The sequence below is a fragment of the Selenomonas sp. AE3005 genome, from assembly GCF_000686945.1.
Taxonomy (GTDB): domain Bacteria; phylum Bacillota; class Negativicutes; order Selenomonadales; family Selenomonadaceae; genus Selenomonas_A.
Map to the genome: position 1 here is coordinate 115,343 of NZ_JMME01000001.1, position 57,671 is coordinate 173,013.

54 protein-coding genes (2 of these 54 running past the window's edge) are annotated in these 57,671 nt (G+C 46.8%); 48 read left to right on the top strand and 6 right to left on the bottom strand.

Annotated features, from left to right (window positions below; genetic code table 11):
• The 3 genes from groES to DL94_RS13795 form a co-directional block, all read left to right on the top strand.
• Nucleotides 1-236: the 3' portion of a co-chaperone GroES gene (groES, locus tag DL94_RS0100560; RefSeq protein ID WP_026760357.1), read on the top strand. The gene continues 46 nt to the left of window position 1, outside the view; only the last 236 of its 282 coding nucleotides appear in the window; its start codon lies beyond the left edge, outside the window; the stop codon is at nucleotides 234-236.
• Between the two features lie 28 nt (nucleotides 237-264).
• Nucleotides 265-1,893 (top strand): chaperonin GroEL, encoded by a 1,629-nt coding sequence (gene groL, locus DL94_RS0100565; RefSeq protein WP_028128459.1) that lies wholly within the window; start codon nucleotides 265-267, stop codon nucleotides 1,891-1,893.
• Nucleotides 1,894-1,988: 95 nt separating this feature from the next.
• A complete protein-coding gene (locus DL94_RS13795) occupies nucleotides 1,989-2,888 on the top strand; it encodes a 5'-nucleotidase, lipoprotein e(P4) family (RefSeq protein ID WP_051586225.1) in 900 nt (299 codons plus the stop codon).
• 55 nt (nucleotides 2,889-2,943) lie between these two features.
• On the opposite strand, the gene recQ is transcribed toward DL94_RS13795, so the two are convergent.
• Nucleotides 2,944-4,725 (bottom strand): DNA helicase RecQ, encoded by a 1,782-nt coding sequence (gene recQ, locus DL94_RS0100575; RefSeq protein ID WP_028128460.1) that lies wholly within the window; start codon nucleotides 4,723-4,725, stop codon nucleotides 2,944-2,946.
• Nucleotides 4,726-4,882: 157 nt separating this feature from the next.
• On the opposite strand from recQ, the gene DL94_RS0100580 reads away from it, so the two are divergent.
• The 4 genes from DL94_RS0100580 to DL94_RS0100595 are packed head-to-tail and all read left to right on the top strand — an operon-like array spanning nucleotide 4,883 to nucleotide 9,377.
• Nucleotides 4,883-6,295 carry a TolC family protein gene (locus tag DL94_RS0100580; protein WP_051586226.1) on the top strand — a complete coding sequence of 471 codons (1,413 nt, stop codon included), beginning with the start codon at nucleotides 4,883-4,885 and terminating at the stop codon, nucleotides 6,293-6,295.
• Nucleotides 6,292-7,428, top strand: coding sequence for an efflux RND transporter periplasmic adaptor subunit (locus DL94_RS0100585; RefSeq protein ID WP_028128462.1), 1,137 nt, complete (start codon nucleotides 6,292-6,294; stop codon nucleotides 7,426-7,428). Before DL94_RS0100580 ends, DL94_RS0100585 begins: the two co-directional genes overlap by 4 nt.
• A 19-nt stretch (nucleotides 7,429-7,447) precedes the next feature.
• Complete coding sequence (locus DL94_RS0100590) at nucleotides 7,448-8,170, top strand: ABC transporter ATP-binding protein (RefSeq protein WP_028128463.1); 723 nt, start codon at nucleotides 7,448-7,450, stop codon at nucleotides 8,168-8,170.
• Entirely contained in the window at nucleotides 8,160-9,377 is a 1,218-nt protein-coding gene (locus DL94_RS0100595; protein ID WP_028128464.1) for an ABC transporter permease, read from the top strand. The genes DL94_RS0100590 and DL94_RS0100595 overlap by 11 nt, the downstream gene beginning before the upstream one ends.
• Before the next feature lie 678 nt (nucleotides 9,378-10,055).
• Here the strand turns inward: DL94_RS0100595 and DL94_RS0100600 are convergent.
• Nucleotides 10,056-10,673, bottom strand: coding sequence for a flavin reductase (locus DL94_RS0100600; protein WP_028128465.1), 618 nt, complete (start codon nucleotides 10,671-10,673; stop codon nucleotides 10,056-10,058).
• Nucleotides 10,674-10,845: 172 nt separating this feature from the next.
• Between DL94_RS0100600 and mnmA the strand changes: the two genes are divergently transcribed.
• The 19 genes from mnmA to DL94_RS0100695 all read left to right on the top strand — a co-directional run bounded on the left by mnmA (nucleotide 10,846) and on the right by DL94_RS0100695 (nucleotide 33,680).
• Entirely contained in the window at nucleotides 10,846-11,928 is a 1,083-nt protein-coding gene (gene mnmA / locus DL94_RS0100605; RefSeq protein WP_028128466.1) for a tRNA 2-thiouridine(34) synthase MnmA, read from the top strand.
• A gap of 306 nt (nucleotides 11,929-12,234) precedes the next feature.
• Entirely contained in the window at nucleotides 12,235-13,182 is a 948-nt protein-coding gene (locus DL94_RS0100610; protein ID WP_028128467.1) for an aspartate carbamoyltransferase catalytic subunit, read from the top strand.
• Nucleotides 13,179-14,474 carry a dihydroorotase gene (locus tag DL94_RS0100615; RefSeq protein WP_028128468.1) on the top strand — a complete coding sequence of 432 codons (1,296 nt, stop codon included), beginning with the start codon at nucleotides 13,179-13,181 and terminating at the stop codon, nucleotides 14,472-14,474. Before DL94_RS0100610 ends, DL94_RS0100615 begins: the two co-directional genes overlap by 4 nt.
• Nucleotides 14,475-14,494: 20 nt before the next feature.
• Nucleotides 14,495-15,568, top strand: coding sequence for a glutamine-hydrolyzing carbamoyl-phosphate synthase small subunit (carA, locus tag DL94_RS0100620; RefSeq protein ID WP_028128469.1), 1,074 nt, complete (start codon nucleotides 14,495-14,497; stop codon nucleotides 15,566-15,568).
• Complete coding sequence (carB, locus tag DL94_RS0100625) at nucleotides 15,568-18,795, top strand: carbamoyl-phosphate synthase large subunit (protein WP_028128470.1); 3,228 nt, start codon at nucleotides 15,568-15,570, stop codon at nucleotides 18,793-18,795. Before carA ends, carB begins: the two co-directional genes overlap by 1 nt.
• The gene (locus DL94_RS0100630) at nucleotides 18,767-19,555 is read left to right on the top strand and encodes a dihydroorotate dehydrogenase electron transfer subunit (protein ID WP_028128471.1); all 789 of its coding nucleotides are present in this window, start codon (nucleotides 18,767-18,769) and stop codon (nucleotides 19,553-19,555) included. Before carB ends, DL94_RS0100630 begins: the two co-directional genes overlap by 29 nt.
• Nucleotides 19,552-20,484: a dihydroorotate dehydrogenase gene (locus DL94_RS0100635; protein ID WP_028128472.1), complete on the top strand. Its 933-nt coding sequence runs from the start codon at nucleotides 19,552-19,554 to the stop codon at nucleotides 20,482-20,484. The genes DL94_RS0100630 and DL94_RS0100635 overlap by 4 nt, the downstream gene beginning before the upstream one ends.
• Nucleotides 20,485-20,520: 36 nt before the next feature.
• On the top strand, nucleotides 20,521-21,237 hold the full coding sequence (pyrF, locus tag DL94_RS0100640; protein WP_028128473.1) for an orotidine-5'-phosphate decarboxylase: 717 nt from the start codon (nucleotides 20,521-20,523) through the stop codon (nucleotides 21,235-21,237).
• A 2-nt stretch (nucleotides 21,238-21,239) separates the two neighbouring features.
• Nucleotides 21,240-21,818 carry an orotate phosphoribosyltransferase gene (pyrE, locus tag DL94_RS0100645; RefSeq protein WP_028128474.1) on the top strand — a complete coding sequence of 193 codons (579 nt, stop codon included), beginning with the start codon at nucleotides 21,240-21,242 and terminating at the stop codon, nucleotides 21,816-21,818.
• Between the two features lie 520 nt (nucleotides 21,819-22,338).
• A complete protein-coding gene (locus DL94_RS0100650) occupies nucleotides 22,339-24,054 on the top strand; it encodes a polysaccharide biosynthesis protein (RefSeq protein ID WP_231464422.1) in 1,716 nt (571 codons plus the stop codon).
• Nucleotides 24,055-24,076: 22 nt separating this feature from the next.
• The gene (locus DL94_RS0100655) at nucleotides 24,077-25,291 is read left to right on the top strand and encodes a DegT/DnrJ/EryC1/StrS family aminotransferase (RefSeq protein WP_028128476.1); all 1,215 of its coding nucleotides are present in this window, start codon (nucleotides 24,077-24,079) and stop codon (nucleotides 25,289-25,291) included.
• A gap of 2 nt (nucleotides 25,292-25,293) precedes the next feature.
• Entirely contained in the window at nucleotides 25,294-25,971 is a 678-nt protein-coding gene (locus tag DL94_RS0100660) for a sugar transferase (protein ID WP_369793680.1), read from the top strand.
• A gap of 39 nt (nucleotides 25,972-26,010) precedes the next feature.
• On the top strand, nucleotides 26,011-26,766 hold the full coding sequence (locus DL94_RS0100665) for a glycosyltransferase family 2 protein (RefSeq protein ID WP_028128478.1): 756 nt from the start codon (nucleotides 26,011-26,013) through the stop codon (nucleotides 26,764-26,766).
• 194 nt (nucleotides 26,767-26,960) lie between these two features.
• Nucleotides 26,961-28,127 (top strand): nucleotide sugar dehydrogenase, encoded by a 1,167-nt coding sequence (locus tag DL94_RS0100670; protein WP_028128479.1) that lies wholly within the window; start codon nucleotides 26,961-26,963, stop codon nucleotides 28,125-28,127.
• A gap of 21 nt (nucleotides 28,128-28,148) precedes the next feature.
• Nucleotides 28,149-29,393 carry an O-antigen ligase family protein gene (locus DL94_RS0100675; RefSeq protein WP_028128480.1) on the top strand — a complete coding sequence of 415 codons (1,245 nt, stop codon included), beginning with the start codon at nucleotides 28,149-28,151 and terminating at the stop codon, nucleotides 29,391-29,393.
• Nucleotide 29,394: 1 nt separating this feature from the next.
• Nucleotides 29,395-30,465, top strand: coding sequence for a glycosyltransferase (locus tag DL94_RS0100680; protein WP_028128481.1), 1,071 nt, complete (start codon nucleotides 29,395-29,397; stop codon nucleotides 30,463-30,465).
• A gap of 11 nt (nucleotides 30,466-30,476) precedes the next feature.
• Entirely contained in the window at nucleotides 30,477-31,391 is a 915-nt protein-coding gene (locus DL94_RS13800; RefSeq protein ID WP_072023074.1) for a glycosyltransferase family 2 protein, read from the top strand.
• A 166-nt stretch (nucleotides 31,392-31,557) separates the two neighbouring features.
• Complete coding sequence (locus DL94_RS0100690; protein ID WP_028128482.1) at nucleotides 31,558-32,655, top strand: polysaccharide pyruvyl transferase family protein; 1,098 nt, start codon at nucleotides 31,558-31,560, stop codon at nucleotides 32,653-32,655.
• 11 nt (nucleotides 32,656-32,666) lie between these two features.
• A complete protein-coding gene (locus DL94_RS0100695; RefSeq protein WP_028128483.1) occupies nucleotides 32,667-33,680 on the top strand; it encodes an acyltransferase family protein in 1,014 nt (337 codons plus the stop codon).
• A 544-nt stretch (nucleotides 33,681-34,224) separates the two neighbouring features.
• Here the strand turns inward: DL94_RS0100695 and DL94_RS0100700 are convergent.
• Nucleotides 34,225-34,965, bottom strand: a complete 741-nt coding sequence (locus tag DL94_RS0100700) for a Fic family protein (RefSeq protein WP_028128484.1) — start codon at nucleotides 34,963-34,965, stop codon at nucleotides 34,225-34,227.
• 81 nt (nucleotides 34,966-35,046) lie between these two features.
• Here DL94_RS0100700 and DL94_RS16375 point away from each other — a divergent pair, with 81 nt between their 5' ends.
• The 9 genes from DL94_RS16375 to DL94_RS0100745 all read left to right on the top strand — a co-directional run bounded on the left by DL94_RS16375 (nucleotide 35,047) and on the right by DL94_RS0100745 (nucleotide 43,860).
• Entirely contained in the window at nucleotides 35,047-35,442 is a 396-nt protein-coding gene (locus DL94_RS16375; RefSeq protein WP_051586230.1) for a hypothetical protein, read from the top strand.
• Nucleotides 35,439-36,137, top strand: coding sequence for a polysaccharide pyruvyl transferase family protein (locus tag DL94_RS16380; RefSeq protein ID WP_051586231.1), 699 nt, complete (start codon nucleotides 35,439-35,441; stop codon nucleotides 36,135-36,137). Before DL94_RS16375 ends, DL94_RS16380 begins: the two co-directional genes overlap by 4 nt.
• A 17-nt stretch (nucleotides 36,138-36,154) precedes the next feature.
• Nucleotides 36,155-37,618, top strand: coding sequence for an oligosaccharide flippase family protein (locus DL94_RS0100710; protein WP_028128485.1), 1,464 nt, complete (start codon nucleotides 36,155-36,157; stop codon nucleotides 37,616-37,618).
• A 24-nt stretch (nucleotides 37,619-37,642) separates the two neighbouring features.
• Complete coding sequence (locus DL94_RS0100715; RefSeq protein ID WP_028128486.1) at nucleotides 37,643-39,409, top strand: thiamine pyrophosphate-binding protein; 1,767 nt, start codon at nucleotides 37,643-37,645, stop codon at nucleotides 39,407-39,409.
• Nucleotides 39,410-39,411: 2 nt separating this feature from the next.
• Nucleotides 39,412-40,539, top strand: a complete 1,128-nt coding sequence (locus DL94_RS13810; protein WP_197020692.1) for an NAD-dependent epimerase/dehydratase family protein — start codon at nucleotides 39,412-39,414, stop codon at nucleotides 40,537-40,539.
• Nucleotides 40,540-41,004: 465 nt separating this feature from the next.
• On the top strand, nucleotides 41,005-41,241 hold the full coding sequence (locus tag DL94_RS0100725; RefSeq protein ID WP_028128487.1) for an IS66 family insertion sequence element accessory protein TnpA: 237 nt from the start codon (nucleotides 41,005-41,007) through the stop codon (nucleotides 41,239-41,241).
• A gap of 140 nt (nucleotides 41,242-41,381) precedes the next feature.
• The gene (gene tnpB / locus DL94_RS13815; protein WP_072023076.1) at nucleotides 41,382-41,657 is read left to right on the top strand and encodes an IS66 family insertion sequence element accessory protein TnpB; all 276 of its coding nucleotides are present in this window, start codon (nucleotides 41,382-41,384) and stop codon (nucleotides 41,655-41,657) included.
• A gap of 558 nt (nucleotides 41,658-42,215) precedes the next feature.
• Complete coding sequence (locus tag DL94_RS13820; RefSeq protein ID WP_072023077.1) at nucleotides 42,216-42,893, top strand: transposase family protein; 678 nt, start codon at nucleotides 42,216-42,218, stop codon at nucleotides 42,891-42,893.
• A 382-nt stretch (nucleotides 42,894-43,275) separates the two neighbouring features.
• Nucleotides 43,276-43,860 carry a transposase gene (locus tag DL94_RS0100745; RefSeq protein ID WP_051586232.1) on the top strand — a complete coding sequence of 195 codons (585 nt, stop codon included), beginning with the start codon at nucleotides 43,276-43,278 and terminating at the stop codon, nucleotides 43,858-43,860.
• A gap of 230 nt (nucleotides 43,861-44,090) precedes the next feature.
• Here the strand turns inward: DL94_RS0100745 and DL94_RS0100750 are convergent, their stop codons facing one another.
• Complete coding sequence (locus DL94_RS0100750; protein ID WP_028128489.1) at nucleotides 44,091-44,318, bottom strand: type II toxin-antitoxin system MqsA family antitoxin; 228 nt, start codon at nucleotides 44,316-44,318, stop codon at nucleotides 44,091-44,093.
• 407 nt (nucleotides 44,319-44,725) lie between these two features.
• Between DL94_RS0100750 and rfbA the strand changes: the two genes are divergently transcribed.
• The 13 genes from rfbA (at nucleotide 44,726) to DL94_RS0100815 (ending at nucleotide 56,098) form a co-directional block, all read left to right on the top strand.
• Nucleotides 44,726-45,598 (top strand): glucose-1-phosphate thymidylyltransferase RfbA, encoded by an 873-nt coding sequence (gene rfbA / locus DL94_RS0100755; protein ID WP_028128490.1) that lies wholly within the window; start codon nucleotides 44,726-44,728, stop codon nucleotides 45,596-45,598.
• A gap of 16 nt (nucleotides 45,599-45,614) precedes the next feature.
• Nucleotides 45,615-46,190 carry a dTDP-4-dehydrorhamnose 3,5-epimerase gene (rfbC, locus tag DL94_RS0100760; RefSeq protein WP_028128491.1) on the top strand — a complete coding sequence of 192 codons (576 nt, stop codon included), beginning with the start codon at nucleotides 45,615-45,617 and terminating at the stop codon, nucleotides 46,188-46,190.
• A complete protein-coding gene (gene rfbB, locus DL94_RS0100765; protein WP_028128492.1) occupies nucleotides 46,191-47,234 on the top strand; it encodes a dTDP-glucose 4,6-dehydratase in 1,044 nt (347 codons plus the stop codon).
• A 115-nt stretch (nucleotides 47,235-47,349) separates the two neighbouring features.
• The gene (gene ruvA, locus DL94_RS0100770; protein WP_028128493.1) at nucleotides 47,350-47,952 is read left to right on the top strand and encodes a Holliday junction branch migration protein RuvA; all 603 of its coding nucleotides are present in this window, start codon (nucleotides 47,350-47,352) and stop codon (nucleotides 47,950-47,952) included.
• A 37-nt stretch (nucleotides 47,953-47,989) separates the two neighbouring features.
• Nucleotides 47,990-48,994 carry a Holliday junction branch migration DNA helicase RuvB gene (ruvB, locus tag DL94_RS0100775; RefSeq protein ID WP_028128494.1) on the top strand — a complete coding sequence of 335 codons (1,005 nt, stop codon included), beginning with the start codon at nucleotides 47,990-47,992 and terminating at the stop codon, nucleotides 48,992-48,994.
• 53 nt (nucleotides 48,995-49,047) lie between these two features.
• Nucleotides 49,048-49,671: an epoxyqueuosine reductase QueH gene (locus tag DL94_RS0100780; protein WP_028128495.1), complete on the top strand. Its 624-nt coding sequence runs from the start codon at nucleotides 49,048-49,050 to the stop codon at nucleotides 49,669-49,671.
• 1 nt (nucleotide 49,672) lies between these two features.
• A complete protein-coding gene (locus DL94_RS0100785) occupies nucleotides 49,673-50,845 on the top strand; it encodes a SpoIID/LytB domain-containing protein (protein WP_028128496.1) in 1,173 nt (390 codons plus the stop codon).
• Nucleotides 50,846-50,862: 17 nt separating this feature from the next.
• A complete protein-coding gene (gene queA, locus DL94_RS0100790) occupies nucleotides 50,863-51,951 on the top strand; it encodes a tRNA preQ1(34) S-adenosylmethionine ribosyltransferase-isomerase QueA (protein WP_028128497.1) in 1,089 nt (362 codons plus the stop codon).
• A gap of 19 nt (nucleotides 51,952-51,970) precedes the next feature.
• The gene (modA, locus tag DL94_RS0100795) at nucleotides 51,971-52,750 is read left to right on the top strand and encodes a molybdate ABC transporter substrate-binding protein (protein ID WP_028128498.1); all 780 of its coding nucleotides are present in this window, start codon (nucleotides 51,971-51,973) and stop codon (nucleotides 52,748-52,750) included.
• A 12-nt stretch (nucleotides 52,751-52,762) separates the two neighbouring features.
• Nucleotides 52,763-53,434, top strand: coding sequence for a molybdate ABC transporter permease subunit (modB, locus tag DL94_RS0100800; protein WP_028128499.1), 672 nt, complete (start codon nucleotides 52,763-52,765; stop codon nucleotides 53,432-53,434).
• Complete coding sequence (locus DL94_RS0100805) at nucleotides 53,425-54,465, top strand: sulfate/molybdate ABC transporter ATP-binding protein (protein WP_028128500.1); 1,041 nt, start codon at nucleotides 53,425-53,427, stop codon at nucleotides 54,463-54,465. Before modB ends, DL94_RS0100805 begins: the two co-directional genes overlap by 10 nt.
• A gap of 2 nt (nucleotides 54,466-54,467) precedes the next feature.
• Nucleotides 54,468-55,256 carry a metal ABC transporter ATP-binding protein gene (locus DL94_RS13825; RefSeq protein ID WP_037371026.1) on the top strand — a complete coding sequence of 263 codons (789 nt, stop codon included), beginning with the start codon at nucleotides 54,468-54,470 and terminating at the stop codon, nucleotides 55,254-55,256.
• A 2-nt stretch (nucleotides 55,257-55,258) separates the two neighbouring features.
• Complete coding sequence (locus DL94_RS0100815) at nucleotides 55,259-56,098, top strand: metal ABC transporter permease (protein WP_028128501.1); 840 nt, start codon at nucleotides 55,259-55,261, stop codon at nucleotides 56,096-56,098.
• Nucleotides 56,099-56,326: 228 nt separating this feature from the next.
• On the opposite strand, the gene fba is transcribed toward DL94_RS0100815, so the two are convergent.
• Together fba and DL94_RS0100825 are read right to left on the bottom strand one after the other, a co-directional pair.
• Entirely contained in the window at nucleotides 56,327-57,322 is a 996-nt protein-coding gene (gene fba, locus DL94_RS0100820; protein WP_028128502.1) for a class II fructose-1,6-bisphosphate aldolase, read from the bottom strand.
• Nucleotides 57,323-57,441: 119 nt separating this feature from the next.
• Nucleotides 57,442-57,671, bottom strand: partial view of an RluA family pseudouridine synthase gene (locus DL94_RS0100825; RefSeq protein ID WP_028128503.1) — the 3' end only. Its footprint extends 649 nt past the window's final position; only the last 230 of its 879 coding nucleotides appear in the window; the start codon falls outside the window, past its right edge; the stop codon is at nucleotides 57,442-57,444.

Sequence of the window (57,671 nt, forward strand, 5' to 3'; positions counted from 1 at the left end):
GCGATGTAAAGACCGCCAGCGGTATTGTACTGCCGGATACGGCTAAGGAAAAACCCCAGAAGGGCACGGTTGTAGCTGTGGGTACGGGCAAGCTCCTGGAAAACGGCGAACGCGCTGCTATGGAGGTTAAAGCCGGCGATACGGTTGTTTTCTCCAAATACTCTGGTTCTGAAGTCAAAGTTGACGATAAAGAGTATCTGATTGTCCGTGAAAGCGACATTCTGGCAATTCTCTAATTAAGTGTATTTTCTGGAGGTAATATAAATGGCTAAACAGATTCTGTTTGACGAAGAGGCTCGCCGCGCTCTGGGCCGCGGTGTTGACGCACTGGCTAATGCCGTAAAAGTAACCCTTGGCCCGAAAGGCCGCAACGTAGTGCTCGAAAAGAAATTCGGCGCTCCGACCATCACCAATGATGGTGTAACGATTGCCCGCGACATTGAACTCGAAGATCCGTTCGAAAACATGGGCGCACAGCTCGTTAAAGAAGTTGCTACCAAGACCAACGATATCGCTGGTGATGGTACGACGACGGCAACGCTGCTCGCACAGGCTATGATTCGTGAAGGTATGCGCAACGTTGTTGCCGGTGCCAACCCGATGATTATCAAAAAGGGTATTGACAAGGCTGTAGCTGCTCTGGTTGACGAAATCCAGTCCAAGGCTAAGACGATTGAAAGCAAGGCTGATATCGCTCAGGTTGCTACGATTTCTTCCGCTAACGAAGAAACGGGCGAACTCATCGCTGAGGCTATGGAAAAAGTTGGCAAGGACGGCGTTATCACCGTAGAAGAATCCAAGTCCATGGCTACGAACCTCTCTGTTGTAGAAGGTATGCAGTTTGACCGCGGCTACATCTCCCCGTACCTCGTAACGGATACGGACAAGATGGAAGCTGTTCTCGATGACCCGTACATTCTGATTACGGACCGCAAGATTTCCGCTATTGCTGATATCCTGCCGATTCTGGAACAGGTTGTAAAACAGGGCAAGCAGTTGGCTGTTATCGCTGAAGATGTAGACGGCGAGGCTCTGACGACCATCGTTGTCAACAAGCTCCGCGGCACCTTCAAGGCTCTGGCTGTGAAGGCTCCGGGCTTTGGCGACCGCCGCAAGGCTATGCTCGAAGATATCGCTATCCTCACGGGTGGTACGGTTATCAGCGAAGAACTCGGCCGCAAGCTCGACAGCGTAACGCTCGACGACCTTGGCCGCGCTCGTCAGATTCGTTCCACGAAGGAAGAAACCACTATCGTTGATGGTGTAGGCGATAAGGACGCTATTGCAGCCCGCGTAGCTCAGATTAAGAAACAGATTGCCGAAACGACTTCTGATTTCGACAAGGAAAAACTGCAGGAACGTCTGGCTAAACTGGCTGGCGGCGTAGCTGTTATCGAAATCGGTGCTGCTACCGAAGTTGAAATGAAGGACAAGAAGTACCGCATCGAAGATGCCCTCAACGCAACCCGTGCTGCTGTTGAAGAAGGTATCGTAGCTGGTGGCGGCACGACCTTCATCGACATTCTGCCGGCACTCGACAAAATCAACGTGGAAGGCGACGAAAAGGTTGGCGTAAACATCGTTCGCCGTGCTATCGAAGAACCGGTTCGTCAGATTGCTGACAACGCCGGCCTCGAAGGCTCCGTAGTTGTTGAAGAAGTGAAGAAGGCTGGTGACGGCATCGGCTTCAACGCTCTCAAGAACGAATACGTTGATATGATTAAAGCTGGTATCGTTGACCCGGCTAAGGTTACGCGCTCCGCTCTGCAGAACGCTGCCTCCATCGCCTCCATGGTTCTGACCACGGAAACGCTGGTTGCTGATAAGCCGGAAGAAAAACCGGCTATGCCGGCTGGCGGTGCCCCGGGTATGGGCATGCCCGGCATGATGTAATAAAAAAGCCGTAATCAGGCTGAAAAAGGCAACTTTCTAATTGAGGGTTGCCTTTTTCTATAGGCCTGCAAGTGATATTTTAAGGGGATGTTTAGATGAAATTCTTAGGTAAGAAACATAGCTTATTGCTGGCAGTGACTATGGGTGTGTCTGTGTTGGCAACGCCGCTGTCCACCAGCTATGCTGCCGATGTACCGGCAAACTACACTCAGGAACAGCTGAACAATGAAATGGGCATGGCTGTGGCATGGTTCCAGAACTCCGCGGAATATCGTGAACTTTGCTATCAGGCTTACAACACAGCCCTTGACCGTGTAAAAGCAGCGGTGGCTAATCATAAAAAAGGCGACAAGCCGCTGGCTATTGTTCTGGACGCTGATGAAACCGTTTTGGACAACAGCGCTTTTGAGGCTGGTTTGATTGGTACAGGCAATGCCTACAGCAATGCTACCTGGGATGAATGGTGCGCAGCTGCTAAAGCAACGGCTATGCCGGGGGCAACGGAATACCTGCAGGCAGTTGACAAGCTGGGTGTGGAAATCTTCTATGTCACTAACCGCAGCATGAAAACCCAGTACGAAGGTTCTGTTAAGAATATGAAAGCTCTCGGTTTTCCGCAGGTTGATAAAAAGCACATGCTTTTGAAGACTGACAAGAGCGATAAGATGGAACGTTTCCAGCAGGTTATGAAGGACTATGATGTGGTAGTATTCATGGGTGACAACACGGGTGATTTGCCGATTGGCTCCTACCATAAGAGCCAGAAGGAACGCAACGCTCTCGTAGATGCTCATAAGAGTGAATTTGGCAAGCGTTTCATCGTTTTGCCGAATCCGACCTATGGTGACTGGGAACCGGCGCTTGACAAGAGCGGCAACTACTGGAAACAGACGCCGGCAGGCAAGAGTGAAATCCGCCGTAAATCCCTCCGTACCTGGAGACCGCTGAAGAGTGCTCAGGATAAAGCCAATACCAAACCGGGCACGGAACAATAATATCTCTGTAAGTAAAAAATACGTTGGCGTTTTTCGCCAACGTATTTTTTGTTGTTTATTTGTTTTTCTGAAGGCACTCCAGAAATTCCTGACCGTATTTGCGCAGTTTCTGTTCACCGATACCTTTGACTGTGAGCATTTCGTCCAGGCTTTGCGGCTGGACGCGGCACATATCACGCAGGGTGGCGTCGGAAAAGACCACATACGGTGGTACATGTTCCCGGGTGGCAATTTCTTTGCGCAGATGGCGCAGATGGTCAAAGAGCTCCGGCGCGGCGGGCTCTTTTTCCCTTTCGGGCTGGGGTACGGCCTGATAGACTTTTTCCTGCCCTTTGAGGACGGGATAAGCAGACGGCCGCAGGGTGACTACGGGATATTTGCTTTCCGTCAATGCCAGGTAATCCGTGGCGATAAAGCGCTGAATGAGCAGTTTGATATCGGCCAGCGTCCGTTCCTTAAATAAGCCGAAGGTGGAGAGCTTATCAAAATGCAGCTCCCTGACGCGCTTGTCTTTAGAGCCTTTTAGTACCTGCGCCACCAGCGTCAGGCCGAAGGATTCATGCATGCGGTAGACGCAGGAGAATACTTTTTGGGCGTCGATGGTAACGTCAATCCGTTCCAGCCCGGCTTTGCAGTTGCCGCAGTTGTCACAGGTGACGTCCGTGCTGGCACCGCCGAAGTAATGAATGATAAAATGACGCAGGCATTCCGGGGTGTGGCAGTAGTCCACCATCTTTTGCAGGGTGCCCAAATTATGGGCCTTGCGCTCCTCGTTTTCAATTGACACGTCAATGAGATATTTCTGTGTCATAACGTCCTGCGGGGAGAACAGGAGAATACAGCTGCCCGGTTCGCCATCACGGCCGGCGCGGCCGGCCTCCTGATAATAAGCCTCGATATTCTTGGGCATATTATAATGGATAACATAGCGGACATTTGACTTGTCAATGCCCATGCCGAACGCATTAGTGGCGACAATGACCTGGACATTATCGTAGAGAAAATCTTCCTGCGCTTGATTGCGGGCTTTGTCTGACATGCCGGCATGATAGCGTCCTACGGCGAATTTCTTCTTCTTTAAGTACTCATAAAGGCTGTCCACTTCTTTGCGTGTGGCAGCATAGATAATGCCTGATTCTTCGGGGTGTTTTTTTATGAAACCGGTGATATATTTTTTCTTGTCCTCGCCGCGGCGCACTTCAAAGTAGAGGTTGGGGCGGTCAAAACCGGTAACATGGATACGCGGCTGGCGCAGGTGCAGGAGAGTTACGATATCTTCTTTGACTTCGGGCGTGGCCGTAGCGGTAAAAGCACTGACCAACGGCCGCTGGGGGAGACTGGCGATAAAGGGGGCAATCTGCCGGTAGCTGGGGCGGAAATCGTGCCCCCATTGGGACAGGCAGTGAGCCTCGTCCACTGCGACCATAGAAATTTCCTGTTGTTCGATAATATACCGGAAATAATCGGTGTCGAGCCGTTCCGGTGCCACATAAATGAGTTTGTACCGGCCGGCGGCAATGGCGGCCAGCCGCTGCTGTGATTCATCAAGGGAAAGCTGGCTGTTGATATAAGTGGCAGGCACTCCCTGTTCGAGCAGGGAGTCCACCTGGTCCTTCATCAGGGATATCAGGGGCGATATAACCAGCGTTATACCGGGAAAAACCAACGCCGGCAGCTGAAAGCAAATGGATTTGCCGGCACCGGTGGGCATGATGGCCACCGTATCCTGCCCGGATAAAAGGCTTTCGACCACAGGGCGCTGCGCCGGACGAAAGTCCTGATAGCCGTAGAATTTGCGCAAGAGCTCCCGGGCCTGGTCAAGATATGGATTATCCACGAAAAAAACACCTGTTTCTAAGCAAAATTTAATAGTTTTCACATAAAATTACAACGTCCTTATCTTATCATATATCATACATTTTACTCCACCCCAAAATAAAAATATGGTAAAATATGATAATGTATGGATATAACATAATTGAGGAGGAATCTTCGTGAAATTGGCACGTTGGATAAAGGCAGGCGGCACGTTTACGGCTTTGCTGCTGACCATGCCCGGGGCGCAGGCCGCGGATTTGAGTTTGCAGGACGCCATCAATATGGCCCTGTCACAAAATACCAGTCTGAAAATAACCCAAAAAGGGGAGGACACCGCGAAATATGCTTTGGACGAGGCCAAAGGCAATAACGGTTTCAGTGTGACGGCCACTGACAGCCTCAGTACGAGCAAAAGCAAGGACACCCAGCGCCGTGACAGCAATAGTATCGGGGTAACGGGGAAATTGCCTCTGTACAGCGGTGGCAGGAATCAGGCCAATATCAAAAAGGCGGAACTCGGTATGGAGGCAGCTGACCTGACAACACAGCGCGCGCAGGAGAATTTGAAACTCAGCGTTATCGAGGCCTATTATGACGCTTTGGAGGCCAGGAAAACCGTGGCTGTGCGTCAGGAAACAGTGGATAAATATCAGGAGCATTTTACGAATGTCAGCCAGCTTTATGCGGCCGGTTCCAAAGCCCGTATTGATGTTATCCGCTCACAGGTGGAACTGAGTGACGCGCGGCAGAATCTGATTAAAGCGGAAAACAGCTATGAGGTGAGTCTGGCCTCGCTGCGCAATTATATCAATATCAACCGTAGTGAACCCTTGAATCTTACCACGGATTTCAGTTATGTGGGCTTTGATAAGGAACTGGGCGGCTGTATTGATTACGCGTATAACAACCGCAAAGACCTGCTTATCGATAAAAACAAGCTGGCCCAGCAGGAGCAGACGGTCAAAGCAGCCAAGGCCGGCTATCTGCCGAGCCTTAACCTGTCGCTGGGAGTAAATCAGTCCAATCAGTTCAATCCGTCCAGCACTAATGATTATGGTGCCTCGGCAACTGTGGGGCTGTCATGGAATATTTTTGACAGCGGTGTCACCAGCGCGCAGGTAAAAGCGGCACAGACGGCGCTGGACGTAGCGAAACTGACCTTGCTGAAAGACCAGGAAACGGTTGATTATAATTTGCGGCAGGCCTATTACAATATGCGCGAGGCGGAAAAACGTCTTAATTCCACGCAGGACGCTGTTCATCAGGCGGAAGAAGATGCCTTTATCGCCAGGGAAAAATACCGGGCCGGTGAAGGGCTGATGCTCGATATCATCGACGCTCAGGAGGCCTTGTCAAAGGCACGTCTTAACTATATCAGCGCCCAGTATGACTATGCACGCTACAAGGCAGCTGTGGAAAATGCCATGGGAATGGAGCTGACCGCAGAGGAAAAAGCGGCAGCTGCCCAGCTTGAAACAAATGTCGATAAGGTTATGGCTGTACCACAGACAGGGACGGCGCCGGAGGCGTCTGCAGCCAGTACCCGTAAGGTAGCAGAAGAACTGGCAGGAAATGAGGTAGCTAAATGAAACTTAATTGGAAGATAAAAGCCGCCATTGCCGTGGTGCTGGTGGCAGCCTGTGCCGCTGGCGGCTATAACTACTACACGCAACAACAGGCTGCAAAACAGGCGGCTGCCGTGGAAACCACGCCCGTCACCAGAATGAATCTAAAATCCACCGTTTCGGCTACCGGGACGATTCGCCCAGTGAATTCCGTCGAGGTAAGCTCCAAGGTAACGGCCCGGATAAAAAATGTGCTGGTCAAGGAAAATGATACCGTGACCGCCGGTCAGATTGTCGCTACACTGGACGCTACGGATTATGAAGAAAAACGTAATCAGGCCCAGTATAAGGTTAACAATACCAAATCCAAGTATGAACGGGCTCAATACCTGTACAGCATTGGCGCTGACACCCAGGAGCAGCTGGAAGACGCCAAAATGAGCTATGATACAGCGGTTTCCTCGCTGGCTGAATCCCAGTCCAATATGAACGAAATGACCATTGTGGCACCGATGTCCGGCGTGGTAGTAGGCGAGCCGCAGACTCCCGGTACCATGGCCGTACAGGGCAACAGCAGCCCCACGGTCATCATGCGTATTGCTGACTTGTCAAGCAAGCGTATACTGGCCAAGGTCGATGAAACGGATATCGGTAATGTGAAGGTGGGGCAGTCCGCAACCTTCACTGTGGACAGCTATACCGGTAAAACCTTTACCGCCCGGGTATCGAAGATTTCCCAGACGGATACCAGCAACTCCTGGAACATCAACACGTCCAGCAGTTCCTCCAGCAGCAGTTCTTCGTCGGCCAGCGTTATTTACTATTATGTGACACTGGATGTAGATGACCCGAATAACGAGCTGCTGCCGTCCATGACCGCCCGCGTGGAAATCAACACGGCGGAAAAGACGGACGCTTTGGTAGTGCCGATTTCTACTTTGAAAACAGATGCTAACGGTTCCTATGTTATCGTGAAAAATGCGGACGGCAGTCAGGAAAACCGTTATGTGTCTACGGGTATCTACAGCGACGAGTATGTGGAAATCCTGGATGGTGTGTCCGAAGGGGAAAACGTGGTCAGCACCTATGTGGCTAAGACCACTGCGTCGAGCGCAAAAAAAAACAGCAGCAATCGGGGGGGGCCACCTCCAATGTGAGAAGGGCGGTAAAAATGCGATGACAAATAAAGAAACACGCACTGCCACCATTCAGCTGAAGGATATAAAGAAACTTTATAAAATCGGCGGTGAAACCGTGGCGGCCTTGGATGGCATTACCACCAACATCTATCAGGGCGAATTTGCCGCCCTGATGGGGCCCTCCGGTTCAGGTAAGTCCACGCTGATGAATATTTTGGGCTGCCTGGACAGGCCGACTGTCGGTTCGTATAAACTTGACGGTCAGGAAGTGGCCGGCCTCAGTGATGACCAGCTGGCCATCACGCGTAATAAAAAAATCGGCTTTGTCTTTCAGAACTTTAACCTGCTCTCGCGTATTTCCGCCCTGGAAAACGTGGCTTTGCCCTTGGTATACTCAGGTGTAGGGCGTAAGGAAAGGCTCGAAAAGGCCATGCATTTTTTGGAGGCTGTCGGCCTGGGGGACCGAGCCGGTCACCAGCCTAATGAGCTGTCGGGCGGTCAGCGTCAGCGCGTGGCCATTGCCAGGGCACTGGTCAATGACCCGCATATCATCATGGCCGATGAACCGACAGGTAATCTCGATACGAAATCTACCAAGGAAATCATGGAGATATTCCAGAAGATGCATGCCATGGGGCGCACAATTATTCTCGTCACCCACGAGCCGGAAATTGCCGCTTGTGCCAGCCGTCAGCTGCTGGTGCGTGATGGCAAAATAACTCGTGACGAAGGAAGGGGCGTGGTGATGGATGTTATTTAGAGAAAGTTTTCAGATGGCATTGACGTCCCTCTACGCCAACAAAATGCGCAGCCTTTTGACCATGCTGGGCATCATCATTGGTGTAGGAGCGGTAATCGCTCTCGTATCCGTAGGCATGGGTGTACGCAGCAACGTTACCAATTCCATCGCCAGCCTGGGCTCCAATATGCTGATTGTTTCCCCTGGTTCTTCCAACCGCGGCGGTGTCCGCGGCGCGGCCGGTTCCATGCAGACGCTCAAATATGACGATGCCAAGGCGATTAAGGACAAAATCAAGAACATTGATTATGTATCCCCGTCAGTGTCGTCGTCTTATCAGGTTGTCTATGGAAACAACAACTGGAAAACGAGCGTGCAGGGGGTAACGCCGGAATTCATGTCCATCCGCGCCCTGACTATTGGCTACGGTTCGTTCGTGTCCACGGATGATATGAATAAACGTAACCGTGTGGCGGTAATCGGTACTACGGTGGCGTCCAATCTTTTTGCCAAGGAAAATCCTGTGGGCAAAAATATCCGTATCAATAACCAGCCTTACAAGGTAATCGGCCTGTTGGAGTCGAAAGGTCAGTCCTCCGTGGGGCAGGACCAGGACGATGTGATTTACGTGCCGCTGACCACAGCACAGGAACGTATGCTTGGTATTACATACGTGCAGTCCATCAACATTCAGGTGACTAATCAGGAAAAAATGGATCAGGTGCAGGCCGAAGTGGAAACGCTCCTGCGCAGCCGTCATCATATCCTGGCCGGCAAAGATGATGACTTTAATGTCAGAAATCTGACCAGCTTGATGGAAACAGTCAATCAGTCCACCGCCATGCTGACATTGCTCCTGGGAGCTATTGCCGGCATATCGCTGATAGTAGGCGGCATTGGCATTATGAACATCATGATGGTGTCCGTTACGGAACGCACCCGGGAAATTGGTATTCGCAAGGCCTTGGGCGCGACCTTTATGAACATCATGACGCAGTTTTTGATAGAGTCCATGGTTATCGGCATAATCGGTGGTATTATCGGTATCGGTATGGGCTGTATAGCCTCCAAGGTTATTGCCCAGCTGGGGGATTTTACTACGGTTATAACCATCACACCGATTGTGGTGTCCTTTATGTTTGCCGTGGGGATTGGTTTGTTTTTCGGCATTTACCCGGCCAGGAAAGCAGCCAAGCTCGACCCCATCGAGGCATTGCGTTACGAATAAACAAGGGAGAGTTCCCTTATTACAGGAAAAGGCCGTTGACTTTTTGGTCAACGGCCTTTGGGTTTTTATTGTAGTTTGACAGTCAATGCCTGCTTTGTTTTATTTGTTACAGCGCAGTCGGGTGGAGGTGGTAATACTTTTCGCTGTTTCACTAAATGTCCCACCAGCAAACGACTGGGCTTTTTAGCGACTTTGCGCCGGGCAGGCCAGCGGCGCGATTATTCATCAAAGTATCCAGGAACTGTTGTTTGTGGGCCAGTCCTCACTGCGTTCGGACAGTCGTTCCACTGCGAAAAGCATCACCACCTCCGCCCTAAGTGACGTCCGTGTAAAATGATTATTTCGCAGTGACAGGTAACAAGCACATCGATGTTCTTGTAACGGGAGCAACGGGATCGTGGCAATTGAATAGACTGTTGCTGGGGGCGAACGGGGGAGTGATTTTTATGCGGGGAGCGACCGCCTGAGCGCAGCGAAGGCCGGCACACTGTAGGCACTCACTAAGCAACTACGCTGAAAGGAGCGCCGTTGGCCTGCCCGGCGCAGGTAACTGGACAGTGCTATTTTCCGAAGTGTGTCGTTTAGCGGAGGCAGAAAAATTACTCCCCCGTGAACCCTGTGCACAGATTGACGGGATAATTTTAAGAACTCTTTTACTGTCAAAAAGCAATTTAATATTTAATTTACTTTTTCAAAATCTGAGGCCGGGTGTTTGCAGAGGGGGCAGATAAAGTCAGCCGGCAGTTCATCTCCTTCATATTCGTAGCCGCAGATTGTGCAGCGCCAGATGGTTTTGCCGGAGGTGTTTTGCACGGGCTGCGGTTTCGGTTTGATATTCTGATGATAGTAACTATAAGTGGCAGCCGGCGTGCTGCTCAGTACATCCATATCCGTGACACTGGCAATAAAGAGGCTATGGGTGCCCAGGTCGATTTCCTGTGTAACATAAGCCGCGATATAGGCATTGGTGCCCTCTGTGATGATACGGCAGCCATTAGCACCGCGCTGGGTGTCAAAAAAACCGGCAAATTTGTCAGTATCGCGCCCTGACTGGAATCCGAAACGTTTAAACAGTTCAAAATTGGCCTCCTGACTGATGATGGAGGCGGTAAATTTTTTGCTGGCGGCAATCATATCCCTAGTGTAGTTGCTTTTGTTGACAGCAATGGTAATCTGATTGGGGTCGGAGGTAACCTGGGTGACAGTGTTAATGATACAGCCATTGTCCTTGCCATCGAGATTGGCTGTGAGGACGTAAAGACCGTAGGAAATATTAAACATGGCCTTGGGATTCATAATTATGCCTCCTTTGGTGAAAGAAAATTTTACTATACGAATTATTATACAGTTTTTTTCTGCAAGAGTTCTGAAAAATCCTGCTAATGACGTCACAGGGTATTGAGGAAAGTGCAAAAATAATATATAGTAAAATAGTAGGTTTTAAAAGAAAGCAGGGAAGGTGTATATATTGAGTAAGAAAATTGCAGCCGTGGCCATGAGCGGCGGTGTTGATAGTTCCTTGACGGCGGCATTGCTGCTCGAGCAGGGCTACGATGTTATCGGCATTACCATGCTGTTATCAGAAGAGGGGCGCGGCGGCGCTTTGGATTTGGCGGGCGGCGAACTGCCTGACAGTGTAATTGATGCCCACCGGGTGGCGGACAAACTCGGCATAAAACATTATACGGTAGATTTCCGCAAAGAGTTTCAGGAAAATGTAATCGAGTATTTCCTCAGCGAATATGCTAAAGGACGGACGCCGAATCCCTGTGTTATGTGCAATCCTTCCATGAAGTTCGGCTTATTGCTGGACAAGGCTTTAGAGCTGGGGGCAGATTATCTGGCTACCGGTCACTATGCCCAGGTGGAACAGTTGGAAAATGGCCGCTATGTGGTGAAAAAGGGGCTCGACGAGCATAAGGACCAGTCTTATGCCCTGCATCGCCTGCCGCAAAAATCGCTGGCACATATTTTACTGCCCTTGGGAGGCATGACCAAGGAACACGTCCGCGAACTGGCGGAAAATATGGATTTGCCTGTGGCCCATAAAGCCGAAAGTCAGGAAATCTGCTTTGTGCCGCATGATGATTACAAGGCCTTTTTGCGTGCGCACCGGCCGGAATGCCTGCACAAGGGCAATATTGTGGACGGCACGGGCAAGGTGCTGGGCCGTCATGAAGGTGTGCCGCTTTACACAATTGGCCAGCGCAAGGGGCTGGGCATTGCGGCCCCGGAGCCATTGTATGTGAATCGCCTTGATACGGAGCGCAATGAAGTTGTGGTAGGCGGCAATCAGGCCGTATTTGCCAAGGGGCTTTTAGCCAGCGACGCCAACTGGATTGCGATTAACGATGTGACGGACGGTCAGGTGCTCTGGGCCAAGATTCGTTACGGCAAACGTGAGGCCAAGGCAACCTTAACAAAACTGTCGGAGGGCATGCTGCAGGTGGACTTTGCTGAGCCACAGCGTGCCGTGACACCGGGACAGTTCGTAGTGTTCTACGACGGTGATGTTCTGGTGGGGGGCGCCAGAATTGAAAAGGCGCTCTGAGATTTTCCTTGCCTTTTGGCCTATGACGCGCTATAATAACTAACAAAGCAGACGAGAGCTGCTCAAGGACAAGCAAATACATTGCCTTTTTAAAATGCGTACCGCGATACGCATAAGAGGAGCCTGTTAGTTTTATACCTGGCATAGCTGTAAGTTTAAGTAAACTGGAGCTTTCTTATGCATACGCATAGGAAAGCTCTTTTTTGGTATATGCAAGGTTTTTTAAAAGACAATGGATTTCTCCTTGAATGTTTATGCGAGATTAGTGTATAATTATTACTGTTAATCTGTTAAGGAGTGAATGACTTGGAGAAAAACACTTTATCCCTGCGTGGGAAGAATGTTTTGGGACTGGAGGATTTCAGCCCTGAGGAAATTCGGCTGGTGCTCGAAACGGCCAAGGAAATGAAGAACATCATCCATCGGGATATCAAGAAGGTGCCTGCCCTCCGGGGAAAATCCATTGTCACCCTGTTTTACGAACCCAGCACGCGCACGCGTACGTCCTTTGAGCTGGCCGGTAAGTATCTGGGGGCCGATGTGGTAAACATCACCGCTGGTTCGAGCAGTATCGTCAAGGGCGAAAGCCTGCGTGATACGCTCTACACGATTGAGGCCATGGGTGTGGACGCCATCGTTATGCGCCACAAGGCCGAAGGGGCAGCCGAGTACGCCAGCCGGGTAGTAAGTCCGGTTATCCTCAATGCCGGTGACGGTGCCCATGCACACCCGTCCCAGGGACTCCTTAACCTGTTCACCATTCAGGAACATAAGGGGCATTTAGAAGGCTTGAAGGTCGCTATCATCGGTGATGTACTCCATAGCCGCGTAGCCCGTTCCGATATCTACGGCATGCGCAAGATGGGCATGGAAGTGCATATCGCCGGCCCCAAGACCTTGCTGCCGCGATTCCTGTACGAAGAACCGGGCATTGTGGTGCACGAGCGCATTGAGGACGCCATCGCCAATGCTGATGTCATCGAAGTCCTGCGTATTCAGCTCGAACGCATGAAGGGCGGCCTGTTCCCGACCACCAGAGAATATGCGCGGATTTTCGGCCTGAATGACAAGCGGCTGCAGCTGGCCAAGGACGATGTGCTGATTCTCCACCCGGGCCCCATGAATAAAGGCTGGGAAATCTCTCCGTTTACGGCCTATGGCAAGAACTCAGCCATTCAGGAAGAAGTACAGAATGGTGTGGCCGTGCGCATGGCGCTCTTTACCTTGGTGCTGACGGGAGGAAAACAGGCATGAAACTTTTAATTAAAGGCGGCCGCGTAATCAATCCGGCTGCAAATTTTGATGAAACCGCTGATGTGCTCATTGAAGATGGGAAAATTATAAAAATCGCTAAAGGAATCCAGGACAAGGCTGACGAAGTTTATGAGGCGGACGGTAAAGTAGTGGCCCCGGGGCTTGTCGATATTCACGTACACCTGCGTGAGCCGGGGCAGGAGGCCAAAGAAGATTTTGCCAGTGGTACGCAGGCAGCGGCAGCCGGCGGTTTTACGACCATCTGCACCATGCCGAACACCAAACCGGTTGTGGATACGGCAGCTTTGGTGCGCAGCCTCAAACAGCGTGCTGCTGACGTGGGCGTAGTCAATGTGGAAATTATCGGCGCTGTGACCAAGGAACAGGCCGGTGCGGAACTGGCTGAAATGGGCGATATGATTGACGCTGGTGCTGTAGCTTTCTCTGACGACGGCCATTTTGACAGCAATGCCAAGGTGCTGTTGAATGCTTATGACTACCTGCACACTTTCGACAAGGTCATTATCAATCATGAGGAAGAGCCGACACTGGTGGAAGATGGTGTGATGAACGAAGGCCACCGCAGTGCCATGCTGGGCCTTAAGGGCCGTCCGTCAGTCGCAGAAGATATTGCGGTGGCCCGTGATATCCTGCTGGCTGAGTACGCTGACGCCCGGGTGCATGTGGCCCATATCAGTACGGCCCGTTCTGTAGACCTGGTACGTCAGGCCAAGAAACGCGGTGTCAAGGTGACGGCTGAGGCTACGCCGCAGCACCTGACCATGACGGAAGAGTGCGTGAACCTTTTTGACACGTCAACGAAAATCAATCCGCCCCTGCGTGCCCAGGCGGATTGTGAGGCGATTCTGGCAGGGCTGAAGGACGGCACTATCGATGCCATCGTCACTGACCACAGCCCCCATGCCCAGGAAGAAAAGGACAGGGAGTACATTTACGCTCCGAGCGGATTCCCCGGGCTGGAAACGTCTTTGGGCGTTATGCTGACGGATTTATATCATGCCGGCAAGCTGGAACTTTCTACTATTATCTCCAAGATGAGCTATGAACCGGCCAAGGTGCTGGGCCTGACCGCCGGCACGCTGACAGAAGGTGCCGCTGCCGATGTGACGGTTATTGACCCGGAACTCGAGTGGCAGGTCGATGAAAAGAAATTTTATACGAAAGGCAGTCACAGTCCTTTTGCCGGGCGCAAACTCAAAGGCAAGGCTGTACTGACTGTGGTGAAGGGCCAAATCGTCATGCAGGACGGCGAAGTTTTGACCAACGACTAATAGACTAATGAGGTGTTTACATGAAGGGTAAATTGATCCTAGAGGACGGCAGTGTTTTTTACGGCCAGCTGTTAAATGACAGCCGTGCCACTGGCGAAGTTGTCTTTAATACCAGTATGACAGGTTATCAGGAGAGTCTTACGGACCCCTCGTACTGCCGCCAGATACTGACGCTAACTTATCCCTTGGTGGGCAACTACGGCATTGCTGATATTTTCATGCAGTCCCGTAAGGCCTTTGTGGGCGGTTTCGTCATCGGCGAGCTGTGCACTGAGGGCAGCAACTGGCATTATGAGGAAAGTCTGGCCGAGTTTTTGACCCGTCAGAATATCCCCTGCCTCTATGATGTGGATACCCGGGCTGTAACCCAGAAAATTCGCTCCGCCGGCACCATGAAGGGCATTATTGTTCCTGAGGATGCCAGTCAGGCGGAAATTGATAAACTGCTGGCTGTGCCCATCAAAACCGATGTGGTTATGGAAGTTACCACGCCGGAGACCTACACCATGGAATCCGAGAGCGAAAATGCGCCACTGGTTGTGGCCATGGATTTTGGCGTCAAGCAGAATATCCTGAACTCCCTGCACAATCTGGGCTGCAGACTGCAGGTGGTGCCGGCAGCGACCAAGGCCGAGGACATTTTGGCGATGAATCCGGACGGGATTTTCCTCTCCAACGGCCCCGGCGACCCGGCCGATGTACCGGAAATCGTGGCGGAAATCAAAAAGCTCATCGGCAAAAAGCCCATCTTTGGCATTTGCCTGGGCCATCAGCTCATTGCCCGGGCTTTGGGGGCAAAAACCTACAAGCTGAAATTTGGCCATCGCGGTTCCAACCAGCCCGTGAAGAATCTCTTAACCGGCAAGGTACAGATTTCCTCGCAGAACCACGGTTATGCGGTAGATGAGGAATCCCTGCAGGGCCTGCCGCTCGAAGTTACCCATGTAAACGTCAATGACGGTACGGTGGAGGGCATGCGCCATAAAGAATTGCCGCTGTTCTCCGTGCAGTATCATCCTGAGGCCTCACCGGGACCGGATGATAATATGTACCTGTTTGATGAATTTTGGACGATGTTGAAGGGAGAAAAATAATGCCCAAGAAGGAAAATCTCAAAAAAGTAATGGTCATTGGTTCGGGCCCTATCATCATCGGCCAGGCGGCAGAGTTTGACTATGCCGGTTCCCAGGCCTGCCGTGCTTTAAAAGAAGAGGGGCTGGAAGTTGTACTGGTAAACTCCAACCCGGCTACCATTATGACAGACACGCACATTGCTGACCGGGTATATATCGAGCCGCTTACCCCGGAATTTTTGGAAGAAATCATCGCCAAGGAGCGCCCGGACGGCCTGCTGGCCACTCTGGGCGGCCAGGCCGGCCTTAACCTGGCCGTGCAGCTCGCTGAGCGCGGTGTGCTGGAAAAATATAATGTAGAACTCTTAGGTACGCCGTTAAAGGCTATCGAACAGGCCGAGGACCGGGAACTTTTCAAGGAAACCATGGAAAAACTCGGTGAACCCATCCCCGAAAGCACCATTGTGGAAGATGTGCCCAGCGCCGTGGATTTTGCCAATGAAATCGGCTACCCCGTAATTGTGCGCCCGGCCTACACCATGGGCGGCACCGGCGGCGGTATCGCTGAGAATGAAGAAGAACTCATTGATATCGTCATCAAGGGGCTTAATTACTCCCTGATTGGCCAGGTGCTTATCGAGCGCAGCGTGGCCGGCTGGAAGGAAATCGAATACGAAGTTATGCGCGACGGCAATGATAACTGTATCACCGTCTGCAACATGGAAAACTTCGACCCTGTCGGCGTGCACACCGGTGACTCCATCGTTGTGGCACCGTCCCAGACCTTGACTGACCATGAGTATCAAATGCTCAGAAGTGCCTCCTTGCGAATAATCCGCGAACTAGGCATTGAAGGCGGCTGCAACGCGCAGTATGCTCTCGACCCCAAGAGCAATAAATACTATGTTATCGAAGTAAATCCCCGTGTGAGCCGTTCTTCGGCACTGGCCTCGAAGGCTACAGGTTATCCCATCGCCAAGGTATCGGCCAAAATCGCCATCGGCTATACGCTGGATGAAATCACCAATGCTGTTACCCAAAAGACCAAAGCCTGCTTTGAACCGGCCCTGGACTACTGCGTGGTGAAATTCCCGCGCTGGCCCTTTGATAAGTTTGTCTATGCCGATAAGACTTTGGGTACGCAGATGAAGGCCACCGGTGAGGTTATGAGCATTGACCGTCACTTTGAAGGGGCGCTTTTAAAAGCCCTGCGTTCGCTCGAAATCGGCGTTAACCGCCTGCACATGGGCAAGATGGACGCCTGGGATGACGCACGCATTAAGAAAAATCTCCAGCGTATCAACGATGAACGCATTTTCGTCATGGCTGAGGCCCTGCGCCGCGGCGTCGCTACGGTGGACGAAATCCATGCTATTACCAAAGTTGACAAGTGGTTTATCAACAAGCTCAAAAACATTACCGACATTGAAAACAAGCTGGCACAGGAACCGTTGACGCCGAGCCTGATGCAGAATGCTAAACGTGTGGGCCTGTCCGATGTGTCCATTGCCGAAATCACCGGCAAGAGCATGGACGAAATCCGCACCACGCGCAAGAGCATGGGCATTATGCCCTGCTACAAGATGGTAGATACCTGCGCGGCTGAGTTTGAGGCAGCTACGCCGTACTACTATTCGACCTTCCGTGCCCAGCAGGATGAGGTACAGGTATCCAATAAGCGCAAGGTTATTGTCCTCGGTTCCGGTCCTATCCGTATCGGGCAGGGCGTGGAATTTGACTACTGTTCGGTACATTCCGTCTGGGCGTTGAAGGAAATGGGCATTGAGGCCATCATCATCAACAATAACCCGGAAACTGTATCCACAGACTTTGACATCTCCGACAGACTCTATTTCGAGCCACTGACTACGGAAGATGTACTCAACATTATCGACAAGGAAAAGCCCGAAGGCGTTATCGTCCAGTTTGGCGGCCAGACCGCTATCAACCTGGCTGCGTCCCTGCAAAAAGCCGGAGTAAAAGTATTCGGCACCTCGGTTGACGATATCGACAGGGCCGAGGACAGGGAACGCTTTGACGAAGTACTGACGCAGACGCAGATTCCCCGGCCGCGCGGCCTCAGCGTCACCAACCTCGAAGACGCCATCAGCGGTGCGGCAGACATCGGCTATCCGGTCATGGTGCGCCCCTCCTACGTACTGGGCGGCCGGGCCATGGAAATTGTCTACAATGAGGCCGAGCTGCGTGACTATATGAGCCGGGCGGTAAAGGTTACGCCTGACCATCCGGTACTGGTGGACCGTTACATGCAGGGCACGGAAGTGGAAGTTGATGCTATCTCCGATGGCATGGACGTGCTGATTCCTGGCATTATGGAACACGTAGAGCGCGCTGGCGTGCATTCTGGTGACAGTATCGCCGTGTATCCGCCGCAGACGCTGCCCTCCAAGGTGCTCTATACCATTATTGATTACACCAAGCGCCTGGCTGTGGCTCTTCATGTCAAAGGCCTGCTGAACATTCAGTTCGTAGTGGTTAACGATGAAGTTTATATCATCGAAGTGAACCCCCGCTCCAGCCGTACGGTGCCGTTCCTGTCCAAGGTTACGGACACCAAGATGGTGAACCTGGCCACCCGGATTGCCCTCGGCGCGTCGCTCAAAGAAGTCAGCGACCGCACGGGGCTCGTACCGCCGAAACCATATGTGGCTGTTAAGGCGCCGGTATTCTCCTTCGCCAAAATGACCGATGTGGATATCGCCCTCGGCCCCGAAATGAAGTCCACGGGCGAAGTCATGGGCATTGACTATCACTATGCCCGCGCCCTGTACAAGGCCATTGTCGGCTCCGGTATCAACGTGCCCACTAAGGGCTGCGTCCTCTTTACGGTAGCCGATAAGGACAAAGAAGAAATGAAACAGCTGGCCAAGGCTTTTGCCGAACTTGACTTTAACATCGCTGCTACGGAAGGTACGGCCAAGGCTATTGCCTCCATGGGTATCGATGTGGAAGTAGTGGGCAAGGTGCATGAGCGCAGCTCCGATATCATCGAAAAGATTAAAACCGGGAAGATTCACATGGTTATCAACACCCTGACGCAGGGCAAGCACTCCATGAAGGACGGTTTCAAGATTCGCCGGGCGACTGTGGAACACGGCATTGCCTGCCTGACGTCTCTCGATACTGCCTGGGAGGTTATGCGCGTCCTGTCCTTCATGCGCGAGCGCCGTCTGGTATATTCCCTCGCTATTCAGGACTATGTGGGCGGAGGTGACGACCTTGCCTAAGGTGGACGCTGCAGGCGTTATCATCACCCAGCAGGAACTAATCAAAGACGTATGGCGTATGGAAGTCGAGGCCCGGGAAATTGCCCGGGAGGCAGAGCCGGGGCAGTTCGTTCAGCTGCAAGTGCCGGATGGGGCCTTTACCCTGCGCCGTCCGGTGGGCATTGCGGAAGTGAACCTGCAAACCGGCAGCGTGGCCTTTATCTACCGTGTAGTAGGCAAGGGGACAAAAAAACTCTCCAGCCTGCAGCCCGGAGAGGAGATAAATGTCCTCGGCCCGCTCGGACACGGTTTTAGCCTGCAGGCCAAAAGGCCGCTGCTCGTGGGCGGCGGCATGGGGCTTTCGCCACTGCTGTTCTGTGCCGCGGCCTTTGCCGGCAAAGCTGACGTCCTGATGGGCGGCCGCACGCAGCGTGAACTGTTTTGGGAAGATATTTATGCACCACATGTACAGAGTGTATATTGCACGACAGACGATGGCTCATACGGTGAGAAGGGTTTTGTCACGACGGTTCTGCCCAAGCTGCTGCAGGCAAATGACTATGATTTAGTTCTGGTCTGCGGCCCGGAAGTCATGATGAAAGCCGTGGCAAAAATAGCCAGTGACCATAACATTCCCTGTCAGGTGTCACTTGAAAAGCGCATGGGCTGCGGCCTGGGAGCCTGCTTGTCCTGTTCTATTGATACTACCAGTGGCCAGCGGAAAAAAGTCTGTAAGGACGGCCCCGTGTTTTGGGCGGAGGAGGTGTTTGACCTGTCATGAGTAAGGATATTGACATGCAGGATAAGCGCCTGCACACCTCCATTGCCGGGATATATATGAATACGCCGGTACTTACCGCCTCCGGCACCTTCGGTTTTGGTGAAGAATTTGCCGACTTTGTTGACTTGTCACGCCTCGGCGGTGTGATGGTCAAAGGCACTACCTTAAAACCACGCCGGGGCAACGACGGCGTGCGTATTACGGAAACACCTAAGGGCATGCTTAACTGTATCGGTCTGGAAAATCCCGGCGTGGAAATTTTCTTGCAGGAAACACTCCCCCGTATCGCGAAATATGACATGAATGTAATTGTCAACATCTCCGGCAGTACGGTGGAAGAGTACGGTATATTGGCAGAAATGCTTGATGTGCCGGAAGTGGCGGCCATTGAACTTAATGTGTCCTGCCCCAATGTCAAAGAGGGCGGCATTGTCTTTGGCACGGACCCCAAGGCTGCGGCAGCGGTGGTCAGAGAGGCCAAGGCGCATACGCAAAAGCCCGTTATTTTGAAGCTTTCGCCCAATGTGACGGATATCGTCACCATGGCCAAAGCCGTAGAGGCGGCAGGTGCTGATGTGATATCTCTCATCAACACCCTGCTGGGCATGGAAATAAACATCCATAGCCGCAAGCCAACCCTGGGCAACATTACCGGCGGCCTGTCCGGCCCCTGCATAAAGCCCGTGGCTTTGCGGATGGTGTACCAGGTGGCCAAGGCTGTACAGGTGCCCATCATTGGCATGGGCGGTATCAGTACCTGGGAAGATGCGGCGGAGTTCCTGCTGGCTGGTGCCAGTGCGGTGGCCGTAGGCACGGCGAATTTCACCGACCCGGCCGTGACCATGAAGATTTGCGATGGGCTCAATGATTATCTGGCCCGGCAGCACATCGAAAGTGTACAGGAGATTGTTGGCGCCGTAGAAATTTAACCAATTATATTTACAACAGACTTAGGAGGCCCGGTTATGGCAGACGAACGGTTAATAGCAGCTCTGGATTTTCATACCATGGAGGACGTGCAAAAACTGGTAGCAGAATTAGGGGACAGCGTGTCCTATTACAAAGTAGGTATGGAATTATTCTATAGTGTCGGAGCGCCTGTAGTAACCTGGCTGCGGCAGCAGGGCAAGGATGTCTTTCTGGACTTAAAACTCCATGACATACCCAATACTGCGGCCGGTGGTATCTGCTCCTTAATGCGTCTGGGCGCGACTATGCTCAACGTCCATGCCAGCGGCGGCTATACCATGATGAAAACCGCGGTGGACAGAATGCATGCAGAGGCTGATAAAATGGGCATAAAATGTCCTAAACTCATCGCTGTAACAGTCTTGACCAGTATCAATCAGGAGGATTGGGAAGGTCTGGGGCAGGCCATACAGATTAAGAGTGCGGTGGTGCGCTATGCCAAACTGGCCAAGAAAGCCGGACTCGATGGGGTAGTGGCCTCAGCGCAGGAAGCTGCCCTGATTCGTGAGGCCTGCGGTGATGATTTCCTCATCGTCACTCCGGGAATCCGACCAGCTGGCAGTGATACCAACGACCAAAGCCGGGTAGTAACCCCGGCTGAGGCTCTCAGCAACGGTGCCAGCCACTTGGTGGTAGGGCGTCCCATTTACGCCGCAGACAATCCTGTACTGGCTGCTGAAAATATTATCAAAGAAATGGAGAATGTAAAATAAAGATGACTGAACAAGAAGTAAAAGAATTACTGATTGAAACCGGGGCGATTATGGATGGTCATTTCCTTCTGACTTCAGGCTTGCACAGCCCCCACTATGTGGAAAAGTTCAATGTCCTGCAGCAGCCGAAGTACACGGAAAAACTCTGCCAGGCCATGGCCGAAAAATTTAAGGACGCCAACATTGAAACCGTAGTGGGCCCCGTGACCGGCGGCATACTGCTGGCCCATGAAACCGGCAAGGCCCTGGGCACCAGAGCCATATTTACCGAACGCGTTGATGGCAAAATGACCTTCCGCCGCGGCTTTTCCCTGCATGAAGGTGAACGCTGCCTGATTGTGGAAGATATTGTCACTACTGGCGGCTCCATTAAGGAAGTCATTGAAGTAGTAAAAGCCCACGGCGGTATCCCCGTAGCTGTCAGTATGTTCGTAGACCGTAGCGGCGGCAAAGCAAACTTCGGTGACGTCCCCTGTACCGTCCTCCTGCACATGGACGTAGAAACCTACAAACCGGATGAATGCCCCTTGTGCAAGCAGGGAATCCCCATGACCAAGCGCGGCAGCACGGGCAAGAAATAAGATAAGGACTATGTAAGACTGTGAAGAATCCCAAATGATTCTTCGCAGTCTTTTTTTTGGCCTTCCATAGTAGCAATTCTAAAACGTAGCTACATGGAAGGCTATTTTTTGAATGAATGCAAAATACATTATATACTTATTAAAATATATAAGTGTAATAGACATTGCAAAACTAGTGTGCTAAAATATAGGTTGTTTGTTGGGGACAAGCACGACCTGACAGACATAAAAATGTATAAAAGTAGCAAACATAGGGTATGCCACTGCATCAGTTAGAATAATTCAAAAAAGTTGCATAGCTGAAAAGATACCAAAAGATATCTGTTACTAATTTGGTATTACACTGCTGTAAGTATGCAATGAGGAAAATGAAGACTGAATAATAATAGAAAAGGATGTAAGTACTGTGAGTTTTTTTCAAGCGTATCGCGAAAAGTTCAAATTGATATTGATAGATGCAATTATTTTGGCAATAGCGCCTATATTTGCCTTGCTTTTGCGATTCGAAGGCAGCTTACCTGTGGCAGAACTGACGACAGTACAAGATTGCATGCCATGGATATTACTTATAAGCCTAGCGATATTCTACTTTTATGGCATGTATCATCGTATCTGGCATTATGCTCGTTTGCGTGATTTAGTGGCGCTTATCGGTGCAGTAACTCTTTCACAGGCGTTGGTATTTACCATTGCAGTAATGAAAGGTAACTCTATGCCAAGCAGCATTGCTATCCTTACATGGATTTTTACCTTGGGAGGGATTGGTACCAGCCGATTGATGTTCAAAGTAAACATTGATCTAGTCACTGAATCCAAAGGTGACCGTAATAACGTGCTTATTGTCGGTGCTGGTGATGCCGGGGCTATGCTGGTGCGAGAGCTTGAGCAGAATGCCACAGCCACCACGAATATCATCGGCTTTGTCGATGATGATGAAAAGAAAAGAAATGGTAGACTGGCAGGTTTTCCTATTCTGGGGACGGTTAACGAACTGCCGCAGGTAGTAAAAGCCAATAAGGTGGATGAAATCGTCATCGCCATCCCTTCGGCAGACGGTGACACCATTCGTCATATAGATGGCAAATGCCGTCAGACCGGGGCGAAAGTTAGCATTATGCCTGGCATATACGAAATGGTTTCCAATGAAGTTGGCATGGGGGAAATGCGCGAAATCCGCCTCGAAGACCTGTTGCGCCGCAAACCTATTCATTTGGATTTTGCCAAGATTACCAATTACATTGCCGGGAAAACCGTGCTGATTACCGGTGCTGGTGGCAGCATCGGCTCGGAAATAGCAAGACAAATCAGCCGTGTTGGTGCCAAGGAGATAATTCTTTTAGGCCGCGGCGAAAACAGCATTTACGAAATCCATCAGGAATTAAAGCGTAAATTCCCGGAACAGGCCTATCACACGGTCATCGCCAATATCACTGACAAAGAGCGTATGGCCAAAGTATTTAAACTGTTCCACCCACAGGTGGTATTCCACGCCGCAGCCCATAAACACGTACCGCTAATGGAAATCCAGCCGGATGAAGCCATCCGTAATAACGTATTCGGCACACAAAATGTAGCGGAATTAGCAGATAAAAACCATGCTGAAATTTTTGTGCTGATTTCCACCGACAAAGCCGTAAATCCCACCAGTGTCATGGGCGCAACCAAGCGCACGGCAGAACTTGTCCTGCAGGAAATCAATCAGCGCAGCAACACCAAGTTTGTCACCGTAAGATTTGGCAATGTTCTCGGCAGCCGCGGCAGTGTAGTACCGCTCTTTGAAAAGCAGATAGCCGCCGGCGGCCCGGTAACCGTCACCGACAAAGAAATGACACGTTTCTTTATGACCATTCCCGAGGCAGTACAGCTAGTCCTCCAGGCCGGCAGCCAGGCCGAAGGCGGCGAAGTATTCCTCTTTGATATGGGCAAGCCGGTAAAAATCAAGGACATGGCCGAAGACCTTATAAGACTCCATGGCCTGACACCTGATAAAGACATAAAAATCGTCTATACTGGCCTGCGCCCTGGCGAAAAGCTCTACGAAGAACTCTTGACCAGTGAAGAAGGAACAACCAGTACCAAACACAAGAAAATCTTCAAGGCGCAGATTCAACCTTTGGACGAAAACGACCTGCAGCAAAGCCTGCAGATACTCAAAGATACAAATGACAAACAGGTAATCCTAAAGACGTTGAAACACATGATTCCAACCTACAAAAGCAAGCAGTTGGAAAGCTGAAACGAAAGAAGGCTATAATACCATGAAATCCCGTCAAATAAGTTTCTCTCCGCCAGATATAACGGAACAGGAAATCGAGGAAGTAGCTAATGCCCTGCGTTCCGGGTGGATAACCACTGGCCCGAGAACGAAAAAACTCGAAAGTGAAATTGCCGAATACTGTCATACCAGCAAAGCCGTATGCCTGAATTCCGCTACGGCTGCACTGGAACTGACACTCAGAGTTTTAGGTATTGGCGCAGGTGATGAAGTAATCACCAGTGCTTACACATACACGGCATCTGCCAGTGTAATCGATCATGTAGGGGCAAAGATTGTCCTAGTCGATACGGCGAAAAATTCCTTTGAAATGGACTACGATGCTTTAGCCAATGCTATTACGGAGAAAACGAAAGCAATCATACCTGTAGACTTAGGCGGTGTGCCTTGTGACTATGCAAAGTTAAAAAGCATTGTAGAGGCAAAGAAAAACTTATTCCAGCCAAGCAATGAAATTCAGAAAGCAATGGGCAGAATTGCCATTACTGCCGACGCCGCACATGCATTCGGAGCAAGCTGGAATGGCCAGCCTGTTGGTTCGGTTGCTGACTTCACAAGTTTTTCCTTTCATGCGGTGAAGAACTTCACCACTGCCGAAGGCGGTGCTGTTGTTTGGAATGACATTGATGGCATTGATAATGAAGAACTATATCATCAGTACCAGTTGTTGAGTCTGCATGGTCAGTCCAAGGACGCTTTGGCTAAAACAAAACTTGGCGCCTGGGAATACGATATCAAAGGGCCATGGTACAAATGCAACATGACTGACATTATGGCGGCCATCGGCCTTGTACAGATGAAACGCTATCCGGCAATGCTAAAGCGTCGCAAAGAAATTATTGGCAGATATAACGCAGCCTTCAAAGACCTAAATGTGCAGGTGCTTGATCATTACACAGCAGACCATGAGAGTAGCGGCCATCTTTATATCCTGCGTCTGTTGGGTAAAGATGAAATCACAAGAAATGACTTCATCACCAAAATGGCAGAACGTGGCATTGCAACGAATGTTCACTACAAACCGTTGCCCATGCACACGGCTTATAAAAATTTAGGCTTTGACATCAAAGATTATTCGAATGCCTATGAACAGTATAAGAACGAAGTAACCATGCCGCTGCATACCAAGTTGACTGATGAAGATGTAGATTACATTATTGAGAATTTTAAGGAAGTTTATCAGGAAGTGAATGCATGATTCTGTGCAAATGGGAAGACCTGCCCCCAGAAATGCAAAATGAGCAGGTGCGTCCCTACTATAATTATCTTGTCCAAAAAAAAATGACTTTAGCTATAAAATTCCTGTTGGATAAAATACTGGCAGTAATTCTCCTGTTGATTTTATCTCCAGTATTTATAGCTGTAGCCATTTGGATAAAATGCGATTCGACTGGGGAAGTGTTCTTCCGTCAGGAACGCGTAACCCGCTATGGAAAGAAGTTCCGTATTTATAAATTCCGTACCATGGTAAAAAATGCGGAGTCTCTAGGCAGTCAAGTAACGACAAATGCGGATATGCGGGTAACTAAAGTCGGAAAAAAAATAAGGGCCTGTCGTTTGGATGAAATTCCCCAGCTTATCAATATTCTCAAAGGTGAGATGAGTTTTGTGGGTACGCGTCCGGAAGTGCCAAGATATGTGGCACACTATACCGAGGAAATGTATGCGACATTGCTATTGCCGGCAGGTGTAACCAATGAAGCCAGTATCGAGTATAAAGATGAAGAACGACTTTTAGCTGAGGCAGATAATGCAGATGAAGTTTACATTAGTAAGGTATTACCGGAGAAGATGCGATGGAATTATAAAGGACTCACAAAACAAGGCGTGCTTGAAGACATGAAAATAATGCTTCAAACATTGGGAGCCGTGGCTTAAAAAAATGATAATTTCTAGTAAAAGGATAGATGTATTTAGATGTATGTAAAAGGATTAGTTTCAATTATTACACCAACATATAACTGCGGTAAGTTTATTGGAGACACAATTGAATCAGTACAGCAGCAAACATATACGGATTGGGAAATGATAATTGTAGATGATTGTTCTACTGATGATACAAAAAATGTAGTTGCAAAGTATCAGAAACAGGATGAAAGAATAAAATATCATTGTTTAACAGAAAACAGTGGGGCTGCTGTTGCCAGAACTAAGGCAATGGATTTAGCTACAGGGCAATATATGGCTTTTCTTGATAGTGATGACTTATGGATGCCGGATAAGCTGGAAAAGCAAATGGAGTTTATGCAGAAAAATAATTATGCATTTACAAGTACATCCTATCAACATATGACAGAAGATGGGAAAATGATGCCTAAAGTACTCAATGCGGTTCCCAAAACAGATTATAACCGGTTACTCCTTGATTGTCCTGTGGGAAATTCTACGGTTATGTATGATGTTAGTAAAATGGGGAAATTTCAAGTTCCTAATATTCGCAAGCGTAATGATGATGCCCTTTGGTTAGCTATGCTGAAAAGAGAACAGTATATACATGGATTGGATAGAATTTTAATGAAGTATAGACTTCGTAATAATTCTATATCGAGCAATAAGTGGTCTTTGGTGAAATATACTTGGCAATTGTATCGTGATATTGAGCATTTGTCGGTAATTACATCAATATGGCATATATGTTGGTGGGGTTGTATAAAGGTGTTCCATTTAAAATAAGAAAAGATACGTTCTACGATGAAGTTAGGTGCATATAAACCAGCTACAGCATTCTGTCGGGCTTCTTGGCTAATATGTAGATTGAGAGTATCTGTTTTCTCTGTGATGGAAATATCTCATTAATAATTTTTATATCGTAATGTAAATATATCGAAAAATCAATGAATATAATTGTCTGGAAGGGGCGTAGTATTTTGAAAATCGCAATTGCTGGTACAGGTTATGTGGGGCTGTCCAATGGTGTTTTGCTGGCGCAGCATAATGAAGTGGTAGCCTTGGATATTGTGCCCCAAAAAGTGAACATGCTTAATAAAGGAATTTCTCCTATTGTGGATAGGGATATCTCTGATTTTTTTGTTCATCGTGAACTGAATTTTCGGGCGACCATGGATGCGCAGGAAGCGTTTGGTGATGCAGATTTTGTGATTATCTCCACACCGACTAATTATGATCCAGAAAAGAACTTCTTTGATACATCATCTGTAGAAGCAGTAATTAGGAAAGTAATTAAAATCAATCAAAGGGCAGTGATGGTGATTAAGTCTACTGTACCTGTGGGGTATACTGAGCAGATTAAGAAACAGTTCAAGACGGATAATATTATCTTTTCGCCAGAATTCCTGCGTGAAGGTAAAGCTTTGCATGATAATCTCTATCCATCACGGATTATTGTGGGGGAACGGTCAGAACGTGCAAAAATGTTTGCTGAACTTTTGTTGGAAGGTGCAGTAAAGACGGATATCCCTACGTTGTTCACTGGTTCAACAGAAGCTGAGGCGATTAAACTTTTTGCAAATACTTACCTTGCTTTGCGGGTGGCTTATTTCAATGAACTGGATTCTTATGCAGAATCTCGTGGGCTGGACACGAGGGAGATTATCCATGGCGTCAGTCTTGATCCGCGTATTGGTGATTTTTACAATAATCCTTCTTTTGGTTATGGCGGTTACTGTTTGCCTAAGGATACGAAACAATTGTTAGCTAATTATCGTGATGTACCGCAGAATTTGATTGGGGCAGTAGTGGAAGCGAATCGGACAAGAAAAGATTTTATTGCGGCAGCTATAATTGCAAAAAAACCGCAAGTGGTAGGAATTTATAGGTTGACCATGAAAATGTCGTCAGATAATTTTCGTGCTAGTGCTATACAAGGAATAATGAAACGTATCAAAGCTAAGGGGATTTCATGTATTGTTTACGAACCGTCATTGAACAAAGATGATTTTTTTCGCTCTGAGGTTGTTGCGGACTTGGCGGAGTTTAAAAGACGCAGTGATGTTATTGTTACTAATCGATGGAGTGATGAATTGGACGATGTAGTAGATAAGGTCTTTACTAGGGATCTGTTTAGTAGAGATTAAATACGGAGTGATTTGTTATATATGAACGAAAAAGTGCATATTTATGATGATAGAATAATAATATCTTTATGTATATATATAATGTTTTTGCTGTGTTTTAATCCGTTTATATCCTTATATGTACCTAAAGAACTGCTGAGAAGTATATATATTATCCCAATGATATATATATTCTTTCGAAGCGCAAGAAAAAGAAGAATCATTGCGACTGATTATGAATTACTTATAATTGTGTATTTGATTTTTTCGTTCTTAAGATTTTGTTGTCAGATTATAGATGAGGGATTTCAAGTTATATCAATAGTAGGTTTTTTTCAGTTGTTTATGCCTGTATGGATGTTTTTTTTGGCAAAAAATATTTCATCTATTGGAAGTGCGAAAATTGAAAAGTATTTTATAATATTTGCATCGATAAGTTCCTGCTTAGGATTATTAGATATGTTCATGCATTTTTTGCCTGAGTTTGCATCTGATGATGTATATGCTGCAATTGGAAATGGAACATTTATCGTAAGAGGATATTCCTTGGCAGGCGGTCCGCTGACAACAGGATTTATCTGTGGTGTTGGGGTGTATTTTTTATTTTGGGGCTTATGTGTATATAAATATTCTAAAATCTTTTGTTTGGTAGCAGGTGGTCCTTTAGTTATTGGTTTAGTGGTTAGCTTATCAAGAGGGGCAATGTTTATGTTGCTTATAGCTTGCTTGTTTTGTGGTATATTGTCATTATTGCGAAGAAAAATGGTGTTTGATTTAAAGAAAATTATTTTGGCATTTATAATTGTAATGTTTATGATTTCTTTTACGGCAGTTTATCAAACTGAGATAGAAAATACAATGCTGTATGGCAGAATGATTAATGCAGGATTAGATATGAGCGAAGGAAGTAATAGCGCTCGATTGAATTTTTGGCAGAATGCAATAAAAGCTTTATCGGATGATATTGTATTTGGACGTGGCTTCGGTTATGTGGGATATAATGCTGCATCGTTAGAGAATATAAATGCAATAAATACAGAAAGCTATTTGTTGTCATTATTGGCAAATGGTGGCATATTGTTGTTGGGATTGTATGTTTTTATAATGGTTGCAAAACTTGTAGTAATTATACAATATGGCAAAAAAAATCAATACAAGTATTATTCTTTGGCGTTTGGTATTTTTTGCTGGAGCATAGTATATATTGTTTTGGATAGCGATTTGACAGGCATGGTTTTTTGGTACTGTCTAGGAAAAAGCTGTTTTAGTGATGAGGTGCATTTGTGACATGAGTAAAATTTTATATTGTATGCATGTGGGGTGGAATTGGATAAAACAAAGGCCTCATTTTATAGCAGAAGAACTGTCTAATGATCATGAAGTCTTTGTAATAAGTGATTATAGTTATAGAATGAGTAAATCTAGTAATAGCTATAATAATGCTAATTTGAGAGTAAGTAATTTTTATAAAATCCCATTTTTTGACCATTTTGAATGCACGGCAAAAATAAATTTTTATTTAAGAAGAATAGTATATAGATATCATTATAAGCATATTGACCCAGATTACATATATGTTATGTCTCCAAATGTTATAGAGTATTTGCCAAGGTATCGTTCTGGTGTAAAACTAATTTACGATTGTATGGATGATATGATTTCTTTTACCAGTAGTGAAGAAAAAAAGAAAAAAATAATAGATAGAGAACGCCGATTGATAAATAAAGCTGATGTTGTTATTGCAAGTAGTAATAATTTGAAAGAGAAATTAGTTAATAGATACGGTGTTAAAAAAATAACTGTGGTACGCAATGCATATAATGGTGAATTGGTTTGTGATGAATCTGATTATATCGGTTATAAAAGTAGTTATAATTTATGCTATTTTGGAACGATAGCATCCTGGATAAACTTTGATTATGTAATTAAGGCTTTAAATGAAATCGATGGGTTGGAGTTTACGTTTATTGGACCTAAACACTCAGGAATAGACATTCCGTCACATAAACGGTTAAAATATATAGGCGCAGTTCAACATGATTTGTTGATAGAGAAAGTTAAAAATGTAGATGCATTTGTTATGCCATTTGTTGTAAATGAATTAATAGAGTCTGTAGATCCAGTTAAACTCTATGAGTATATTAATTTTGATAAAAATATTTTATGTGTAAAATATGATGAGGTATTACGTTTTGATGATTTTGTATATTTTTATTCAACATATGAAGAATTTAAGGAAAAGATTATATATATGATGAGCAATAGAGGTAAAAAGTATAGTCACCATAAGCGTGCTGAATTTTTGAATTCTAACACGTGGAAATGTAGGGCTGAGATGATTTGTAAGTATTTAAAATAATAGGTGAGTAAATGTGTTCTATATGTATATTACTATCGACATATAATGGTGATAGATTTTTGCGACAACAACTTGATAGCTTGGTGAAACAAAAATTTGTTGATATGAAAATATTAGTGAGGGACGACGGTTCGACTGATGGAACCATAGAAATATTAGAAGAATTCAAAAAAAATAACCCTAATATGTTTTATTATATAGGCAAAAATATTGGGGTAAATAAATCCTTTTTGGATTTGATGATAAATGCAGATGATGCTGATTACTATGCGTTTTGTGATCAAGATGATGTTTGGGATAATGATAAACTATATTGTGCAATAAAAAAAATGAAAGATTTAAGTATCAATAAACCTAATTTATATTATTCGAATCTTAGAGTTGTTGACGAAGATTTAAATTTTTTAAGAAATTCACATCTTGATAAACACTATCAAGATAATATTTATTCTGCATTGGTTGAACCAATGGCAACTGGCTGTACAGTTGTATTTAATAAATGTGCATTAGAATATGTAAAGAATCATGTACCTAAATATTATTCTAGTCATGATGCGTGGATGTATATGTTATGCAAACTGTTAGGTAATGTCATATATGATTTTTATCCACATATCAGCTATAGGCAACATGGAGGTAATGTTGTAGGAACATACATGAAACGCGCAACTATAAAAGATTATTTTTGTAGAATTGCAAAAAGAATAGATAAAAATAAACATGTTAGATATAAGAATGTTTGTGAATTTAAAAACCTCTATGCATCTATTATTAATGGGGATGCTGCTAAAAAAATTAATAAAATTGTTAAATATAATAGCAGTTTTATGAATAGAATGCATTTATTGCTTGACCCTAGTATTCATACAACGAATTGGAGAAGAGAGCTTTTGTATAGATTTTTAATTGTTGTAGGACGACTGTAATTATTGAAAATACATAGAACGGAGAGTATCTTCCAGAAAATTAGAGAGATAGGAGTCATCACACTTTTGGAAAGAAAGTACTTTGTATTTTCCAAAAGTGCAGCAATAGCATTATTATCTTGACTATGTTGAAGTAATTTATTTCTGAATTTATAGGAGTGTAGTAATGAAGGTCGCTATATTTACGATAATAGGGAGAGGTCCAGGAACAAAACTACAAAATTATGCGTTACAGACGTATTTGGAAAATGTTTTTGATGCGGAAGTTAAAACTATTCGCAGAAGAGGATATTACTATTACCCTCTAACATTTAGAAATTCCATTAGGAATTTTTCCATAAAAGATTTTGTAAGATATATTATAAAAAAATCATTCCGAATAGGTGTGGAGGATGAAAAAAGAATTCAAGGTAATTGGCTTGATTTTGATTATAATATCAATTATACAGATTATATTTATAAAAGAAATTCTGGAGCAATAGATGCTAAACTTAATAATAAATTTGACTATTTTATTGTAGGTAGTGACCAAGTATGGAATTGTAATTGGTATCCGGATATTAATTACTTTAAACATATTGATTCAAAAAAATGTCTTTCTTATGCTGCAAGTTTTGGTGTCTATGATATTAATCAAGAACAGGCTGATAATGCTCGTGAGGCTTTAAATCATTTGAAAGGTATAAGTGTTCGTGAAGATGCTGGTGTGAAGATTGCTGAGCAATTGACGAATAAGCCTGTAGTAAGAAACATTGATCCGACGTTCCTTCTAGATAGAGAAAATTGGAAAAAAGTTGCTAAGAAACCTAAAAATGATATTGATAAGAATTATATCGTAGCTTTCTTCTTGGGGAATATTTCCAAGGAACGTCATGACAGAATTGAAAAGCTGGCAAAGGAAAATGATTGTGAAGTGATGTGGATAATGCGAAAGGAATATCCGCTTTGGGAAGATTTTGGCCCTGCGGAATTTTTGTACAGCATTTCACATGCTAAAGGTGTGGTTACGGATTCTTTCCATGGAACAGTATTTTCGATTATTTTTCGTAAACCCTTCTATTCTTTAAATCGTGATCAGAATTTGCAAAATATGAATTCGCGTTTAGATACGGTTTTAAATTTGTTCAGTCTACAAGACAGACATGTATTGGATGAGAATATGTCTGCTAATGATTTCTTGTTTACGTATTCAGCTTCAATAGATAATGTGATTAAAAAAGAAAGAGAAAGTGCAAAAAAATATTTTGAACGCATGTTTCGCTAGGGAGTGAAGAGATGCATATATATGTTGCTTGGTCTGTATTATTTGCTTTGTATGTATTGTACAAACTGCTTTTTAGAAATAGATTTTTATGCGAAGAGGCAGGTGTTTCTAGAATATATACTGATTCGATTAAGGCGTTGGCGATTATTGGTATAATGCTTGCTCATGTAGCCGTACAGTACCATGGACCGAATTATATTGGACCATTAAGATCGTTAATCGTTGGCTTAGGGGCGTTTGGGGTTCAAGTTTTCTTTTTTTTGAGTGGCTTTGGAACTTATTATTCCATACAAAAAACGAAAGGATATCTGTCTTGGGGGGGGCGACATGCTTTACGGTTAATATGCTCTTTTATGATTTGTTATGTGATTACATGTTTAATTTATTTATTGTTTGATAAAAATGTATTTGATATTCATGACTTTTTATTTCTGTTGATGCCATATTGTACGACGTGGTATTTGAAAATACAGATATTGTTTTATTTCTTTTTGGTTTTAGCGGTCATAATTTTTAGACGTTATAACCATAATGCGAATATGGTAGCTGTCTATGTGTTTATATTATCCTTAGGATGTACGTTGTTTTTACAGTATTTTGGTTTTGAAGATTGGTGGTGGAAAAGCAACCTATGTTTTGCCTTGGGGATAGGCGTAGCTATAAACATTGAGAAAATAAAATTGATAATTAATGGGTCTAATAGACAGGTTCTAATACTGACATTTGCGGCAATATGCACATATATCGTATGTATAAAATTTGATTGTCATCTTATACTGGGACCTCTATTATCAATGATAAGAATGTTTGTAGTTTTTTGCTGGTTTTATGCAATACGGTATCATACAAGGATAAAGATTATTTCAAAATATACATTAGAAATTTATCTGATACATATAGGTTTGATTAGGTTATTTATAAATGAGGTTGATGATTCTGGGGCAGTAGTGGCGTTCCTGTTATTTACTGTGCTTGCTTCATTGTTGTCAAATAAAATTGTCTCGAGAGTAACGAGTTTGATTTAAAATTCTGTTTTGAGGTTGAGAAATTGATTAGCATTAATAGAAAAGAAGATTGTTGCGGATGCAATGCCTGTGGCGATATTTGTTCTAAAGGGGCGATATATTTTGCTAAGGATAACAAAGGTTTTTGGTATCCGCAGGTTGATCAGTCAAAATGTGTAGAGTGTGGCTTATAATGCCTGGTCTATAACGCTTGCATTGTATGTAGGGTATAAATTGTTTTTTAGAGGTAAGTATATACGTGAAGAGACAGATTTTCCAAGAAGGAATCCAGCATGGCATTTAGTTATTTTTCAAGGAAAAGCCATTTTTCCGTGATCATGGATAAAAGCTTTTTCAAAACCATAATCAGCGCATCCATGTACTGTAAATCCTTAAGCTTTGACGCTTACGATTGTAGTGGATATTTGGAGTCGAAGATTATTTGAAGAGCTGAATGCTGGAAAACCGCACGTTCAGTTCTGTGAGGGGCGAATGTGAAAGCATATCGTCTACTTGACAGTAAAAAAACAGCCAGCCGTTTTATGATTGGCTGGGATAAGGCTTGTTAATGGAAATCTTTTACCAGATGCTTGCAATAAGCGGTGTATTTATCCTGGGCTGACAGGCAGGTGTCTGTCAGGTAGCCGGGTTCACGGTAAAATTCGCGCAGGCCACGGTAGTAAAACTGCTTGTGGTCATTGTCGATGATGAAGGGGATGATGTGATGGTTAAGGCATTCCTTGAATAATATCAGCCTGCCGACGCGGCCGTTGCCGTCCTGGAATGGATGAATGGCCTCAAAATCCACGTGAAACTTCAGTAGTGCATGGAAGTCGTGGTTGGATAGCTGCAGATATGAATTGATTAGTTTGCTGATTTCCGCAGCTACTTTTTCTGGTGGGCAGGTTTCTTTATCACCAATGGTGTTGGCCAGGGCTTTGTACTCGCCGACATTAAACCAATCCTGGTCGGCGTCGGTAGTATTGGTTTTGAGAATTCTATGTAAGTGTTTGATGAAATCCTCGTTAAGTGGCTGGGCGTAGTTTTGCAGGATAAAGTCAAATGCCCGGAAATGATTCATCGTTTCAATTATATCGTTGCTGTCGATTACTTCATCGCCGTTGCTGAGTATTGTGTGTGTATTAAACAAATTGATTGTATGTTCATGGCTGAGTTTGCTGCCTTCAATGCGGTTACTGTTGTAGGCAAGGCTGGTTTGAGTGAAATGATATATTCCCTTTTTATATTTTGCAGCTTTTTCAGATATCAGCTGCTTAATGAGTTTATCGACATTGTTGGTATCCATATTATCCTCCTTTGATATAAAATATCTACTTATATTTTATCATAAATTGATTGCATTTAGGGATAAAAGGAGCGTTTTATTTTGAAAATTGGTAAATTAACATTAGATGGCTACTTTAACTATGGTAATGTCCTGCAAAACTATGCTTTGCGGCAGGTGCTTTTACGTTATGCGGGGGGAGTGGATAGTCTTTGGCATGAACTGGAAAGGTTTATGGTACGGATATGGTATAAATGGTCTTGTAGAGAGCTAATAAAAGTTATCATCAACTGGCGAGGTTTTCGTAGTATTCTTTTTTCAGATTTCCATGGTATGGAAATGGTTCGTCAGGGACGTATCAAGGAATGGTGTGATAGATATATTGGAATTAAGCATGTTGGTGATTTAGAAAAGATTGCTAACGACTATGATTTTTTGTGGTTGGCAGTGACCAGGTATGGAATCCGTATTTTTCTGATTTACAGCATTGTTTTTTGACCTTTGCACCGAAAGAAAAGCGAATTGCTTATGCAGCAAGTATTTTCTGTCCGGATATTCCGGAAAAGGATAAGCCGTTATTCAAGCAAGGGCTGACGGAAATGGCGCATATTTCCATGCGTGAGCAGGCTGGGGCAGATATGGTAAAGGCATTTTCTGGCAGGGAGGTACCAGTAGTCGTAGATCCGACACTGCTGTTAACGGCAGATGAATGGCGAAAAGTCAGCCGTCAGCCGGCATGGTACCACGGCGGTGATTATATTCTGACATACTTTTTGGGGGAACGTCCTGCGGTGGTCAATAAACTTTCTGAGGAAAATGGACTGCCGGTAGTTAATATTTTGGACAAGGATGTTTATGAACATTATGTGACATCGCCAGACGAATTCCTATGGGCGATTGAACATGCCAAGCTGATGTACACGGATTCCTTTCATGGGACGGTGTTTTCCATCCTGTTCCGCACACCGTTTGTGGTTTGTAATCGTATTGGCAGTGCAGTGGAGGAAAAGATGGGGTCACGGATAGATACGCTTTTGGGTTATTTTGGGCTGGACAGCCGTCGCGGGACATTGGTCAATGACTATTTCGTTGAAAATCCACTGGCTGCTCCAGATTGGTCAAATGTTGATCGTGTATTAGAGCGAGAGCGTAGACGGGCTGATGAATATCTGAGGCAGGCATTAAAGCTGTAAGGAGGCGGCAGAGCGTAATGTTAGACAGGTACTTGGCAAAGTACAATGCTATGCCGATTCAGGTCAGGGCATCACTTTGGTTTTTTATTTGCAGTTTTTTGCAAAAAGGTATTGCAACAATAACTACCCCGATATTTACCCGTCTGCTGACTGCAGATGAGTATGGGCAGTACAGTGTATTCAATTCCTGGCTGGGGATTGTGACTGTGTTTGTATCGCTGAATCTTTATTATGGCGTATACAATCAGGGGTTGGTGAAGTTTTCCAAGGACAGGCCGGTATTTTCATCTTCATTGCAGGGCCTGACGTTTACGTTGGTATGTGGCTGGACGTTAATCTATGCTTTGATGAGCGATTTTTGGAATGCGCTTTTCCATCTGACTACTGTACAGATGTTATGCATGATGGCTTTGATTTGGCTGTCAGCGGTGTATAATTTTTGGTCATCGGAGCAGCGTGTTGAGTTCCAGTATCGGCGGATTGTGCAGATTACTCTGACCGGTAGTGTTTTAACGCCGATATTGGGTATATATATGGTGCTGCATGCGGAAGATAAGGTAACGGCTCGGATTTTAAGCACAGTCATTGTTAATGCTGTGCTGTACAGTGGTCTGTTTATTTGGCATATGCGCAGGGGAAAGACTATATATTCTACACATTACTGGCGTTATGCATTGGGGTTTAATTTGCCTTTGATTCCACATTATTTGTCGGGAACTTTGCTGAGTAGTGCAGACCGCATCATGATTCAGAACATGGTAAGTGCCTCGGCGGCGGGGATATACAGTTTAGGTTATAGTGTGTCACAGGTTATGACGATTTTCAATACTGCAATGCAGCAGACATTGGAACCATGGCGTTATAAGAAGATTCATGATGGACGGGCTGCGGACATCGCAGGAATGGCTTATCCTACACTTATGCTCATTGCTGGTGTGAATTTATTGCTGATGGTGTTTGCCCCTGAGCTGGTTGCCTTATTTGCACCACCAGCTTATTATGATGCTATTTGGATTATTCCACCGGTAAGTATGAGTGTGTATTTTATCTTTTCTTATGGTTATTTTGCCGTCTTTGAGTTTTACTTTGCCAAGACTCGTTTCATTGCCGTGTCTACCATGGCAGGCGCAGTGATGAATATTGTTTTGAATTATATATTCATTGGCTGGTTTGGCTATTACGCAGCTGGTTACACTACGTTATTGTGTTACATGATTTATGCTGGCTGTCATTATCACTTTATGCAGAGGATATGCCGGGAGAATCTCAAGGGCCAGAAAATATATGATCGGTCAAAGCTTATCAAAATATCACTAGGATTCATGGTTATAGGTTTTTTGATTATGGCGACATATCCGTATCTTTATTTGCGCTATGGTTTGCTAGGCATAATGTTGTTAGCAGGATTGATTAAACGTCGATGGCTTATAGAGACGATTCGTTCAGTTATTGAGGCCAAGAAAATTGGTAAAAATAAATAAGATCCAGGAAAGGAAGACAATGAAATGAAAGAATATAAATATTCAGCGGAGAAGAATGTACAGATATTGATTGATTTGTTAAAAAAACATAATATTAGAAAATGCGTCTGCTCACCAGGGGCTACAAATATGAATTTCGTAGCCAGTATGCAATATGATGGAAATTTTGAGTTGTACTCCGCGGTAGATGAACGTGGTGCAGCTTATATGGCAACTGGTCTTGCCTTTGAAAGTGGGGAACCCGTAGTTATCACCTGTACCGGAGCTACAGCATCTCGGAATTATTTTCCGGGGCTGACGGAAGCGTTTCATCGGAAATTGCCGATTCTAGCCGTTACGGCAACACAGGATATGGTTAATCGTGGTAATTTGTCTCCGCAATTTATTGACCGTTCTGAAATTGGTTCAGAAGTGGTCAAATTGAGTGTAGATTTACCTTGGGTGGATAATGCAGACGATGAATGGCGCGCCAATCTGGATGTGAACCGGGCACTGTTGGAACTGAGGCGTCATGGTGGCGGTCCGGTACATATCAACCTGACTACCCATTATAATAATGATACGGTGGATACGATTCCGGAGCAACGGGTTATCCGTCGCTATACCATGTCTGATGCAGAAGTTTGGCCAGAAATTCCTGCGGGGCGTATTGCAATTACTGTAGGTGCACATAAGATTTGGGATGAGAAACTTACGCAGGTTGTTGATGAATTCTGTGCTGCTTATGATGCCGTGGTCTTTACGGATCATTCCAGTGGCTATCATGGCAAGTATAAAGTTCATGCTACTTTGCCAGCTTCGCAGGAGCAATATAAATCTTCTATATTTGATATTGATCTTCTAATTCATATTGGAGAGCATTCTGGAGATTATTATGTCTATGACGCTTTGCATGGAAAAAATGTGAAGAACGTCTGGCGGGTTAGTGAAGATGGAGAAGTCCGGGATACCTTCCATAAACTGACAAATGTATTTGAGATGTCGGAAGTTGCATTTTTCCAACATTACGCTGATAAAGCAGAGCATAAGGATAAGGATTCTTATTATAAAACCTGTCGGGATGAGATTGAAAGCTTTAATGCTGCGGTGCCGGAACTGGCCTTTTCTAATATCTATTTAGCTCATGAAATTATTCCATGTTTGCCAGAAAATTCCTTTGTGCATTTTGGTGTCAGCAATACAATGCGTTCCTGGACTTTCTTTGAACTGCCAGAAACGGTACAGTCCATTGCTAATATTGGCTGTCGAGGGATAGATGGTTCCTTGTCCACCGTGCTGGGGATGTCGCAAGCCGACAGGGGAAAGATTCACTTTGCTGTATTGGGGGATTTGACGTTCTTCTATAATATCAATGCGCTAGGGAATCGTCATGTGAGCAATAATTTACGCATTTTGCTTGTGAATAATGGCCGTGGTACGGAATTCCGGATTTATCAGCATCGTGCGCAGAAGCTTTTGGGTGATAATGCTGATGCATACGTAGCTGCTAAGGGGCATAATGGCAGAAAATCACAGTCACTGATTAAGCATTTTGCGCAGGATTTGGGCTATGAATATATGACGGCTTCGAACAAGGATGAGTTGCAGAAGGTTATGAAGCGGTTTTTGTCCCCTGAATTAACGGAATGTCCTATGTTGTTGGAAGTCTTTACAGATAGTCAGGATGAAAGTGATGCACTGTATGCCATTCGCAATATACGCCATGATGCCAAAAGTGTTGGCAAAAACATGGTACGCAATGTGTTGGGAGAAAAGGGCGTTAGTGCAATGAAAAAATTCATGGGGAGATAAGCGTGGCGAAACAGATTTTGGTGCTTGGTGGTACCGGTGCAATGGGGAAACCTTTGGTTGAAAAGCTGGTGGGCATGGGTCATGAAGTTACCGTAACCACCCGTAGTAATCATCCAGATACAGAACGGCTGCATTATCGGCAAGGTAGTGCACGGGAGGAGGTGTTTCTATATCCCTTGTTAGAGGAAGTGAAATGGGATGCAGTGGTGGATTTTATGGTCTATAATACCAGTGAATTTGCGGGACGGGCAGAAAAAATATTGTCGTTGGTAAAGCAGTATATATTTATCAGTTCAGCTCGGGTCTATGCCCAATCAGATAATCCCATTACGGAAGAAACACCACGACTTTTAGATACTAGTAGAGATGAGGAATATCTGCGTACTGATGAATACGCACTGACTAAAGCAAGGCAGGAAAATATCCTGATAAATTCCAGATATAAAAATTGGACCATTATCCGGCCTAGTATTACATATAATGACTACCGTCTGCAATTAGGTGTGTTGGAAAAGGAAAATTGGCTTTACCGTGCGTTGCATGGCAGAAGTATTGTTTTCTCACAGGATATAGCTGATAAAATAACTACCATGACCTGGGGGCAGGATGTGGCTGATGGCATTGCATCTGTGGTGGCTAAGCTCACAGCCTGTGGGGAAATATACCATGTAACAGAGCAACATTCCGAGCGCTGGCAGGAAGTCCTGACAATTTATCTCAATACAATACAGCAGATAACTGGCAAGCGCCCTAACGTGATTATGACGAAGAAAAGTGATTGCTTTGTTTTTCCAGGTCGTAAATATCAGATTATATACTGTCGTTATTTCAATCGTCACTTTGACAGCAGCAAGATTGGTCATTTTACGAATGTGGAAGGATTCAAGCGGGCAGAGGCTGGTCTTGCAGAATGTCTGCGGAACTTCCTGCAGAATCCTGTATTTCGAAATATTGACTGGTGTCTGGAGGGGGTTCTTGACCGGTCAAGCAAAGAAGTTACGCCATTGTCAGAAATAGATGGTGTAAAAAACAAATTGAAATATCTGATGTACAGGTATCAGGTGCCAGGGATAATCGGTCTGTATAAAATAGCTGTAAAAGGGTACAAACGCATTAAGATAGTTGTCTAATAATACTTAGTAAGCTGCGAAATATAATATTTTAGCATTAAACCTAACTGTATAATCCACGAAGTGTTCTATTTGTTTAAACCTCAAATTTTACAGTTGTGAAACCATCCAATAAATTAAGGGCGGTTTTACACTTGCGAAGTTTGGTGTGCCAGTTCGGCGTGAGTAGTATAGTTCAGTAAAATTCCTAATCCGATAAAACCTAACAAGGAGTCGGTACTTAGCTTTTGATTAAAGCAGTTAAGAATGAGGGGGCTTCTTTCAGTGGTTTGTTGATTCTTATGTGTTTGGCAACGCTAACTGCTGGTCGGGTTTTGAAACGTAAGCACTCTATGAGAAGGTGTATGTAATTGACTCCGTTCATATGAGATAATGTAGAGAACCAAGTGGAATTGTAGTTTTTGGAGTTTTTGTATTGTAGTACAAAAACTCCAAAAGTTGATTTGTAGGAGGTTCGCTATTATCATGAAAGTTATTACCCGTAAATATAAGCTGGAAAAATGGAAGGCTATCATTACCAATCAAATGGCCAGCGGCCTAACTGCTGCGGAATACTGCCGTCAAGAAGATTTGCCAATATCCACATTCTTTTACTGGAAAAGGACAATCAGGCAGGAGTTAATTGCTCAAATGGAAACACAGTTTTCTAAGCCTGCTATTGTTGAAGTACCACTCACGGTATCGGAGACTCCTCTCGAATAAGCGCCGCCGGCATCGCCAACAACGTCAATTGAACAGAATAAGCTTACACTTAAATGGGCTTCGGTAACGCTGGAGGTATATCCGGATACTTCTCAAAAGCTGCTGCGTGAAACGCTGCAAACGCTACGGGAGGTCTTCCAATGCTTGTAAATCAGGTTTTGGCTGACCGGGTATTCATCATCTGTGGCAAAACAGACATGTGTAAAGCAATCAACGGACTGGCTGAGATTGTGCATAATCAATATAATCTAAATCCTTACGAATCCGCAGCATTTCTTTTCTGTGGCCGTAAGGCTGACAGGATGAAATGCTTGTACTGGGATGGCAATGGATTTTTGCTGTTGTACAAACGGCTGGAAAATGGTCAGTATCAATGGCCTAAGACAGCCAATGAGGTTCGGAGTATCTCAGAATAGCAGCTCAGATGGCTCCTGGAAGGGCTGGCCATCGACCAGCCCAAAGCGGTTCGGGAAGTTCATCTAACACGAGTCAATTTAATTTGTCATTCTAGGTAAAAGTGCCAAGAAGCCTTATATTTACTGGCTTTACGGCACTTTTTGTGGTATAATAATTCAGTATAGATTTTTAATGAAAAGCGGTGAAATTCTTGGGCGAAAAAATTACGGAATCGCATTAACAAAATAAAGATTGGGAACGTGCTTACCATTTGTTGGAAAAAGATTATCAGGCTCTTTCTGAGCGTTACGAGACACTTTGTAAAATGGCTTTTGGCGTGCATTCCGAGAAGAACAAGACTATTTTAATCCAGATCAGACGCTGCTCTTTAATGAAGCAGAACTGGCTGCCGGCGGTCACCGTATCGAAGATGAAACGGTTGAGATTGCTGCACATAAACTGAATATACCGGGCCAAAGGGCTCTTCCGCACAAAACCGTAATGTATACACTTCCTGGCCACTATCGTATGTTATAATATAGTAAATGACTAATTTTTTTAGCGGGAGGTGCATTACGATGAAGCCCACGAAAACAGCTCTGGATTTACATGAGTTTTTTCCTGTTGCTTTGGAGATTTATGATATCGTTAGTGATGAAAATCAAATTACGATATACATGAAATCTAAGAGTAAAGAATGCATTTGCCCCGCATGCGGTACAATTTCCCAAAAACATCACGGAACGTATCATCGCCGTGTGCAAGATTTACCGATTTTTGGGAAGTCTTTCTGGCTAGATATCAATGCTTATGAATATCAATGTGAAAATCCAGACTGTTTAAATATGTCAAATGTTGAGACTTTCCAAGGATTTCTTCAATATAGAAGACGAATGACGGATCGGTGTGCATTCTTCATCTGTGCTCTAGCACTCGAAACCAGTTGCGAAACTACTGCTGACATATGCAATGCTATGGGAGTTCAAGTCAGTGGAGATACTGTAATTCGAATGCTGTTATCAAGAGCTGAGGATTGCCCTGCGGAAGTTGTTGGTGACTTGGTTGGAGTGGATGACTTTGCAAATAAGAAAGGTCGCACATATTGTACCGTACTGGTAAACGGAGAAAGCCATCGGATTATTGACATTTTTGAGGGACGCGATTCTGACACATTGAAGGCTTGGCTGCAGGAGAATCGACATGTTCATCGTTTTACCAGCGACCGTGCCAGTAGTTATGCAAAAGCAATTGCTTAAGTTCTGCCAAATGCTATGCAGATTGCAGACAGGTTCCATTTGCATCAAAACTTACTGGATTGTATAAAATCAATCCTTGATAACGAACTACCTGCTAGAATTAAAATACCAAAGGAAACGGCAGCGCCGGAGCAACAGATCCCTTTAGCACGAGAGTCCGAATCAAAAAAAATGTGGAACCATGCAAACCAAGAAAATCCGAACGTAATCGACAAATTGTCTATCAATCCATCCGTGACATGCTGAATGCACATTATAGCTATCGACAAATTGTCGCGATCTTGAAAGTATCAAAAAAACCATTGCTAAAGTTTCCAGCGGAAATATAGAAAATCTTTGTCAGACCAGCTGTCAATCAATTTGGGATCCATACAGTAATGAAATGTTGGATGGAATACGGGCAGTCAAAACTGGAAAAGAAATATATATTGAATTAGAAAATCGCTACAAAACCATTGGGAAGTTGACCTCGTTTTACAATTACATTGTACAACTGGCCAAAGACGCTGGTCTAAAACTGGAACGGTATCACCATCGCCCCATGCCTTTACCCGATGGAACTATTCCTAAAAAAGATTTTGATTGCATAAAGCGAAACGGTGTCCTTCAATACCTATGGAATGGTTTAGAAATAAGTCAGCTACATTTAGATTATCTATATCGCGAATATCCAATTATCCCCTTGCTAAGAAAACGGATATTGGAGTTTCGAGAAATTTTCCGGTGGAAAAATCCATACTTGCTATTCCTGTTCATAGATAATTGCAAAGAGGGGGACAATGTGAAATTATCGAGATTCGCAGATGGTTTAAATCAAGGCCTAGAAGCTGTACTGAATGCAGTAGTAAGCGATTTGAGTAACGGCTTTGTTGAAGGAATCAATAATAAGATTAAGATGGTAAAGCGGGTGATGTATGGTCGCTGTAAATTACCACTTTTGAAGGCAAAGCTCATTGTTTGCGGATGAGCCCCATTCACCGGACAGGCGGGGATATGTGCCCCGATATATTCATGCTGGTCAGGTTCTTTTCGTATATAGGATACACCGAATGATTTTCCGCTTACGTTAGTGTAGCGATGGAGAAGTGCTTTTAGTATGCAATATCTAATCTAGTAGAACAAAAATGAGCCTGACCAATTTTCGGTCAGGCTAAAGATTTATACGAGCAGTTATGTTTTTAGCGTAGTTGAACTAAATTATGCTGCTGTTTGGTAGTCAATTACAGCAACATCCTGCATAAGTTGCGTAGCGAGCTCAATGATATGATCAATTTTTAGCATAACTTCATGAGAAATTTCGATTTCGCCACATTGATCACATTCTTCGCAAGGTACATTTTTGATGACTATTACTGTATTGCCAATCTGGGCAGTATATACTGTGGTGCTAGGAATGATATCACCTTTGCAATAAAAGCAAGACATGATTATTTCCTCCTTGTCTTTAAATCAGGTTCAAATTTTTCAAGGTTAGGATTGACCATTTTATCTTGCCTTCATGGCAACTAGTCTGCACATCTTGAATAGAAAACATAAAAATCCCTTCAATGTCATTTTCTTATATTATATTGTAGCTTTTGCTAAAAAACAAGTATAAAAGAGCAGGGGTGATGATTAGTGATAAAAACAGCAGTTTTTACTGGCCTTACGGGATTATTAGGTACTGCATTAGTCAAGACTCTGGCTGTGTTTGCCGTGTAAACTTATGTGGACATTCGTGATGCGGTTGACAAGAAATCTAGCTTAAGTTTACTTTTATTAGTATAGATTTTGCTTATATCTCGACACTGTAGTATAATAGAAAAAGATTTTGTCAAAAGGGGAGAATGGCCTTGATAAAAAAAGGAATTATATTGGCAGGCGGTTCGGGGACGCGGCTTTATCCGCTGACGAAGGTGGTTTCTAAGCAGCTGATGCCTGTATATGATAAGCCGATGATTTATTATCCGCTTAGTACGTTGATGCTGGCCGGGATTAAGGATATTCTTATCATCACGACGCCGCAGGATAATGATTTGTTTAAGGCGCTGCTGGGGGACGGCAGCCAGTTGGGGCTTAGTATTTCCTATGCAGTGCAGCCCAGTCCTGACGGTCTGGCGCAGGCTTTTTTGATTGGTGAAGATTTTATCGGTGGCGATGGCTGTGCTTTGGTACTCGGGGATAATATCTATTACGGTTCGGATTTGGCGCAGTCGGTGCAAAGGGCAGCGGCGCAGGAGTCCGGGGCGACGGTGTTTGCTTATTATGTATCTGACCCGGAGCGGTACGGCGTGGTGGCGTTTGATGAACATGGCCATGCTTTGAGCCTTGAGGAAAAACCGGCGCAGCCCAAGTCGAATTACGCTGTGACAGGCCTGTATTTCTATGACCATGACATTGTGGACGTGGCTAAGTCCATCAAGCCGTCAGCGCGCGGCGAACTGGAAATCACTGACGTTAACAAGGTTTATTTGGCGCGTAATAAGCTGCAGGTGGAAAAGATGCGCCGTGGTTATGCGTGGCTTGATACGGGGACGCATGAGTCCCTGCTCGATGCAGCGGCTTTTGTGCGCACGATTCAGGCGCGGCAGGGACTTAAGATTGCCTGTATCGAGGAAATTGCCTATCGCATGGGATATATCGATGCGGCGCAGGTGGAAAAACTGGCGCAGCCATTACTGAAGAACGAGTATGGCCAATATCTTATCCGCATGATTGAGGAATAAGGAGTTTTTTGCTGGTATGAAAGTAATTGAAACGAGTATCGCTGGTGTGCTGATTGTCGAGACGGATGTGTTCGGTGACCATCGTGGGTATTTTACGGAAACGTATAATAAGCCGAAGTATGAGGCCTTGGGCATTACGAATGATTTTGTGCAGGATAATATGAGTTTTTCAGCACAGAAGGGGACTTTGCGGGGGCTGCACTGGCAGAATCCGCCTTATGCCCAGGCCAAGCTGGTTTCCTGCTCCAAGGGCAAAGTTATTGACGTAGCTGTGGATATCCGCAAGGGGAGTCCGACTTTTGGCAAGTGGGTTTCTGTGGAGCTCAGTGCAGAAAATCATCGGCAGTTTTATATTCCGCGCGGCTTTGCACATGGTTTCCTGACTTTGACTGATGATGTGGAATTCCGCTATAAATGTGATAATGTCTACAACAAGGCAGCGGAAGGCGGCATGCGTTATGATGCGCCGGAAGTAAATGTCAACTGGGGAACTTTGCTGGCAGGCATAGAACCCGTGCTCAGTGAAAAGGATACGACGGGCCCGACTTTAGCCGACAGTAATAATCAGTTTGTATATGGGGAGAATTGCTAAATGAATATAATTGTTACCGGTGGTGCCGGTTTTATCGGGGCCAATTTCGTTTACTATATGCTTAAAAAGCGGCCGGCGGATAAGATTATCTGCTTTGACAAGCTGACCTATGCCGGCAATATGGAAACACTCAGCAAGGCCATGGAAAATGATAAGTTTAAGTTCATCCGTGGGGATATTGCTGACCGCAAGGCTGTTTACAGATTGTTTGAGACGGAAAAGCCGGACGTAATTGTGAACTTTGCGGCGGAGTCCCATGTTGACCGGTCAATTGAAAATCCGGAGATTTTCCTGCAGACCAATGTTATCGGCACGAGCGTTTTGCTCGACGCCTGCCGTAAGTACGGTATTGACCGTTATCACCAGGTGTCTACGGATGAAGTATACGGCGACCTGCCGCTTGACAGGCCGGATTTGTTCTTTACGGAGACCACCAACCTGCATACTTCCAGCCCTTATTCGGCGTCCAAGGCGTCGGCGGATTTGCTGGTGATGGCTTATAATCGCACATATAAAGTGCCGGTGACTATTTCCCGGTGCTCCAATAACTACGGCCCGTTCCACTTCCCGGAAAAGCTGATTCCCCTGATGATTATCAACGCTCTGGCCGATAAGAAACTGCCGGTGTACGGTGACGGCCTCAATGTGCGCGACTGGCTGTACGTGGAAGACCACTGCGCGGCTATCAATCTCATTTTGGAGAAGGGTAAAGTCGGCGAAGTATATAATATCGGCGGCCATAATGAACGGGCCAATATCGATGTGGTAAAGACCATTCTGCAGCAGCTGGGCAAGGGCGAAGAACTTATTGAATACGTGGGTGACCGCAAAGGCCATGACCGCCGTTATGCTATTGACCCCACAAAGATTCATGAGGAGCTGGGCTGGCTGCCGGCAACGAAGTTTGAGGACGGCATTAAGGCGACGATTCAGTGGTATCTGGATAACCGCCAGTGGTGGGAAAACATCATCAGTGGTGAGTATCAGGATTACTATGACCGCATGTACACGCAGAAATCCTCGCTGGAGTATGCCAGAGTTTGACAAGTCAATAGGTATTTTACAGGCTGACAGGTCAAATTTGACTGGTCAGCCTGTTGTTTTTCGTGCTATACTAGATAAGTTATGAGGAACCTTTTTTAGCGGAGTGACTAGCTGTATGATTGGATTTTTACGGGGCCAGGTAATGGCGTTAAAGACAGATTACTGTTTGCTGGATGTAAACGGCGTGGGGTACCGGGTATTTGTGGCCGGTTCCACGCGTAATAAACTGCGGCTGAAGGACGAGGCCAGCCTTTATACTTATATGAATGTGTACCAGGACGGTATTACCCTGTATGGTTTTGCCACGGAGGAAGAATACGATGTGTTCCAGCTCCTGATTGGTGTGTCAGGCATTGGCCCCAAGGTGGCCCTGGGGATTCTTTCCGGCATTACGGTGGAAGGACTTTGCAAGGCCATTCAAAATAAGCAGGCGACGGTGCTGACCAAATTGCCGGGGATTGGCAAGAAGTCGGCAGAAAGGCTGATTCTGGAGCTTAAGGACAAGGTGGGCTTTGCGGCTGGTGCCGGCACAGAGGAAATGCTGACACTGGATATGGAAGGTCCTGTGGGTGACGATATCGTCAGCGAGGCTCAGGCAGCACTTATAGCGTTGGGCTACAGTCAGGCCGAGATTGCGCCGGTGCTGAAAAAAGCTGTAAAGTGCAAGACAACGGAAGAAATTATCAAGCTGGCATTAAAAGAGCTGAACAGATTTTAAGGAGGGCTGAGGCTTGGCTGAGGAAGATTTTTACGACATGGATATAGACGATGGCCGCATTGTGGCCATGGATGAACAGCGGGCCGATGACTGGCAGTACAGCCTGCGCCCCCGGAAATTAAATGAGTACATTGGTCAGGACAAGGCCAAACAGAATCTGGAGATTTTCATTCAGGCGGCCATGAACCGCGGCGACGCGCTGGACCATGTGCTGCTTTATGGTCCGCCGGGACTTGGGAAAACCACGCTGGCCGGGATTATCGCCAACGAAATGGGCGTAAATTTCCGGCAGACTTCGGGCCCGGCCATTGAACGTCAGGGTGACCTGGCGGCCCTGCTCACCAACCTGCAGGAGCACGATGTGCTGTTTATCGATGAGATTCACCGCCTGTCCCGGAGTGTGGAGGAAGTTTTATACTCCGCTATGGAGGATTTTGCGCTTGATATCATCATCGGCAAGGGGCCCAGTGCCCGGTCTATTCGCCTGGATATTGCGCCGTTCACGCTGATTGGGGCTACTACCAAGGCCGGGGCCCTGGCGGCGCCGCTGCGTGACCGTTTTGGTATTATCTCGCGGCTCGAATATTACACGCCGGAGGCGCTGGTGACGATTATCAAACGGGCGGCAGAGATTTTGGAAATACCCATTGAGGAGCGCGGCGCGCAGGAAATTGCCCGCCGTTCCCGGGGGACGCCGCGTATTGCCAACCGCCTGCTTAAACGTGTGCGTGATGTGGCTCAGTATGAGGGTAAAGATGTTATCACCGACGAAATTGCTGATAAGGCTTTGTCCTTGCTGGAAGTTGATAAGGCTGGCCTTGACCATACGGACAGAAGGATGCTGCTGACCATGGTTAAGAAGTTTGGCGGCGGCCCCGTGGGGCTTGATACGCTGGCGGCGGCTATCAGCGAAAGCACGGATACTGTGGAAGATGTGTTTGAGCCGTTCCTGATTCAGCTGGGCTTTATCAACCGCACGCCGCGCGGACGTGTCGTAACCAAGGCCGGTTATGAACATTTGGGGATTCCCTATCCCGAATAATTAAAGCATAGCGTTATTGATGTGTATATATATTTGCGGCAGGGGAGTAAATTATGAAGTTGCTATTACATATGTGCTGCGGCCCTTGTTCCTGTTATCCGGTTAAAAAGCTGCGGGCAGATGGGATTGAGCCGGTGGGATATTTTTTTAATCCCAATATTCATCCCTACAAGGAATGGGAGGCGCGGCTGAATACAGCCCGGGAGTTTGCGCAAAAGGTCAATATGGATTTTATGGCTGATGAAAATTACCGTCTGCGTGATTTTTTGAAACGGGCGCTGCCGGCGGAGGCCCTGCCTAACGGCCGCTGTACGATGTGTTATACCTGGCGGCTGGAGGAGGCAGCGCGGATTGCGGCTGAACATGGTTTTGACGCGTTTACCTCCACGCTGTTTTACAGCATCTACCAGCAGCATGATTTGATGAAACGCACGGCGGAAAGGTTTGCGGCGCAGTACGGCGTAAATTTTTATTATGAGGATTTCCGCCCCGGCTGGCAGGAGGGCATAGATATCAGCCAGGAGCTGGAGCTCTACCGTCAGCCCTATTGCGGCTGTATATTCAGCGAGGAAGAGCGCTACAGCAAGGCTATTCGCAAACAGCGTAAAAAGGACAATAAGGCGAAAAAACGTGCCCGGCTCGAGGCTGAGGCCAAAGCGCGGGCAGGGGAGGCATGACATGAAAAGACTGTTGCTAACTGGATTGTGTCTGTTGGCTGTGTCCCTGTACCCGGCAGGTTTGGCCCAGGCGGCCTGGCAGCCGGAGCTTTTGGTGTCCTTAAAGCAGAGTACCGATTCGGTGCGCCTGTCGGGCAATATGCCCGTGGTTTTGCGACGCCTGGATAACAAAAAAGTCCTTTGGGAGGGCAAGGCCAGGGAAAATGCTGTGCTGACTTTTGGTGCCAAGGGGTGGGAGCTTAATGGCAGGAAACTAGCCAAGGCTGATTCGGTGGCTTTGGAACTCGTGACGTCTGATGAAAAACAGCTGACTAAGCAGGTCAGTACACTTGACTATAAGTCTTACCGCGGCGCCTTGCGCCTGCTGCCGCGTAAAGGAAAAATACAAGTGCTGAACCGGGTGCCGGTGGAGGAGTATCTGCGCGGTGTGGTGCCGGAGGAAATGCCGGCCGAATGGAATGTGGAGGCTGTTAAGGCGCAGGCGGTGGCGGCTCGTACCTATGCTTTGGGGCACCGCAAGCGCCATGGGCAGGAAGGTTTTGATATTTGTACGACCACGCACTGCCAGCAATACAGCGGCACTGCTGCCGAACGTTCCGCGGCCAATAAGGCCATTGACGCTACCTATGGTGAGGTTTTGCATGGCGGCGGCAATCTTATAGATGCCGTATTTCACACGGACTCTGGCGGTATGACGGAGAACAGTGAAGATGTCTGGGGCAGCCGGATATCTTATCTGCGCGCAGCCAGGGAACTGCGGCAGGGGACTTATCCCTGGGAAAAGAATGTGTCTGCCGTGGAACTGACGGGACTCTTAGCCCGCCGGGGGAAAAATATCGGTGAACTGCAAAAGATTGAGCTGTCGCCCCTAAAGTTTGGCCAGGCCGGCAGGGACAGGACGGTGTCCGGCCGGGTGAAGAACGTCACCTTTATCGGCAAGAACGGCCGGGCCAGCATGAGCGGCAATGACCTCAGAAGTCTGCTGGGACTGAAAAGCACCGTGTTTTCCATGAGCCTTAACCGCAATGTGGTGTTTATCAATGGTTACGGCTGGGGACATGGGCTGGGCCTTTCCCAGTATGGCGCCAAGGCCTATGCTGACAGCAAACATTGGGACTATAAAAAGATACTAGCCCATTATTATAATGGTGCAGAACTGAAGAAATTATATTGATATAGAAGGATTGAAACATGTTATTACTGTCTGATTTTGATTATGAACTGCCGGAAGAACGGATTGCCCAGGTACCCATTGAACCGCGAAATGCCTCGCGGCTGATGGTGTTGAATCCGGAGGATAAGACGATTGAACATCGCCATTTTTATGACCTCAAGGAATATGTTGAACCGGGTGATACCCTGATTTTTAATGATACCCGGGTTATGCCGGCACGGCTTATCGGACACCGTGACCAGACTGGCGGCAAGGTGGAAGTGTTCCTGCTGCGGCGCATTGACAGCACGCATTGGGAAACGCTCGTGAAACCGGGCAAGAAAGCCAAGCCGGGCTATAAGATTAACTTCAGCGATGAGCTCAGCTGTACGGTTACGGACCATACCGATTTTGGCGGCCGGATTGTGGAATTTGCCTATGAGGGAATTTTTGAGGAAATCCTCGACCGCTTAGGGGAAACACCGCTGCCGCCGTACATTCATGAAAAGCTGGAAGATAAGGAACGCTATCAGACGGTGTATAACCGTGAAGAAGGCTCGGCGGCAGCACCGACGGCCGGCCTGCATTTTACCAAGGAGCAGATGCAGGAACTGAAGGATATGGGCGTCAACCTGGGGTTTGTCACCCTGCATGTAGGGCTCGGTACATTCCGTCCCGTTAATGTGGAAGATATCCAAAAGCATGATATGCACAAGGAATTTTATAATGTGCCGGAGGAAACGGCTAAACTTATCATGGATACGAAGGCTGCCGGTCATCGCGTGATTGCCGTGGGTACTACGAGTATCCGCACTTTGGAATCGGCAGCGGACGGTATGGGCCAGATTAGCGCTAAAAGCGGCTGGACGCAGATTTTCATTTATCCTGGTTATGACTTCAAGATTGTTGATGCCATTATCACCAATTTCCACCTGCCAAAATCCACACTGATTATGCTTATCAGTGCTTTTGCCGGCCGGGAATTTGTCTTAGAGGCCTATAAGATGGCTGTGGAAATGAAGTACAGATTTTTCTCCTTTGGTGATGCCATGTTCTTAAAGACAAAACAGCCCAAAGCTGAACGGGATAAGGAACTGCAGGCCCTGGAGGAAACTCACCGCCAGTAAAATGGGGGCATTTATGAGCATGCTAATGCGGAAGTTTTTGGTGGGGCTGCTTTGCGGCTTGTGCCTGCTGGGGGCAGGCTGTGCCGGCACAGAAAAAAAGTCCGCTGCCGATAAAGTTGAACTGCATGTGGCAGCGGCTGCCAGCCTTACCGATGTACTGCAGGAAACTGCTGCCGCCTATGAGGCTGAACACCCGCAGGTAAAACTTGTCTTTAATTTTGGCAGTTCCGGCGCTTTACAGCAGGCCATCGAAAACGGCGGTCAGGCAGATGTGTTTTTATCGGCGGCAGCCGGGCAGATGGACAGGCTCGAACAGGCCGGTCTGCTGCTCGCAGGCAGCCGCCGTGACCTGCTGGAAAATGAACTGGTGCTGATTGTGCCACGCCAGGATACAAGCGGCCTAGCTGATTTTACGCAGCTGGCTGATAAGAGCGTGCCGCAGGTAGCTCTGGGAGAACCGCGCAGTGTTCCTGTGGGGCAGTATGCGGAAGAAGTTTTGCGCAATCTGGGCCTGTGGGAACAGGTGCAAGGCAAGGCTATTTTCGGTACAGATGTGCGGCAGGTGCTGGCCTGGGTGGAATCCGGCAATGCAGGCTGTGGTATTGTCTATGCGACAGACGCGGCGCATTCGGACAAGGTGCAGGTTGCCGCGAAGGCTCCGGCTGGTTCACATAAGCCCATTGTTTACCCGGCAGCTGTTTTACAGGAGAGCCGGCATAAGCAGGAGGCGCAGGCGTTTTTAGCGTATCTGGCGCAGCGCCGGGATATTTTTACACGCTATGGTTTTGGCGTCAAATAAGAGGATGAAACTATGGAACTGACACCACTGGTTATATCCCTGCAAACCGCAGGTCTGGCAACGGTGATAACGTTCTTTAGCGGCATTGGCCTGGCCCTGTTGGTATTGCGGATGAACCGCTGGCAGGGGCTGGCTGATGCCCTTATTACATTGCCGCTGGTTTTGCCGCCCACGGTGGTGGGCTTTTTCCTGCTGCTGTTTTGCGGCCGGCGCAGTGCTTTGGGAACTTTTCTGCTGCAGTTTGATATCAGTCTGGTATTTACCTGGAAGGCGGCGGTTATAGCGGCCGTGGCAGTTTCCCTGCCGCTGATGTACCGTACGGCGCGGGGGGCGTTTGAGCAGCTTGACGGCAATATCTTAAATGCCGCCCGTACTTTGGGAGTATCGGAATGGCGGCTTATCTGGCATGTGCTGCTGCCCAATGCCCGGAGCGGCATTCTGGCCGGCGTGGTCCTGTCTTTTACCAGAGCGTTGGGGGAATTTGGCGCTACCATTATGTTTGCCGGGAATATCCCCGGGGTTACGCAGACCATGAGCACGGCGATTTATGCGGCGGTACAGGCCAATGATTATGCGCTGGCCTGGCGGTGGACTGTTATTATCGGCTGCTTTTCCCTGGTATTTGTCCTGCTGCTGAACTGGTGGCAAAGCCGCCAGCCACGGGGGAGGGGCTTATGGAACTGACGGTTCAGATAGTGAAGAAACTGCGCGATTTTACCCTGCGGGCTGATTTTTCGCTGCACGATGAGGTGATGGCTGTATTAGGCGCCTCCGGCAGCGGCAAGAGCATGACGCTTAAATGTATTGCCGGCATCGAAACGCCGGACGAGGGGCGCATTGTCTTAAACGGGCGTACTTTATTTGACAGCACCCAGGGGATAAATGTCAGGATTCAGGACCGCCGTGTGGGTTATTTGTTTCAGGATTATGCCCTGTTTCCCAATATGAGCGTGGCGGAAAATATTGCCTTTGTGACACCGGGCGGTGCGGCAGAAAAAGCGCAAAAAGTACAGGAACACCTGCATCGGTTTAAGCTGGCGGACGTAAAAGCTGCTTATCCCCGGGAACTATCCGGCGGGCAGCAGCAGCGTGCTGCCTTGGCGCGGCTGCTGGCCGCGGAGCCGGAACTGGTGCTGCTCGATGAGCCGCTGTCCGCGCTGGACACTTACCTTAGATGGCAGTTGGAGCAGGTGCTCCGCGAAACACTGGCCGGACGCAGTGCTATACTGGTGACGCATGACCGCGGCGAGGCTTATCGTCTGGCTGGGAAAATTGCGGTACTGGCGCAGGGGCAGCTGCAACAGCCGCGCTGCCGGGAAAACTTGTTTCAAAATCCTGATACCTTGGCTGCGGCCCTGCTCACGGGCTGTAAGAATGTATCTGCCGCGCAGAAAATTGACAGTCAAAAAATAATGGCGCTGGACTGGCAGCTGCCCCTGACGGTGCAAAGTCCGGTGCCTGACAAGATAAAATATGTGGGCATAAGGGCACATTATATGGAACTGGGACAGGCAGGACAGGCAAACACCTTTACCATGGAGGTAGTCCAGGTGGTGGAAGACGTGTTTTCCTATCTGGTGATGTTGCGCGTGCCGCATACTACGGGAGTGGCGCTGCGCTGGGAACTGCCCAAGCCTGTATGGGAGAAAATGGGCAGGCCGTCACTGGTTGAAGTATATTTTCCCCCCAATAAGCTAATGATAATGGAGGAGTAGCTGTGTTTAAAAATATCTTGCATCACAAGGCGGCGTCCTGCACGGACTGTGCCAAGCTTTGCTGCACGAAAATCGAAAACTTCACGGTGACAGCCGGCAATATGACTATTTTTGCCGATGTTAATATTCACCTGCATTGTGGACAGCTGACGGCCTTGATTGGCCCTAATGGTGCCGGCAAAAGCACACTGCTGAAAGCCATTTTGGGGGAGGTGCCCCATAAAGGACAGCTGCATTATGCTGATGCCGAAGGGCGGCGCAGCGGCCAGCCGATTATCGGCTATGTGCCCCAGTATCTGCGGTTTGACGTCAGTGCGCCTATCAGTGTCATGGATATATTCTTGGCCTGTCTGACGGACAAGCCGGTGTGGCTGACTTCGGGGCGGAAAATGCGGCCCCGGGTGCTGAAAAATCTGGCACGTGTGCATGCCGAACATTTAATTGACCGGCGCTTGGGGGCATTATCAGGCGGCGAGCTGCAGCGTGTACTGCTGGCGCTGGCCCTGGACCCCCTGCCGGACTTGCTGCTGCTTGATGAGCCGGTGTCCGGGGTCGACCAAAACGGCCTGGAACTGTTCTATGAGATTTTGGCTGAACTGCGTGAGAAAGAAGACATGGCTATTTTACTGATTTCCCATGACCTCAACATGGTGGCTAAACATGCTGACCAGGTGGTACTGCTGAATAAAGGTGTTATCACCAGCGGCACGCCGGAGGAAGTTTTTGCGGACGAGCGGACGCAGAAGACCTTTGGCCTGCTGGCCGGCACGGTGATGGGAGGACAGAGCTAATGATGGAACTATATAGCATTATGGATATGCTCCTGCCCTTTGACTGGGCCAGGTATACATTTATGAAACATGCCTTCCTGGCAATTCTTTTGGTAACGCCTTTGTTTGGCCTGCTCAGTACCATGGTGGTGAGCAACCGCATGGCGTTCTTTTCGGACTCTTTGGGACATGGCGCTTTTACAGGTATTGCCATTGGCGTATTGCTCGGTGCTGTATCACCGCTCGTGTCGCTTGTGCTGTTCTCGGTGGCGTTTGCTGTCTTTATTACCTATATAAAGAACAAAAGCACGGCCTCTACCGATACCATTATCGGTGTGTTTTCCTCCACAGCTATTGCCCTGGGCCTGATGATTATGAGTCATGGCGGCGGCTTTAATAAGTTTTCTTCCTATCTAATCGGTGATGTATTGAGCATTACGGCAGAGGACTTACAGGCCCTGCTGCTGGTGGTGTTAGTAGTGCTCGGAGGATGGGCTCTGCTCTTTAACCGCTTGCTGGTACTGTCTTTAAACTCCGCCTTTGCTCGCAGCCGGGGGATAAATACCTTTTGGGTGGAGAGCCTGTTTGCTGCCATTCTGGCGGTGGTGGTGGCCATCAGTATTCAATGGGTAGGTATTCTGATTATCAATGCCCTGCTGGTACTGCCGGCAGCCGCAGCGCGTAATGTGACCAATAATGTCAAAGCCTATCAGCTGCTGTCGGTACTTATTGCCTTGGGAGCAGGATTGATGGGACTATTGCTGGCCTATTATTGGAATATGGCCGCCGGGGCCACGATTGTGGTGATTTCAGCAGGGGTGTTCTTTATTACACTGGCATTAAAATCACGTTTCCGCCGTTAAATAAAAAAAGCGATGCGGCTGTGGCCGCATCGCATGCAGAAGGGGAACGCGAGCGTCTTTCGGTCTAACTGCATAAAGGGGAAGACCGGTGGAGGACGCGCGTTGATTGGTAACCTGAGATTATATATTCTTCATGGACGGATAAAATTCCTTCTTTTTCCCTGTTATGTAAAAAAGACTTCCTGAAACCGAAGTTTCAGGAAGTCTTTTTGGCGTTTAATCAAGCAATTATTTTGCGTTGATGAGAGCCATGATTTCAGGAGCACGGCCATCGGAACCGAGAACGTCCTTAATCTTGTGCTCAACGAGTTCCTTAATGTAGGAACGGCCATCAGCAACATACTGACGCGGGTCGAAGTGTTCCGGATGAGCCATGAAGTGCTCACGGATACCAGCCGTAAGAGCCAGACGCAGGTCAGAGTCGATGTTGATTTTGCAAACTGCGGATTTAGCAGCTTTGCGGAGCTGGTCTTCAGGAATACCAACAGCATCGTCCAGCTTGCCGCCGTTAGCGTTGATGATCTGAACGTACTTCGGAATAACGGAAGAAGCACCATGGAGAACGATCGGGAACTCAGGGATCTTCTTCTCGATTTCAGCCAGAATATCGAAACGGAGTTCAGGCGGTACGAGTACGCCATCAGCATTGCGAGTGCACTGTTCCGGCTTGAATTTGAATGCGCCATGGGAAGTACCGATAGCGATAGCCAGGGAGTCTACGCCAGTTTCTTTGACGAATTCCTCAACTTCTTCCGGCTGCGTGTAAGCTGCTTCATGAGCAGCAACCTTAACGTCATCTTCGATACCAGCCAGTTTGCCGAGCTCAGCTTCTACGCAAACACCATGTTCATGTGCGTAAGCAACAACTTCCTGAGTGCGTTTGATGTTCTCTTTGAAGTCATAATGAGAACCATCGAACATTACGGAAGTGAAACCGTCATCGATGCAAGCTTTGCAGGTTTCGAAATCTGCGCCATGGTCGAGGTGCAGAGCAACGGGAATATCGTTAACTTCCAGAGCAGCCTCAACGAGGTGACGGAGATACGGGCCCTTTGCATATTTACGAGCACCGGCAGATGCCTGCAGGATAACCGGGGAGTTCAGCTCAGCAGCTGCTTCCGTGATACCCTGTACGATTTCCATGTTGTTGACGTTGAAAGCACCGATAGCGTAGCCGCCTTCGTAAGCTTTCTTGAACATTTCTTTAGTTCCAACTAATGGCATTTTTCATTACCCCCTAATGAATCTTGTTCAAAATTTTTGTTGAACCTCATTTATTATATCATAGAAAATACTTCTGGTGTATAGGCAGGGCGAAAAATTTTCCAAATAATAGCAAGGCTTTATAAAGACGATACAATTCGATGTAAATCTGGTGGCAGTGGGGCCTCGATATCAATGTTTTCGCCGGTTATCGGATGAATGAAGTGCAAGCGATAAGCGTGCAGCGCCTGGCGCTGCAGCAGGTCCAGACTGCCGCCGTATAAATCATCACCGAGTAATGGGCAGCCTAAGTGCGCCATGTGGACACGGATTTGATGTGTACGGCCTGTTTCTAAGGTCAGCTCGATTA

Coding starts and splice junctions, on each gene's coding strand:
- DL94_RS0100665 (WP_028128478.1), top strand. CDS start 26,011: ATGTATGTAAAAGGATTAGTTTCAATTATTACACCAACATATAACTGC.
- DL94_RS13800 (WP_072023074.1), top strand. CDS start 30,477: ATGTGTTCTATATGTATATTACTATCGACATATAATGGTGATAGATTT.
- pyrE (WP_028128474.1), top strand. CDS start 21,240: ATGACTGAACAAGAAGTAAAAGAATTACTGATTGAAACCGGGGCGATT.
- DL94_RS0100750 (WP_028128489.1), bottom strand. CDS start 44,318: ATGTCTTGCTTTTATTGCAAAGGTGATATCATTCCTAGCACCACAGTA.
- DL94_RS0100635 (WP_028128472.1), top strand. CDS start 19,552: ATGAGTAAGGATATTGACATGCAGGATAAGCGCCTGCACACCTCCATT.
- DL94_RS0100675 (WP_028128480.1), top strand. CDS start 28,149: ATGAACGAAAAAGTGCATATTTATGATGATAGAATAATAATATCTTTA.
- groL (WP_028128459.1), top strand. CDS start 265: ATGGCTAAACAGATTCTGTTTGACGAAGAGGCTCGCCGCGCTCTGGGC.
- DL94_RS0100725 (WP_028128487.1), top strand. CDS start 41,005: ATGAAAGTTATTACCCGTAAATATAAGCTGGAAAAATGGAAGGCTATC.
- pyrF (WP_028128473.1), top strand. CDS start 20,521: ATGGCAGACGAACGGTTAATAGCAGCTCTGGATTTTCATACCATGGAG.
- ruvA (WP_028128493.1), top strand. CDS start 47,350: ATGATTGGATTTTTACGGGGCCAGGTAATGGCGTTAAAGACAGATTAC.
- DL94_RS0100715 (WP_028128486.1), top strand. CDS start 37,643: ATGAAAGAATATAAATATTCAGCGGAGAAGAATGTACAGATATTGATT.
- DL94_RS0100585 (WP_028128462.1), top strand. CDS start 6,292: ATGAAACTTAATTGGAAGATAAAAGCCGCCATTGCCGTGGTGCTGGTG.
- modB (WP_028128499.1), top strand. CDS start 52,763: ATGGAACTGACACCACTGGTTATATCCCTGCAAACCGCAGGTCTGGCA.
- DL94_RS13795 (WP_051586225.1), top strand. CDS start 1,989: ATGAAATTCTTAGGTAAGAAACATAGCTTATTGCTGGCAGTGACTATG.
- DL94_RS0100780 (WP_028128495.1), top strand. CDS start 49,048: ATGAAGTTGCTATTACATATGTGCTGCGGCCCTTGTTCCTGTTATCCG.
- DL94_RS0100595 (WP_028128464.1), top strand. CDS start 8,160: ATGTTATTTAGAGAAAGTTTTCAGATGGCATTGACGTCCCTCTACGCC.
- DL94_RS0100590 (WP_028128463.1), top strand. CDS start 7,448: ATGACAAATAAAGAAACACGCACTGCCACCATTCAGCTGAAGGATATA.
- DL94_RS0100655 (WP_028128476.1), top strand. CDS start 24,077: ATGAAATCCCGTCAAATAAGTTTCTCTCCGCCAGATATAACGGAACAG.
- DL94_RS0100600 (WP_028128465.1), bottom strand. CDS start 10,673: ATGAATCCCAAGGCCATGTTTAATATTTCCTACGGTCTTTACGTCCTC.
- DL94_RS0100690 (WP_028128482.1), top strand. CDS start 31,558: ATGAAGGTCGCTATATTTACGATAATAGGGAGAGGTCCAGGAACAAAA.
- modA (WP_028128498.1), top strand. CDS start 51,971: ATGCTAATGCGGAAGTTTTTGGTGGGGCTGCTTTGCGGCTTGTGCCTG.
- DL94_RS13820 (WP_072023077.1), top strand. CDS start 42,216: ATGAAGCCCACGAAAACAGCTCTGGATTTACATGAGTTTTTTCCTGTT.
- carB (WP_028128470.1), top strand. CDS start 15,568: ATGCCCAAGAAGGAAAATCTCAAAAAAGTAATGGTCATTGGTTCGGGC.
- rfbB (WP_028128492.1), top strand. CDS start 46,191: ATGAATATAATTGTTACCGGTGGTGCCGGTTTTATCGGGGCCAATTTC.
- DL94_RS0100785 (WP_028128496.1), top strand. CDS start 49,673: ATGAAAAGACTGTTGCTAACTGGATTGTGTCTGTTGGCTGTGTCCCTG.
- DL94_RS0100815 (WP_028128501.1), top strand. CDS start 55,259: ATGGAACTATATAGCATTATGGATATGCTCCTGCCCTTTGACTGGGCC.
- DL94_RS0100615 (WP_028128468.1), top strand. CDS start 13,179: ATGAAACTTTTAATTAAAGGCGGCCGCGTAATCAATCCGGCTGCAAAT.
- DL94_RS0100695 (WP_028128483.1), top strand. CDS start 32,667: ATGCATATATATGTTGCTTGGTCTGTATTATTTGCTTTGTATGTATTG.
- tnpB (WP_072023076.1), top strand. CDS start 41,382: ATGCTTGTAAATCAGGTTTTGGCTGACCGGGTATTCATCATCTGTGGC.
- rfbC (WP_028128491.1), top strand. CDS start 45,615: ATGAAAGTAATTGAAACGAGTATCGCTGGTGTGCTGATTGTCGAGACG.
- DL94_RS0100805 (WP_028128500.1), top strand. CDS start 53,425: ATGGAACTGACGGTTCAGATAGTGAAGAAACTGCGCGATTTTACCCTG.
- DL94_RS0100630 (WP_028128471.1), top strand. CDS start 18,767: ATGTGGGCGGAGGTGACGACCTTGCCTAAGGTGGACGCTGCAGGCGTT.
- DL94_RS0100680 (WP_028128481.1), top strand. CDS start 29,395: ATGAGTAAAATTTTATATTGTATGCATGTGGGGTGGAATTGGATAAAA.
- queA (WP_028128497.1), top strand. CDS start 50,863: ATGTTATTACTGTCTGATTTTGATTATGAACTGCCGGAAGAACGGATT.
- carA (WP_028128469.1), top strand. CDS start 14,495: ATGAAGGGTAAATTGATCCTAGAGGACGGCAGTGTTTTTTACGGCCAG.
- DL94_RS0100710 (WP_028128485.1), top strand. CDS start 36,155: ATGTTAGACAGGTACTTGGCAAAGTACAATGCTATGCCGATTCAGGTC.
- fba (WP_028128502.1), bottom strand. CDS start 57,322: ATGCCATTAGTTGGAACTAAAGAAATGTTCAAGAAAGCTTACGAAGGC.
- DL94_RS0100700 (WP_028128484.1), bottom strand. CDS start 34,965: ATGGATACCAACAATGTCGATAAACTCATTAAGCAGCTGATATCTGAA.
- DL94_RS0100745 (WP_051586232.1), top strand. CDS start 43,276: ATGTTGGATGGAATACGGGCAGTCAAAACTGGAAAAGAAATATATATT.
- ruvB (WP_028128494.1), top strand. CDS start 47,990: ATGGATATAGACGATGGCCGCATTGTGGCCATGGATGAACAGCGGGCC.